This window comes from Hydrogenophaga sp. OTU3427, assembly GCF_038440225.1.
Classification (GTDB): domain Bacteria; phylum Pseudomonadota; class Gammaproteobacteria; order Burkholderiales; family Burkholderiaceae_C; genus Hydrogenophaga.
The window spans coordinates 1-56,338 of the sequence record NZ_JASATI010000022.1; the positions used below are offsets into that span (position 1 = coordinate 1).

At 65.4% G+C, this 56,338-nt stretch carries 55 protein-coding genes (1 of these 55 cut by a window edge); 23 read left to right on the plus strand and 32 right to left on the minus strand.

The window, feature by feature from the left end; translation table 11 throughout:
* Positions 1–77: 77 nt before the first annotated feature.
* The 6 genes from panD to AAHB17_RS13825 all read right to left on the minus strand — a co-directional run bounded on the left by panD (position 78) and on the right by AAHB17_RS13825 (position 6,606).
* Complete coding sequence (gene panD / locus AAHB17_RS13800) at positions 78–461, minus strand: aspartate 1-decarboxylase (RefSeq protein ID WP_342131200.1); 384 nt, start codon at positions 459–461, stop codon at positions 78–80.
* A 547-nt stretch (positions 462–1,008) separates the two neighbouring features.
* On the minus strand, positions 1,009–2,214 hold the full coding sequence (locus AAHB17_RS13805) for a GGDEF domain-containing protein (RefSeq protein ID WP_342131201.1): 1,206 nt from the start codon (positions 2,212–2,214) through the stop codon (positions 1,009–1,011).
* A gap of 107 nt (positions 2,215–2,321) precedes the next feature.
* The gene (locus AAHB17_RS13810) at positions 2,322–3,758 is read right to left on the minus strand and encodes a GGDEF domain-containing protein (protein ID WP_342131202.1); all 1,437 of its coding nucleotides are present in this window, start codon (positions 3,756–3,758) and stop codon (positions 2,322–2,324) included.
* A 186-nt stretch (positions 3,759–3,944) separates the two neighbouring features.
* Complete coding sequence (locus AAHB17_RS13815; protein ID WP_342131203.1) at positions 3,945–4,721, minus strand: alpha/beta fold hydrolase; 777 nt, start codon at positions 4,719–4,721, stop codon at positions 3,945–3,947.
* Positions 4,718–5,704, minus strand: a complete 987-nt coding sequence (locus AAHB17_RS13820) for a Bug family tripartite tricarboxylate transporter substrate binding protein (protein WP_342131204.1) — start codon at positions 5,702–5,704, stop codon at positions 4,718–4,720. Before AAHB17_RS13820 ends, AAHB17_RS13815 begins: the two co-directional genes overlap by 4 nt.
* Positions 5,701–6,606: an MBL fold metallo-hydrolase gene (locus AAHB17_RS13825; protein ID WP_342131205.1), complete on the minus strand. Its 906-nt coding sequence runs from the start codon at positions 6,604–6,606 to the stop codon at positions 5,701–5,703. Before AAHB17_RS13825 ends, AAHB17_RS13820 begins: the two co-directional genes overlap by 4 nt.
* A gap of 86 nt (positions 6,607–6,692) precedes the next feature.
* Here AAHB17_RS13825 and AAHB17_RS13830 point away from each other — a divergent pair, with 86 nt between their 5' ends.
* Positions 6,693–7,493, plus strand: coding sequence for a helix-turn-helix domain-containing protein (locus tag AAHB17_RS13830; RefSeq protein WP_342131206.1), 801 nt, complete (start codon positions 6,693–6,695; stop codon positions 7,491–7,493).
* Positions 7,494–7,696: 203 nt separating this feature from the next.
* Positions 7,697–8,668: a Bug family tripartite tricarboxylate transporter substrate binding protein gene (locus AAHB17_RS13835; RefSeq protein WP_342131207.1), complete on the plus strand. Its 972-nt coding sequence runs from the start codon at positions 7,697–7,699 to the stop codon at positions 8,666–8,668.
* Between the two features lie 80 nt (positions 8,669–8,748).
* On the opposite strand, the gene AAHB17_RS13840 is transcribed toward AAHB17_RS13835, so the two are convergent.
* Positions 8,749–9,489 carry a maleate cis-trans isomerase family protein gene (locus AAHB17_RS13840; RefSeq protein ID WP_342131208.1) on the minus strand — a complete coding sequence of 247 codons (741 nt, stop codon included), beginning with the start codon at positions 9,487–9,489 and terminating at the stop codon, positions 8,749–8,751.
* Between the two features lie 25 nt (positions 9,490–9,514).
* Positions 9,515–10,714 (minus strand): FAD-dependent oxidoreductase, encoded by a 1,200-nt coding sequence (locus AAHB17_RS13845; protein WP_342131209.1) that lies wholly within the window; start codon positions 10,712–10,714, stop codon positions 9,515–9,517.
* A gap of 391 nt (positions 10,715–11,105) precedes the next feature.
* On the opposite strand from AAHB17_RS13845, the gene AAHB17_RS13850 reads away from it, so the two are divergent.
* Both AAHB17_RS13850 and AAHB17_RS13855 read left to right on the plus strand, forming a co-directional pair.
* On the plus strand, positions 11,106–12,740 hold the full coding sequence (locus tag AAHB17_RS13850; RefSeq protein WP_342131210.1) for a response regulator: 1,635 nt from the start codon (positions 11,106–11,108) through the stop codon (positions 12,738–12,740).
* Positions 12,741–12,754: 14 nt separating this feature from the next.
* Positions 12,755–13,357, plus strand: a complete 603-nt coding sequence (locus tag AAHB17_RS13855; RefSeq protein WP_342131211.1) for a sensor histidine kinase — start codon at positions 12,755–12,757, stop codon at positions 13,355–13,357.
* Between the two features lie 27 nt (positions 13,358–13,384).
* On the opposite strand, the gene AAHB17_RS13860 is transcribed toward AAHB17_RS13855, so the two are convergent.
* Positions 13,385–14,350, minus strand: coding sequence for a LysR family transcriptional regulator (locus AAHB17_RS13860; RefSeq protein ID WP_342131212.1), 966 nt, complete (start codon positions 14,348–14,350; stop codon positions 13,385–13,387).
* Between the two features lie 129 nt (positions 14,351–14,479).
* Here AAHB17_RS13860 and AAHB17_RS13865 point away from each other — a divergent pair, with 129 nt between their 5' ends.
* The 10 genes from AAHB17_RS13865 (at position 14,480) to AAHB17_RS13910 (ending at position 24,165) form a co-directional block, all read left to right on the plus strand.
* Complete coding sequence (locus AAHB17_RS13865) at positions 14,480–15,979, plus strand: FAD-dependent monooxygenase (RefSeq protein WP_342131213.1); 1,500 nt, start codon at positions 14,480–14,482, stop codon at positions 15,977–15,979.
* A gap of 4 nt (positions 15,980–15,983) precedes the next feature.
* Positions 15,984–17,321, plus strand: coding sequence for an amidohydrolase family protein (locus tag AAHB17_RS13870; RefSeq protein ID WP_342131214.1), 1,338 nt, complete (start codon positions 15,984–15,986; stop codon positions 17,319–17,321).
* Complete coding sequence (locus AAHB17_RS13875; RefSeq protein WP_342131215.1) at positions 17,318–18,319, plus strand: alpha/beta hydrolase; 1,002 nt, start codon at positions 17,318–17,320, stop codon at positions 18,317–18,319. Before AAHB17_RS13870 ends, AAHB17_RS13875 begins: the two co-directional genes overlap by 4 nt.
* Complete coding sequence (locus AAHB17_RS13880; RefSeq protein WP_342131216.1) at positions 18,316–19,317, plus strand: Bug family tripartite tricarboxylate transporter substrate binding protein; 1,002 nt, start codon at positions 18,316–18,318, stop codon at positions 19,315–19,317. The genes AAHB17_RS13875 and AAHB17_RS13880 overlap by 4 nt, the downstream gene beginning before the upstream one ends.
* 5 nt (positions 19,318–19,322) lie before the next feature.
* Complete coding sequence (locus AAHB17_RS13885) at positions 19,323–20,300, plus strand: VOC family protein (RefSeq protein ID WP_342131217.1); 978 nt, start codon at positions 19,323–19,325, stop codon at positions 20,298–20,300.
* A 22-nt stretch (positions 20,301–20,322) separates the two neighbouring features.
* On the plus strand, positions 20,323–21,177 hold the full coding sequence (locus tag AAHB17_RS13890; RefSeq protein ID WP_342131218.1) for a fumarylacetoacetate hydrolase family protein: 855 nt from the start codon (positions 20,323–20,325) through the stop codon (positions 21,175–21,177).
* 3 nt (positions 21,178–21,180) lie between these two features.
* A complete protein-coding gene (locus tag AAHB17_RS13895) occupies positions 21,181–21,726 on the plus strand; it encodes a carboxymuconolactone decarboxylase family protein (protein WP_342131219.1) in 546 nt (181 codons plus the stop codon).
* A gap of 277 nt (positions 21,727–22,003) precedes the next feature.
* Positions 22,004–22,171, plus strand: coding sequence for a hypothetical protein (locus tag AAHB17_RS13900; RefSeq protein WP_342131220.1), 168 nt, complete (start codon positions 22,004–22,006; stop codon positions 22,169–22,171).
* A 67-nt stretch (positions 22,172–22,238) separates the two neighbouring features.
* Positions 22,239–22,487 carry a hypothetical protein gene (locus tag AAHB17_RS13905; RefSeq protein WP_342131221.1) on the plus strand — a complete coding sequence of 83 codons (249 nt, stop codon included), beginning with the start codon at positions 22,239–22,241 and terminating at the stop codon, positions 22,485–22,487.
* Between the two features lie 61 nt (positions 22,488–22,548).
* The gene (locus tag AAHB17_RS13910; protein ID WP_342131222.1) at positions 22,549–24,165 is read left to right on the plus strand and encodes an EAL domain-containing protein; all 1,617 of its coding nucleotides are present in this window, start codon (positions 22,549–22,551) and stop codon (positions 24,163–24,165) included.
* A 15-nt stretch (positions 24,166–24,180) separates the two neighbouring features.
* Here the strand turns inward: AAHB17_RS13910 and AAHB17_RS13915 are convergent, their stop codons facing one another.
* The 15 genes from AAHB17_RS13915 to AAHB17_RS13985 all read right to left on the minus strand — a co-directional run bounded on the left by AAHB17_RS13915 (position 24,181) and on the right by AAHB17_RS13985 (position 41,321).
* Positions 24,181–24,966: an enoyl-CoA hydratase/isomerase family protein gene (locus tag AAHB17_RS13915; protein ID WP_342131223.1), complete on the minus strand. Its 786-nt coding sequence runs from the start codon at positions 24,964–24,966 to the stop codon at positions 24,181–24,183.
* Positions 24,967–24,968: 2 nt separating this feature from the next.
* On the minus strand, positions 24,969–26,618 hold the full coding sequence (locus AAHB17_RS13920; RefSeq protein ID WP_342131224.1) for an AMP-binding protein: 1,650 nt from the start codon (positions 26,616–26,618) through the stop codon (positions 24,969–24,971).
* A 23-nt stretch (positions 26,619–26,641) separates the two neighbouring features.
* Entirely contained in the window at positions 26,642–28,249 is a 1,608-nt protein-coding gene (locus AAHB17_RS13925) for an acyl-CoA carboxylase subunit beta (protein WP_342131225.1), read from the minus strand.
* Complete coding sequence (locus AAHB17_RS13930; RefSeq protein ID WP_342131226.1) at positions 28,246–28,737, minus strand: acetyl-CoA carboxylase biotin carboxyl carrier protein subunit; 492 nt, start codon at positions 28,735–28,737, stop codon at positions 28,246–28,248. The genes AAHB17_RS13925 and AAHB17_RS13930 overlap by 4 nt, the downstream gene beginning before the upstream one ends.
* A gap of 28 nt (positions 28,738–28,765) precedes the next feature.
* Entirely contained in the window at positions 28,766–30,235 is a 1,470-nt protein-coding gene (locus AAHB17_RS13935; protein ID WP_342131227.1) for an acetyl-CoA carboxylase biotin carboxylase subunit, read from the minus strand.
* Positions 30,232–31,074: a TetR/AcrR family transcriptional regulator gene (locus AAHB17_RS13940; RefSeq protein WP_342131228.1), complete on the minus strand. Its 843-nt coding sequence runs from the start codon at positions 31,072–31,074 to the stop codon at positions 30,232–30,234. The genes AAHB17_RS13935 and AAHB17_RS13940 overlap by 4 nt, the downstream gene beginning before the upstream one ends.
* Positions 31,071–32,888 (minus strand): acyclic terpene utilization AtuA family protein, encoded by a 1,818-nt coding sequence (locus tag AAHB17_RS13945; protein WP_342131229.1) that lies wholly within the window; start codon positions 32,886–32,888, stop codon positions 31,071–31,073. The genes AAHB17_RS13940 and AAHB17_RS13945 overlap by 4 nt, the downstream gene beginning before the upstream one ends.
* 9 nt (positions 32,889–32,897) lie before the next feature.
* Positions 32,898–33,689 carry an enoyl-CoA hydratase-related protein gene (locus AAHB17_RS13950; protein WP_342131230.1) on the minus strand — a complete coding sequence of 264 codons (792 nt, stop codon included), beginning with the start codon at positions 33,687–33,689 and terminating at the stop codon, positions 32,898–32,900.
* Positions 33,686–34,618, minus strand: a complete 933-nt coding sequence (locus tag AAHB17_RS13955; RefSeq protein WP_342131231.1) for an SDR family oxidoreductase — start codon at positions 34,616–34,618, stop codon at positions 33,686–33,688. The genes AAHB17_RS13950 and AAHB17_RS13955 overlap by 4 nt, the downstream gene beginning before the upstream one ends.
* A 20-nt stretch (positions 34,619–34,638) precedes the next feature.
* On the minus strand, positions 34,639–35,841 hold the full coding sequence (locus tag AAHB17_RS13960; protein WP_342131232.1) for an ABC transporter substrate-binding protein: 1,203 nt from the start codon (positions 35,839–35,841) through the stop codon (positions 34,639–34,641).
* A 75-nt stretch (positions 35,842–35,916) separates the two neighbouring features.
* Positions 35,917–36,963, minus strand: a complete 1,047-nt coding sequence (locus AAHB17_RS13965; RefSeq protein WP_342131233.1) for a branched-chain amino acid ABC transporter permease — start codon at positions 36,961–36,963, stop codon at positions 35,917–35,919.
* Positions 36,963–37,835 (minus strand): branched-chain amino acid ABC transporter permease, encoded by an 873-nt coding sequence (locus AAHB17_RS13970; protein WP_342131234.1) that lies wholly within the window; start codon positions 37,833–37,835, stop codon positions 36,963–36,965. Before AAHB17_RS13970 ends, AAHB17_RS13965 begins: the two co-directional genes overlap by 1 nt.
* Positions 37,832–39,730, minus strand: a complete 1,899-nt coding sequence (locus AAHB17_RS13975) for an AMP-dependent synthetase/ligase (RefSeq protein ID WP_342131235.1) — start codon at positions 39,728–39,730, stop codon at positions 37,832–37,834. Before AAHB17_RS13975 ends, AAHB17_RS13970 begins: the two co-directional genes overlap by 4 nt.
* Positions 39,727–40,530: an ABC transporter ATP-binding protein gene (locus AAHB17_RS13980; protein ID WP_342131236.1), complete on the minus strand. Its 804-nt coding sequence runs from the start codon at positions 40,528–40,530 to the stop codon at positions 39,727–39,729. Before AAHB17_RS13980 ends, AAHB17_RS13975 begins: the two co-directional genes overlap by 4 nt.
* Positions 40,527–41,321 (minus strand): ABC transporter ATP-binding protein, encoded by a 795-nt coding sequence (locus AAHB17_RS13985; RefSeq protein WP_342131237.1) that lies wholly within the window; start codon positions 41,319–41,321, stop codon positions 40,527–40,529. Before AAHB17_RS13985 ends, AAHB17_RS13980 begins: the two co-directional genes overlap by 4 nt.
* A gap of 276 nt (positions 41,322–41,597) precedes the next feature.
* Between AAHB17_RS13985 and AAHB17_RS13990 the strand changes: the two genes are divergently transcribed.
* From AAHB17_RS13990 to AAHB17_RS14015, 6 genes are all read left to right on the plus strand, one after another.
* Entirely contained in the window at positions 41,598–42,791 is a 1,194-nt protein-coding gene (locus tag AAHB17_RS13990) for an acyl-CoA dehydrogenase family protein (RefSeq protein WP_342131238.1), read from the plus strand.
* A 17-nt stretch (positions 42,792–42,808) separates the two neighbouring features.
* Complete coding sequence (locus tag AAHB17_RS13995) at positions 42,809–43,525, plus strand: NAD(P)H-dependent oxidoreductase (protein ID WP_342131239.1); 717 nt, start codon at positions 42,809–42,811, stop codon at positions 43,523–43,525.
* Positions 43,526–43,569: 44 nt separating this feature from the next.
* The gene (locus tag AAHB17_RS14000; RefSeq protein ID WP_342131240.1) at positions 43,570–44,352 is read left to right on the plus strand and encodes an enoyl-CoA hydratase/isomerase family protein; all 783 of its coding nucleotides are present in this window, start codon (positions 43,570–43,572) and stop codon (positions 44,350–44,352) included.
* Between the two features lie 62 nt (positions 44,353–44,414).
* Positions 44,415–45,470: a sensor domain-containing diguanylate cyclase gene (locus tag AAHB17_RS14005; protein ID WP_342131241.1), complete on the plus strand. Its 1,056-nt coding sequence runs from the start codon at positions 44,415–44,417 to the stop codon at positions 45,468–45,470.
* Positions 45,471–45,571: 101 nt separating this feature from the next.
* On the plus strand, positions 45,572–45,805 hold the full coding sequence (locus AAHB17_RS14010) for a hypothetical protein (RefSeq protein WP_342131242.1): 234 nt from the start codon (positions 45,572–45,574) through the stop codon (positions 45,803–45,805).
* A gap of 62 nt (positions 45,806–45,867) precedes the next feature.
* The gene (locus AAHB17_RS14015) at positions 45,868–46,545 is read left to right on the plus strand and encodes a nitroreductase (RefSeq protein WP_342131243.1); all 678 of its coding nucleotides are present in this window, start codon (positions 45,868–45,870) and stop codon (positions 46,543–46,545) included.
* Between the two features lie 5 nt (positions 46,546–46,550).
* Here AAHB17_RS14015 and AAHB17_RS14020 read toward each other — a convergent pair whose 3' ends face one another.
* From AAHB17_RS14020 to AAHB17_RS14045, 6 genes are read right to left on the minus strand one after another with little or no spacing between them, the layout of a single operon-like run.
* Complete coding sequence (locus AAHB17_RS14020) at positions 46,551–47,738, minus strand: thiolase family protein (protein WP_342131244.1); 1,188 nt, start codon at positions 47,736–47,738, stop codon at positions 46,551–46,553.
* On the minus strand, positions 47,717–49,150 hold the full coding sequence (locus tag AAHB17_RS14025) for an AMP-binding protein (protein ID WP_342131245.1): 1,434 nt from the start codon (positions 49,148–49,150) through the stop codon (positions 47,717–47,719). The genes AAHB17_RS14020 and AAHB17_RS14025 overlap by 22 nt, the downstream gene beginning before the upstream one ends.
* Complete coding sequence (locus tag AAHB17_RS14030) at positions 49,147–49,719, minus strand: biotin transporter BioY (protein WP_342131246.1); 573 nt, start codon at positions 49,717–49,719, stop codon at positions 49,147–49,149. The genes AAHB17_RS14025 and AAHB17_RS14030 overlap by 4 nt, the downstream gene beginning before the upstream one ends.
* Positions 49,720–49,774: 55 nt before the next feature.
* Positions 49,775–50,368 carry an energy-coupling factor transporter transmembrane protein EcfT gene (locus tag AAHB17_RS14035; protein WP_342131247.1) on the minus strand — a complete coding sequence of 198 codons (594 nt, stop codon included), beginning with the start codon at positions 50,366–50,368 and terminating at the stop codon, positions 49,775–49,777.
* A gap of 6 nt (positions 50,369–50,374) precedes the next feature.
* A complete protein-coding gene (locus AAHB17_RS14040; RefSeq protein WP_342131248.1) occupies positions 50,375–51,112 on the minus strand; it encodes an energy-coupling factor ABC transporter ATP-binding protein in 738 nt (245 codons plus the stop codon).
* Positions 51,113–51,154: 42 nt separating this feature from the next.
* On the minus strand, positions 51,155–51,364 hold the full coding sequence (locus AAHB17_RS14045) for a hypothetical protein (protein WP_342131249.1): 210 nt from the start codon (positions 51,362–51,364) through the stop codon (positions 51,155–51,157).
* A 151-nt stretch (positions 51,365–51,515) separates the two neighbouring features.
* On the opposite strand from AAHB17_RS14045, the gene AAHB17_RS14050 reads away from it, so the two are divergent.
* Positions 51,516–53,255, plus strand: coding sequence for a tannase/feruloyl esterase family alpha/beta hydrolase (locus AAHB17_RS14050; protein ID WP_342131250.1), 1,740 nt, complete (start codon positions 51,516–51,518; stop codon positions 53,253–53,255).
* Between the two features lie 32 nt (positions 53,256–53,287).
* On the opposite strand, the gene ccoG is transcribed toward AAHB17_RS14050, so the two are convergent.
* Together ccoG and AAHB17_RS14060 are read right to left on the minus strand one after the other, a co-directional pair.
* A complete protein-coding gene (ccoG, locus tag AAHB17_RS14055) occupies positions 53,288–54,706 on the minus strand; it encodes a cytochrome c oxidase accessory protein CcoG (protein WP_342131251.1) in 1,419 nt (472 codons plus the stop codon).
* A 17-nt stretch (positions 54,707–54,723) separates the two neighbouring features.
* Positions 54,724–55,371 carry an acyl-CoA dehydrogenase family protein gene (locus tag AAHB17_RS14060; protein ID WP_342131252.1) on the minus strand — a complete coding sequence of 216 codons (648 nt, stop codon included), beginning with the start codon at positions 55,369–55,371 and terminating at the stop codon, positions 54,724–54,726.
* Positions 55,372–55,539: 168 nt separating this feature from the next.
* On the opposite strand from AAHB17_RS14060, the gene AAHB17_RS14065 reads away from it, so the two are divergent.
* Entirely contained in the window at positions 55,540–55,923 is a 384-nt protein-coding gene (locus AAHB17_RS14065; RefSeq protein ID WP_342131253.1) for a CidA/LrgA family protein, read from the plus strand.
* Positions 55,923–56,338 carry the 5' portion of an LrgB family protein gene (locus AAHB17_RS14070; protein WP_342131275.1) on the plus strand. 253 nt of this gene lie beyond the right edge of the window, so 416 of the gene's 669 nt are visible here — the first part of the coding sequence; its start codon is at positions 55,923–55,925; its stop codon lies off the right edge, out of view. The genes AAHB17_RS14065 and AAHB17_RS14070 overlap by 1 nt, the downstream gene beginning before the upstream one ends.

Consider the following 56,338-nt stretch of genomic DNA (forward strand, 5'->3'; position numbering starts at 1 on the left):
GGGGGGGGTTTTGTTTAAAATCCCCCGCACGCTAAAAAGCCCACCACCCCGCCGGGCGTTTTTGCCGCCCGCTGCTGTCATTCGCCGAGCTGAACCGGCACGTGGTGCCGCAGTTCGGTTTGGCGGTTGTTGGCGTCGACAAACACCAGTTGCGGCGAATGGGCGGCCACGTGTTCTTCATGCACCTGCGCAAACGCAGCAATGATGATCAAGTCGCCGGCAGAGGCGCGTCGGGCCGCCGAGCCGTTCACAGAGATCATGCCGGTTCCACGTTCACCGCGAATGGCGTAGGTGATGAAGCGCTCACTGTTGTTGATGTTCCAGATGTGAATCTGTTCGTTTTCGGCGATGTTGGCCGCATCCAGCAAGTCTTCGTCGATCGCGCACGATCCTTCGTAGTGCAACTCGCACTGGGTGACAGCGACGCGGTGAATCTTCGACTTGAGCAGTGTGCGAAACATGAGGAGCTCCAAAAATGGCTGGGGCGATTTTGCCTGACTCTCTCAGGCACTCATCTGACAACCGCTTCGCACCGTCGCCGCCTTCAACAATCTCGGCTGACGTGCCCAACACCCACCGGGAGCCCCCCCGCGCGCACCTCATCGCCGCGCCGTCCCCGGTAAGCTGAGAAACAGCTATCGCACAGGAAGGCCTTGGCGGCTTCCTTACCAGAAAAAACATGGAAATCTAAGACCACACACGTCATCTATGCACACTTTGAGGTGGCCCCACGTCACTCCGCTGTCCAGCCAAGATCGCCACAGAAAAACCTGTCATACACGCGTAAGTCATTGATTTCATTTGAAGCGACTGGGCTGCGGAAAACTTGGGCAGTCTGTTCAAAGCGTTGATTTATGGGCCTTGGCGAAGGGTGCGTGAAACTTACCAACAAAGTTATCCACAGAAGTTTTGGGCAACTTAAAAAAGTGCTGGTGAATCAACGGCTTACCTCGTGTTTCATCGAAGACACATGAATTCCTGTGAGCCATGGTGCACTTCTTGGACACCTCATGTCCCCACGTCCGTCGAAAAACCTGTGGGCCCGGACTCCACAGACAAGGCCGGCACCATCACAACCCGATTCCGTCCTGACGCCTTGGCGCGGTACAGTGCCTGGTCGGCTTCATGCACAAGGCTGTCCGCGTCCAAGTGCTTGAGCGCCTTGAATTGGGCCCCACCGATGCTCACAGAGATGCTTGTGGGCAGCTTGCAGCGCTGAAGGCAGTCGATCTCGTGAACCGCCTGGCGCAGGCGTTCTGCGGTGTGGGCCGCAGCAGCAGCCGTGGAATACGGCAGCAAGATCAAAAACTCCTCACCGCCAAGGCGCCCCGCCAGATCTTGCGCACGCAGCTGGCCCTGAACGGCAGATGCAATCTCGCGCAAAACCCGGTCACCACCCGCATGACCGAATTTGTCGTTGAGACCTTTGAAATGGTCCACATCCAGCATCAGAACGCTCAACGGCGCCTGGTTGCGCCGTGCCACCGCCAACTGCTGATTCAGTGCTTCAAGAATGGCGCGTCGGTTGTGCAGTTGGGTGAGCTCATCGCGCATGGCGAGGCGCACGTTGAGCGAATCCGCACGCTCCTTCGTCATGAACACAAAGCCCACCGTCAAGAAAATAAGCACCACCATGCCCAACACGTGTGTCACTGTCTGGATGGGATTGGAATGGTTCACAGCAACACTTTGGTCCAGTCCGACAAAAACGCCCAGCAGCCGCGAAACGAAAATGGCGATCGCGATGAGCATGCCGACAATCACCAGGTATTTCCCACGCCCGACGGTTTCAGTGAGACGTTGAACGACGATCGTCACCAGCAACGTCGACTGTGAGCCCAACAGGACCGCCATGGTGATCAAACGAACCGTTGGGTTGTCAAAAGCGGTGAGCATGGTGGCTGCCGTGGCCACAGGAAGCCAAAACAAGGGCTGCGGCATCTCCCGTTGCTGAAATACCAACATGGCTTGCGTCACCAATGCCAACGCTGCAGACAAGGCGGTGTTGGCCATCACAATCGACAGGAAGTCGCTCACACTCCCGCGCAAGCCAAACAGCACATAGGTCAACGCGTAGAAGCCGAGTCCCGCCGCCCACAGCAACAAGCCCTCCCGCTTTCTCTCGCTCAACGTCACCAGCGTCGCCACCGACACCGCAAGCGCCACGCTGACGGCGACGACCATGAGGTACATCGTGGGGGTGTGCGCGAACATGGGAGCTTCTACATGGCTGGCTTTGCAGTGCACCTATGGTAGCGCAGCCTCCATCCGCGCGCACAGACATGCGCAATCCCTGGCAAGAACCCGCCCCGCCCACAGTCCTAGGCTGAGGATACGATGCCGAAGACCACGGCGTTGCGGCCGCTGTTCTTGGCCCTGTACAGCGCCGTGTCCGCGGCCTTGATCAGCTGCTCGGCCCCCAATCCCTCACCCGGTTGAAGCACCGCGGCACCGCTGCTGATGCTGACATGACCACCGGTCGACCCCGTCTGATGGGGAATCAACAACCGCGTCACCGCCAAGCGGGCCGCCTCGGCCATGTGCCTTGCACCCACGCCATCGGTGTCCGGCAGGACGATGGCGAACTCCTCGCCACCATAGCGAGCCACCAAATCGGCAGGCCTCTGGCAGCTAGCGGCCAAGGCATCGGCAATACGGCGCAGGCATTCGTCTCCAGCCTGGTGCCCATACCTGTCGTTGTAGTCCTTGAAATGGTCAACATCGATGAACACCAGTGACAGCGGTCGTCTGTGCCGTGTCGCCACCGCCAACTGTTCTTGCAGGTATTGGTCAAAAGCGCGACGATTGGCCAAGTCGGTGAGTCCATCTTGCATGGAAATGGCCCACAAGGTGTCGTTCGCCGCCTTCAGCTCCGCTGAAATGTCGATCAGCCGAGCATAGTGACGTGCGTTTTCGCTGAGCAACACGATCAAGAGAAAACACGCAGCCAGCAAGCCGTAGATCCGCCCCATATACCAACCGAGGTCGTAGCGCCCGGTGTTCAGCACCGCGGCGAGTGCGAGGTCGAACAACCACACGCACATCACCACCTGCAGCCAGACGTCCAGCACGCTGTGCGGTCGCTTGCGCCACAGCATCCACAGTGCCGCCAGGCTCAACAACCAAATGCCGGCCAACAGCAGCTTGCCGGTGCGTGTCGTGCGATGCCCGTCCAGCATCGCTGGCAGGAAATCGTGCCCCACGGTGGCAAATGCAGTCCAACCCACCACGGCCAACAAGACAAGCGTCATGGTGGACAGGATGGCGTAGCGCGAAAGGCCCAGCTTGATGGCTCGGGTCGCAGACACGCCGGGGGGCAGGTCCGTGAGCATGGCGTAGGCCATGACGAGCATCGGAAAACCGGCGTGCCAGAACATGTACATGGCCGACGACGTCTGAGGACCAGAGCCCAGGAGCCCCGCAGGCGCGAAAAGGCCAGGGAAGATCAATGCATAGGCTGACGTGATCGCTGCCGTGAAAAGATAGGCCCCCGCAAGCACCAGAAGCCCGAGGGATCTCAATGCCCGAAACTGCCCAAACAGCAGCACGGCGGTGATCAGATCACAGATCACCAGTGCTGTGACATAGATGGGGATGAAGGCGGAAAACGGTGCAAGCGGCGTCCGAGCGTTGGGCAGGGCAACCAGAAAGAAAACCGCCGACACCAACACGGTGGCGCGGGCAAAGTGAATCTCACGACGCCCCGCTGGCTCATTGGAGAAATCCCCCAGCGACTTGTGCGCTTTGGTCGTCTTCATGGTTCGCCAGCGAGACGCGCCTCCAAGCAATGGCGACCCAGTCTACGCCTAGGCTAGGGGTTTGCCAAAGAGTCATTGGCGCATTGAACAGCGACCCGCGCATCCCTGATATTTCTGAACACAGCACGTTTCACCCGTGCACATTCCGCTTGCACGAATCGCCAGCCGGCGCGGCCACTTCTGATGTCAAGGCAAGTAAGGTGCGACGGCGGTGTTGAATGCTGCACTGCGTTGAACATTGGGAAAATGCCCAACCTGAGCCATGCAAACCAAGGCTGCCTCCGGGCAGTTCCGTGCCAGTTGCTGAAAGTGTTCCGGAATGTCTTCATCCAGCTCACCGGTCAAGAGCAAGGTCCTATGCTGCAACGCCTTCAAATGGGCCGATAAGTCGTAATGTCCCATGGCCTCGGCACAGGCCACATAGGCGGCCGTTGGCGTGTTCAACAACATCTCGTGCACCGATGTTGCAGCGGCACGTTCCACGTCCGACAATCCCGCAGGGAACCAGCGCGCCACCATGGTGCTGGCAACTTGCGCCATGCCATCGCGTCTCACCGAACGCGATCTCTCGAGAATTTCATCGCTGGACTGCGGCGTGCGGACCAGCCTCGCACCACAGAGGACAAGGTGCGTCACGCGGTCCGGCGCCATGGCGGTGGCCTGCAGCGCTGTGACTGCCCCCATCGATGTGCCCACCAGCGCGACGCTCCCAAGCCCCAGACCGTCCAGGGCCCTCCAGACCGCCAGCGCCATGGCCGGGAGTGTCGTGGTTCCCGCTGGCCACATTGGGCTGTGCCCGTGGCCGGGGGCATCGATGCGGATGACACGGTGGCCGACCGAGAAGTGGCTGGCTTGAGCAGCCCACAGGCGGCTGTCGGTTCCCAGAGCATGCAGGAAGACCAGGGACGGTGCACCGCGTGGACCTTCGTCAAAACAGAACAACGGTGGTGGTTCGGCCTTCATTCGACTTGCACACCCATCTTCTTGATGACGGGTCCCCAGTAGGCCGCGTCCTCCTGGATCAGCACCGCCAGATCGCGTGTGCCACCACCCACGGGCAACGAACCCAATTGCCGGAGCTGCTCTTTCACCTTGGGGTCGGCCAAAATGGCCGCGAACGCTTGCCGCAGTCTCTCCACGACCTCCCGTGGTGTTCCCTTCGGTGCGGCGACACCCCACCACGTGCTGGCCTTGATCTGGCCCAACCCCAACTCCCTGAGTGTCGGCACCTGCGGAAATTCGCTCAAACGGTCCGATGACCCCACGGCGATGGCCCGAAGCTTGCCGGCCTTGACGTGCTGCAAACCGACACCCGCGCCAGCGAGAATCAGCTGAATCTCGTTGGCAAGCAAGGCCGCGACGGTCGATGGCGAGCCGCGGTAGGGCACATGCAACAAGCCCCAGCCCGCCGCCTGATTGATCAGCTCGGCCGCCAGGTGGGGCGGGGTGCCGGTTCCCGGAGAACCATAGGCCATCCTGCCACCGCTGGCCTTGGCCGCCGCCGTGAACTCCTCGTAGTTCTTGGCGACCAGCTGGGCGTTGATGAACAACACCGCCGGCACATCCACCAAGGCGATCACGGGCTCGAACGCGAGCAGGGGATCAAACCCGAGATCCTTGTAGAGGAACTGGTTGGCGGCGAAGTTGTTGGCCGCACCCAGCAACAGGGTGTAGCCATCGGGCTTGGCCTGCGTCACCTGGCTGGCGGCAATGTTGCCGCCGGCACCGGATCGGTTCTCGATCACCACCGGCTGGCCCAGGCGAGCACGCAAGCCGTCGCTCATCAGCCGCAGCACGTTGTCGCCCGTGCTGCCCGCGGGGTAGGCCACCACGATCTTGATCGGTTTGTCAGGCCATTGCGCCAGCGCGGCCGCAGGCGCCATACACGCCGACAGAGCCATCAGCAGGGATACGAACCGTTTGTTCAACATGGCGTGTCCTTTCATAGATCGATCCGCATGAGATCGTGCGCCAAGCGCAGCGGCCCCTCATAGTTCTGGCGGATGTCCTTGACCACGCTCTCCATGAAATCCGGTCCCACCAACTCGATCGGCATGTGGTTCTTCAGGTAACCCTTGAGCACGGGGTTGGTGGTGTCGAAATGTCCGAAATGGGTGGCAACAACTTGTTTGGCGCCGCTTTCGGCCGCCAGCCGGCCCAGCTCCAACGGGCTGGTGTGGTCATTGGTGCCGATCTGGGTCTTCGCACGGAAGGCCAGCGCCTCTTCGGGGAAGGTGCATTCGTGTATCAACAGATCGCAGTTCTTGGAAAACCGCCGCATGGTGTCGCACGGCTTGGTGTCGCCCGAGAACGCCAGCGACTTGCCCAGCGCCTCCACGCGAAAACCGAAACAGTGCAGGATGTCTGCTTCAATGTGGTCAACGTAGTCAGCCCACACCTTCACGACGCCATCGTCGAAGATCAGACCGGGGCCAAACTCGATCACCTCGGGGCGGATCATCTCCATGGTCTCAGCACGCTGTTTGTAGCGAGCACGGGCGGCGATGTCGAGCTTGAACGCGCCGTTCTCCAGCAGGTGATCAATGAAATCCTTGGTGCCCGGTGGCCCGTATATCTTGGGTTTGGTGGTGCGATTGGCCATCCACGACGCGATCAAAAAATAGGCCGAATCCTCCATGTGATCGAAGTGCAGGTGGCTGATGAAAACGTGATTGACGGTGGCCGGGTCCACGTTGGCGCGCACCATCTGGCGCGTGGCGCCATGGCCGATGTCCAGCAGGTAATGCTGATCTCTGGCACTGACCAGGATGGAGGAATGCCCTCGGTCGGGATCAGCCAATGCGGCGCCGGTGCCCAACATGGTGACGCGGACTTGATCGATGTTCATAGATGCCTCTCGGGTGGGTGGAAGTGGACGCAACGGTACGGCTCCACCCATCGGTCAGGCAAGCTAAAGTTTCACACAGTGAAACCATGTTTAATACCGTCATGGACGTTGCAAAGGTCAAGTCGATCGAGAGCCTCAAGCGTGGCCTGGACGTTCTGGCGTTGATCAGCCAGGGTGAGGGTCTCCAGCTGGGAGAGCTGCACACACGCAGCGGCATTCCCAAGGCGTCCTTGCTGCGGATCCTGCGCACCCTGCAGGAAAGTGGCAGGATCCAGCGCCGCGTCGGCGACGGCGCTTACCTGCCTGTTGCCACAGAGAGGCGATCGAAGCAGCACAAACCCGCGCGGGTAGCGCTGGCGGACCTCTTGCCCAAGACACTGGACACCCTGGCGCAGGCCATTCCATGGCCGTCGGATGTCGCGGTATGCCAGGGCCTGAAAATGAGGGTGATCGACAGCAACCGCGCAGCCTATGGTCCACATTGGCGGCGCACGGTCATTGGCGCGGAGGTGGAGATGATCGGCTCCGCGATGGGACGCGCCTACCTCGCGTTCAGCCGTGTCGACGTGCGCCAGAACCTGCTGCAACAGTTGCTTGGACGTGACGGAGCCAAGGCGCGCAAGCGCGACGCGATCCTGGCCGAGCTGGAGAGCACCCGCGCCCGAGGCTATGGCAGCCGCGACGGCCTGTATCCCGGCCCGGACGCCGACCACGGCAAGCAGCTGTCGGCGATCGCGGTGCCCATCTTGGTTGACGGTGTTGCAATGGCGTGCATCAGCTGCGTGTGGTCCGTCGAAGCGGCGTCAAAGGCAGACATTCTGCAACGGTGCCTCACACACCTGGTGAGGCATGCCGCTTTGCTGGGCAAGAGCTTGGAGACGGGCTGAACCAACGGGGGACTGGACACCCGATCTGGGTTGTGCGTCTCCTGCACAGCCATTACCTCAAGGTGATGGCATGAGAAATTAATATCATTTTGCCGGTATGGATCGGCGCGACACAATGAACTCATGGCAGGCCGCATGCATGTGCTGCGGCTGACCAAACTTTGTGTTCACGCGCCATCCGTGCGCCCTCTGCTGGAGTGCTTATGCATCGTCGTTCTGTCTTGGCGCTCGCCACCACGCTGGCCGGCATGTCCTTGTCGGTCGGTGCGCTGGCACAGGCCTATCCGTCCAGGCCGCTGCGCATCGTCGTCCCGGCCACCGCAGGCAGCGGCGACGTGTTCGCGCGGGCGATTGCACAACGCTTGCAGGTGGCGTTGGGGCAGCCCGTCATCGTGGAGCAAAAGCCAGGGGCCGGCACCAACATCGGCAACGACCACGTGGCCAAGGCCGCGCCCGATGGTTACACCATGCTCATCAATGGCTTGCCCCTGGTCACGAACAACGCGCTCTACGCCAACCTGCCTTACAACACCGCACGCGACCTGATACCGGTCATCGAAGTGGCCGAGATCGCCAACGTGATCACGGCCCACCCCAGTCTGCCGGCCAATTCGCTCAAGGAACTGGTGGCGATGGCCAAGGCCGAGCCAGGCAAGCTCAACTACGGCACACCTGGCGCCGGCAGCTCGGGCCACCTGTCCGCCGAATTGCTGGCCGTGAAATCAGGGGCCAAGTTCACCCACATTCCCTACCAGGGGAACGCTCAGGCCACCAACGACCACCTCAGTGGCGTGCTGCAGGTGGGCTTCGTCAACCTGCCCGTGGGCCTGCAATTCGTCAAGGCCAATCGACTGAAACCCCTGGCGGTGACCGGTGCCCGGCGCTCGCCCCTGTTGCCCGACGTACCGACGGTGGCCGAGGCCCTGGGCATGCCCGACTACGAACTGTCGGGCTGGTTCGGCATCCTGGTCCCAGCCAAGACACCCCCCGACATCGTGGCGCGACTCAACACCGAGATCGGCAACGTCCTGAAAGACCCGTCCTTTGTCGACGTCGTGAAAGCTGCGGGCGGTGATGTGCTCGGCGGCAGCAGCGCTCAGTTCGATGCCCGCATGAAAAAAGACACAGAGCGGCTGGGCGAGGTGATCCGCGTGTCGGGCGCGAAGGCGCAATAGGGCTCGGGCAACAGCACCACCAACCAGGCCCGCCACCTCGGCGGTGGCGGGCTTTGGCCTGAGTTTCACCCGATCGCAGTTCAGTGGTGACTCAACAGCGTGCCAAACCCCTGCAACTTGTCGGTGATGCCCACGGCGCGCAGGGCGTGCCAGTAGGTCGCCGTGTTGATGGCGATGACCGGCTTGTCCAGAAACAGCTCAGCCGCGGCCGCCATGCGCACCATGGACATGTTCGTGCCCACCTGCACGATGGCATCAACATCATCACCGTCGAGCTGCCGCAGGGCCGCACGTGCCTGGGCGTCGGTGGTGTGCGCGATCTGCACCGGGCTGGGGCGCTGAAGGCACACATCGCGCACGACGGTGAAGCCGCAGTCTTCGTAGAAGCGGCGCACCTGGGCATTGGCCACCGGGAAATAGGGTGACAGGAAGGCAATGCGCTTGACCCGGTATTGGTTGAGCGCGGCCTCGGTGGCGAACGAACCACAGGACACGCCCACACCAGACCGATCCTCCATCATCTTGCGGTAAGCCTCGGCACCCGATCGGCCGTTCCAGAACGTGGTGGCCGACATGCCCATCACCAGGTACTGCACCTCGCAGCTCTTGAGCACATTCGCCGCCGCCAGGGTGTTGTCCTTGATCGCGCCGACCAGGCGCAGAAAGTCGGCGTCGGAATTGACCGCCATGTCGGGGATGACGATGCGGCTGTAATGGTTGGTCACGCCCACGGGGCGCATATCGTCGAAATCGGGTTGCACAACAGTGTTCGTCGACGGGCCGAGCGCCCCGAACTTCATGCGGTAACCAAGGTGGTCCATGGTGGTCAAACTCCTGATTTGGATGTCACTCGATGCTGGCTGCCCGGGCCAGGGCGTCGAACATCGAGGTCTTGTGCAGGTAGGCACGCATGGCCTTGGGATCGGCGGCAATGGCGCGCAACTCGTCGTGGGTCCGACCCCGCACGATCGGATCGCGTTCCTCGATCAGCTTCTTGTTGCGCTGCGTGTCGGCGTTCACGTATTCGATGGCCACCGTGCGGCGCTGGCGTTCGTAACGGTCCAGCAGAGCATCGTTGGCGCCGAGTTGAATCACCTGGATCAGCTTTTCGCAGAGATTGAAAGCGTCTTGTACGCCGCCGTTCATGCCCATGCCGCCCAATGGGTTGTTGATGTGCGCGGCGTCGCCCGCCAGCAGCACCCGCCCGTGGCGAAAGCGCTGCGCGATGCGTTGGTGTACTTTGTAGAGCGTGCGGTGCACCACCTTGTAGGGCTGATGCCGAGGTTGCAGCTGCTGCAAGCGCTGTTCGATCGAAGTATCGGTCATCACCGACTCATCGGTCTCCTCGGGACGGGTCGGAAACAGCACGCGCCACAGCGTGGGCACCCGCAGCAGCACACACCACTCGTCGGGGTCCGACACGTAGTTCACATACGACAGGCGGGGCAAGTGGTCGGCAAACTCGAAATCGGTCGAAACGACCAGGAAACGCTCGGGGTAGGTGAAGCCATCGAAGGCGATGCCGCTGTGCTGGCGCACCGCGCTCCAGGCACCGTCGGCACCCACCAAGTAGTCGCCACGCAGCGTCTTGACCTCGCCCTGCGCCTGCACGCGCACGCTCACCGCGTCGGCCGTCTGGGTCACCTGGTCCACGGTGCTGCCGAACAACACCTCGGCATGGGGCAGCGCCAGCAGCCTTTCGAGGAGCAGGCGCGACAGTTTCCACTGTTCGCACTGGAGGCGATAGGGGTGGCGGGTGTCGTTGCGCAGGACATCCATGTCGAACTCGGCCACCAGCCCCGTCTGGCGGTCGCGCTGCTGGGTGTGGCGCGCCACGAGGCCTTGCGCGATCAACTGCTGCGTCAGGCCCTCGAACTGCTCCAGCATGTCCAGCGTGGGCGGATGGAAGGTGGATGCGCGCAGGTCTTCGGCAAGGCCCGCGTTGCGTTCAAGCACGGTGACCGCGATACCGGCGCGCGCCAGGGCCAAGGCGCTGACCAGGCCAACCGGGCCGGCGCCCGCAATGAGTACGTGGGGTGTTGTCATGGGTGGTGAAAGCGTACGGAGTCTGGGAAAGACCCCATGATGTCCCAGCGGACCGCTGGCTTCAAGCACGGCCCGGAGCCGGTATATGCCAAACGGTATGGCACCATGCGACCATCTGAAATCCACAGAGAACTTGTCCGTCAACCAGGCCCCTCGGAACCGGTCAACCGGGAACGTTGGGGCACCCGACCCACCCAGGCGCGAAAAAACACGGTTCATTGGCGAATGACCATGCCAAAACAATGCAAAGATTGAGGCTGGGTTCACGATCGGCCTTCGCCAGCCAGGAGGCCGTCCAGACGCCGGCCTTCCGCAGCCATCCCCAGACGGCTTGCGCACAAGCGTTGGCGTTGAGACGGCCATTCCCGGATAGCCCCACCTGTTTTGCAGCATGACCATCACCAGAGACACCTATTCCCGGCTGACGGCGCTCCTCGTGGACGACCACGCCATCCAGCGGCAGCAGCTGCGGTGGCATCTCGCCCAATTGGGCATCGACCGGATCGATCAGGCCGGGACCGCACAGGAGGCCTTGAACCAGATCACGCGCCGCAGCTACGACCTGGTGCTGTGCGACTACAACCTGGACACCAATGCGCGGGGCATCGTGAGCAATGGACAGCAGTTGCTGGAACACATCCGCACCCTGGGCGTGATGGGACCCAACACCATCTTTGTCATGGTGTCGGGCAACAACAACTACAAGGACATCGCCGCGACCGTCGAGCAGAAGCCCGATGCCTACCTGGTCAAGCCCATCACAACCAAGGCGCTGGAGGAACGGCTGCAACGGCTCATTGAGCGCCAGATGGCCCTGTCGGCCATCACGTCCCGGCAGCGCGCTGGCGATCACAACGGTGCCGTCGCGGCGGCAGGCCAGGTGATGGCGGCACACCCCGAATACACGCTGCCCGCCATGCAGATGAAAGGCGGCAGCCAACTGGAGCTGGCGGCATTTGACGACGCATTGGTGACCTTCGAACAAGCCATTGCCATCAGCGCCAAGTTGGACTGGGCGCAATACGGCAAGGCCCGCGCACTCAAGGGGCTCAGGCGCACGGACGACGCCCGCCTCGTGCTCAAGGAGCTGGTGGCGCGCAACAGCCTCTACACCTCGGCGTATGAAATGCTGGCAGCGATGGCGGAAGAAGAGGGCAACGATGCGGAAGCGATGGCGGTCCTGCAGCGATCCATCGACGAGTTGCCCAGCCCACGCCGTTCGCGCGCGCTGGCCGACGCGGCCTACCGCGCCGGGGACGTGACCACCGCCCGCCGCCACTACGAGACCGTGATGAAGGCCACCAAGGGCACCTTTGTCGCCCGCGGGTCCGACGTCTTGATGCTCGCCCAATCGGCCGTCGACCTGGGCGACCACAAGGAAGCCTTGAAGCTGGTTCAGGACAACATGAAGATGCTGGGCCAGGACGCCGCGATGGAAGGTGTGGCCTTCTCGCTGCAAGCCCAGGCCTACAGCGCCACCGGCGACATGGCATCGGCCAAACAGGCGGCAGCAAGCGCCAAGACACGGGCCTTCAGCCCGACCACCAGCCTCAATACCATGCTGATGGCCAAGGGCCTGCTGGCGGTGGGGGACAGCAGCGGCCTCGACGTGCTGAAAGAGGTGGTCAAGGGCGACCACGAAAACGCCAAGATGCTGAACTTCGCCCGCAAGGTGCTCAAGGACACAGGAAATGAAGCCCAGACCGACGCCATCGTGGACGCGGTGGCCAGCACCGTGCGCACGACCATCGAAGAATCACAAAAGCTGCGTCGCTCGGGTGACTTCATGCAGGCCAAGCACATGGTCGACCGGGCCTTGACCGAAATGCCGCACAACACCGGCGTCCTGATCGAGGCCGCGCAGGTCTATCTGCTCGCGCTCGCGCGCCAGGAACGCAAGGACAGCCAGATGGTGGGTGCGGTGAGCGGATTCCTGGACAAGCTTGAAGAGCTCCTGCCAGGAAGCGACCGCGTGACGGCGCAACGTGCCTATTTCCGCCGGGTCCTGAGCTCGGCCAAGCCATAAGGGAGACCGCGAGCGTGCGCCAAGATCTGTTTGCTGCGGTCGCCCACGATCTCAAGAACGAGCTCGGCTGGCTGGAGAGTGCGCTGGAGCGCTCCTTGACCGAGCCGCCGTCAGCCCATGTCGAGCTCCAGCAGATGCACCAGCAATGTGTCAGGCTGCGCCGCCGCCTGGTGGAATTCCTGACCCTCTACGGACACGAAAAGGGCAGCGTCCAGGCCCTGGCCGAGGCCTGCGCGTTGAAGGGCTTCCTGCAGGAGGTCGCGGCCGAGTCAGGACATGGAAAAACCACTGTGGCGCTGGCGGCCGCACCCGCTTTCTGGGTGCTGGATGAGCGGCTGGTGAGTCTGGCCCTCGGCGCGGCGCTGGACAACGCCAGCAAATTCGCCCGCGACGAGGTGCGCCTGGGCGCGCAGCTGCGTGACGGTCACCTGGTGCTGTTTGTCGAAGACGATGGACCGGGCCTGGGTTCGGGCGAAACACCCGAGGGCACCGGCCTGGGCACGGAAGTGGCGCGCATGGTGGCGGCGGCACACGCCGGCCCTGGCCAGCAGGGTGACGTGCGTCTGTTCAACCGCCTCGAAGGGGGTTGCCGCTTCGAGCTGGTGTTGCCGCCCTGACCGCATCGGGGGGCGACCGTTTGCCGGTCAACGCCGCGAGGGCTTCTTCCTCGTCGTCCGCGAGGCCGGCTTGTTGGGCTCGGTCGACGCAAAACCGCCCGCGACCTCCAACAGCAAGGAGCGGATCCAGAGAATTGCCGGGTCGCGGTCCTGGTACTTGTGCCACTGCAGCCGCTCCACGAACCTTGGGATGGCCACGGGACAAGCCACGACACACAAGGCGTGGCGCTGCGCCATCTGCCGCGCCAGACGGGTGGGCAGGGTGGCCACCCGCTGGGTCCCCGACAGCAGTTCCGGCACCAGGGTGAAGTTGGGCGCGATGACTTCCTGCCGGCGCTCGCGCCGGGAAATCGACAGCAACCGGGCGTCGTAGGTCAGCCGGCGGCCACCGCCCCACTCCACGCCCACGTGGGCTGCAGCGAAATACTGGTCCACCGACATCACCCCATCCGCCAGCGGATGATCCCGGGACAACACGCACGAGAAACCGTCCTCGAACAAGGGCTCGAACGGGTGGCCGGGCACGGTCGCGAACTCGGGGGCGATGAGCAGCTCCACCTCGCCGCTGTCGAGGTGTTCGGGCGTCTGGGGGCTGATGGCGCGAAGGTCGAACTGCATCAGTGGCGCCAGCGTTTCAGCCCGGCGCACCACCTCGGACAACAGCACGCTGATGACGTAGTCCGACGACTCGATCGTCACCCGTCGCGACGACGATGCCGGGTCAAAACTGGGCTGGATGCGGGTGATGGTCTGGATCTGCAACAACACATCGCGCACCGGCTTGACCAGTTCCTGCGCCAGCGGGGTCGGCACATAGGTCTTGCCCACCTGCACCAGCAGCTCGTCCGCGAAATAGTCGCGCAGCCGCCCCAGCGCCAGGCTGGTGGCCGGTTGGCTCAGGAACAGCTTCTCGGCACTGCGACTCACGCTGCGCGTGGACAGCAACGCATCGAGAGCGACCAACAGGTTGAGATCCAGTTTGTTGAAGCGCATGGCTCTTTGGTATTTACCGTGCAAATGTACCGAATTTAAACAATGAATTTGCCATATGTCACGCGGGATTCGATCATTCGCCTCAAGCAAAGCCCGCCAGCCGGCGCAGGCACAGATCGGAGACAAGACATGGAATGGGACGTTGTTGTTGTGGGCGCGGGCCCTTCGGGCCTGGTGATGGCTGCGGAGCTGGCCGCCGCCGGGGTTCGAACCCTGATCATTGAACGCCGGACCGCGGGCGTGCAGTCGCGGGCCGGCACGCTGCTGCCCAGGGTGCTCGAACTCTTCGACGCCCGTGGCATCGCCGACCGCTTCATCCGCAAGACGCGGGAGATCGTGGACTACCCGTTTCGCGCCTCCCACATCTGGGCGGGCTTTCATCCTATCGAATGGCGGCACCTGGAAACACGCTTCGGCTTCACACTCGGCCTGCCGCAGAACATGACCGAAGAGCTCCTGCGTGACTGGGCGCTGGAATGTGGTGCCCAGATCCGCTGGGGCTGGGAGCTGCAGACCCTCAGCCAGGACGCGCAAGGTGTCGCCCTGGAAGTGATCGACGCGTCCGGCCAGCGTGTGACGCTGAAGTCCCGCTACCTGGTGGGCGCGGACGGCGGGCGCAGCGTCGTGCGCACCCAGCTCAACATGCCGTTCGAAGGCCGTCCAGGCAGCTTCAGGGGCATCGTGATCGACGCCGAGCTCCAGGCGCCGTGGCCGGGCGGGCGCATCAACGTCGACAACGAGATGGGCTGGGTCCGAGGCTATGCCTTTGGCAAAGGGGTGACCCGCTTCAACATCGTGCACCGGGATCGCAGGCATGCGCCGAAAGAAGAACCGGTGACCCTGGAGGAAGCGCTGCAATGCATCCGCGACGTGCACGGCACCGACTACGGCATCCAAGGCTTCCGCTGGGCCTCCCGCTTCGACGATCAGATGCGCGCTGTGCCCAAGTTGCGCGAGCGGCGGGTGTTCCTGGTCGGGGAGTCGGCGCGCATCCACTACCCGGCCAGCGGCGTGGGCATGAATTTCTGCCTGCAGGATGCCTTCAACCTGGGTTGGAAGCTGGCCAACGTGGTGAACGGCCTGGCCACCGATGCCAGCCTGGACACCTACGAGGCGGAGCGCCTGCCGGTGATGCGCGAGCTGCTGGACAGCGTCCTGGCGCAATGCACGATCCAGTTCAACTTCGACTCGGCCGGTGTCGCGCTCAAACGGCGGATGGCGTCGGATCTCATCCCGCTGCCGGATGTGCAGCGCAAGCTGGTGCTGGAACTGTGCGGCCTGAGCACCCCCTACCCGAAAGCGGCTGGCGACCACGCGCTGGTGGGGCTGCGTGTGCCGGACTTTGACATGCTGACGCTGGACGGCCAATCGGTGCGTGTGTTTGAGTTGCTGCGTCAGCGGCGCTTCGTGCTGCTCGACCTCGACGGCGGTGGAACGTCCTTCAACCAACTCGATGGGCTGGAGCTGCCCATCACCACCCTGCGTGTCGCGGTCGCCCGACGGCCCCAGGCGCTCCTGGGCGTGAAGGGCTTGCTGGTGCGCCCCGATGGCTACGTCGCATGGGCCAGCGACCAGGCCGACGCCGCGCACGAGGCCGTGGCACGGCTGCAGCCGTGGTTCACACGGTGACGCCATGAGCGAACAGATGCAACTCCTCAAGGGCGGCTGGGTCCTGAGCATGGACCCGGCCATCGGCGATCTGCGCCAAGGCGACGTGTTGATCGCTGGCGAACGCATCCTGGCCGTGGACGCGCACATCGACGCCCCGGATGCCCACACCATGGACGCACGCGACCTGATCGTGCTGCCGGGTTTTGTCGACACCCACCGCCACACCTGGCAGACCTGTGTGCGGCACCGCTACGCGGACATCGACCCCCAGATCTATTTCGCCGAGATGTTGGGGCGCAAGGGTGCCGCCTACCGGCCCCATGATGTGTACGTCGGCACCCTCCTGGGTGCGGTCTCCGCCCTGGACAGCGGCATCACGACGATGCTCGATTGGTCGCATGTGCAAAACAGCCCGGAACACGCCGACGCCGCCATCCTTGGGCTGCGGGATGCAGGCATCCGGGGCGTGTTCGCCCATGGCTGGCCGCTGCGGGACGCCGCGGCCTGGATGTTCGACAGCCAGTTGGAACACCCTCAAGACATCCGACGGCTGCGCACGCAGTATTTTTCTTCTGACGATCAACTGCTGACCTTGGCCATGGCCGCGCGTGGCCCCGAAATGGCCACGCGAGACGTCTGGATGGCGGATCTGCGGCTGGCGCGTGAACTGGGCTTGCGCTCGTCCATTCACATGGGCGCCTATGCCCGCAACGGCTCGGTGCGCGCCATCGCCCAGATGCAGGAAGCCGGCGTGTTGGGTGAAGACCTGACCTTTGTCCACTGCTGCCACTGCGGCACCGACGAAATCGCCATGATGGCCGACGCCGGTGTCAGCGCCTCGCTGGGCGTGCACTGCGAACTGAACGCGCAGGGCATCGGCGACATCCCGTTTGACCGCCTGCTCGCGGCGGGCATCCGGCCCAGCCTCAGCGGCGACACCGAGACGAAATGCGCCGGAGACATGTTCACCCAGATGCGCCACGCGTTTGCCTATTACCGGTCCTGGATGGGGGGCGGCCATTCCCACGTCAAGAATGCACCGGCCACCCTGTCCATGCGCGACGTGTTGGAATTCGCTACGCTGGCCGGTGCCCGCGCCACGGGTCTGGCGCACAAGGTGGGCTCGCTGACACCGGGCAAACAGGCGGACATCGTGATGCTGCGCACCCAGGACCTGAACCTCACGCCCGTGTCGGACGCCGTTGGCGCGGTGGTGCTGGCGGCCCATCCGGGCAATGTGGACACCGTCTTCGTGGCAGGGAAGGCCGTCAAGCGCGGAGGGGCGATGGTGAACCTCGATATCGATCGTCTCCGGAGCCAGGCCATGGCATCGCAGGCCTACGTGTTGGAGTTGCCATGAGCGGCGCGCCGATGAACTGTCCACTGGACCCGCAGCTCGCCGCCGTGGTGGCCGCCATGCGCGCGAACCACGCGCCGCCCCCCTTCTCGGGCACGGCGACCGAGGCGCGGGCCCGCATGGCACGCGCGGTCGGCCACGCGCGGGAGCGGTTTCCATTGATTGCCGTGGCCTCGGTGGAAGACGCCATCGCCGAACACGGGGGCCAACGCGTGCCTGTGCGGATCTACCGTCCCCACCACACTCAGGGCACCCTGCCCACTGTGTTGTTTTTCCATGGCGGTGGCTTCGTGCTGGGCAGTGTGGAGCTGATGGACGACATCGCACGCAAGCTGTGCCGCGATCTCGCGGCGGTGCTGGTCTCGGTCGACTACCGGCTGGCACCGGAACACCCCTTCCCCGCGGCCCACGACGATGCCCTGGTCGCCACCCATTGGGCCATCCGCAACGTCGCCGCGCTGGGCGGCGATGCGCATCGCATCGCCATCGCCGGCGAAAGCGCGGGCGGCAACCTGGCGGCATGCACCGTGCTGGCCTTGCACGAGCAGGGCATGCACCTGGCCGCCCAGCTGCTGGTCGTGCCGGGGGTGGACATGGCCCGCGACACGGCGCGCATCGAAGCGAACGGCCGCGACTACCCCATGCTCACGCCCGCCGACCTGCGCGACATCGCACGGCTCTACATGGGCGACGCCACCGAGGCCGCGGCGGCGTGCCCACCATCGCCCCTGCATGCGCCTCGGCTGCGGGGCCTGCCCCCCACGGTCATCGCGCTGGCGGGCCACGACCCGCTGCATCAGGAGGGCCTGGCCTATGCACGAAGACTGGAAGCGGCGGACGTACCCGTGACGCTGCTGCGCTTCGACGACATGTTCCACCCCTTCTTTGGCTTCTTCGAGCTGTCCCGTGCGGCCGGCTTGGCCAACGATGCGATTTGCCAGACGTTCTCGACCTTGATTCACACCCCCCGCTGTTCGGACAAATCCAGGAGACACACATGAACACACCCCGCTTCCACATCAGCCGCAGGCGAACCCTCGGCGCACTCGCCGCCAGCTTGGCGTGCACGGCCCTACCAGCCCTCGCCCAGTCGGACTTCCCATCCAAGCCCATCCGTTTTGTCGTGCCCTTTGCCGCCGGCGGCGCGCTGGACTACGTCGCGCGCACCCTGGGTTCGGAGATCACCCGCCAGACCAAGGCCCAGGTGATCGTGGACAACAAGCCAGGCGCATCGGGCATCATTGCGGCGGAAAACGTGAAGACGGCGCCCGCGGACGGGTACACCGTGCTCATCACCAACATGGACTCCCACGTCAACAACGTCGGCCTGTTCAAAACCCTGCCGTACGACCCCATCCGCGACTTCCAGCCACTGGGCATGCTGGCCGCGGCGGCCGCCATCCTGGTGAGCCCGGGCAACGTGCCGGCCAACACGCTTGGTGAGTTCATCGCCTACGCTCGGGCGGAAAAGAACGGCGTCAGCTTCGGCACCTGGGGCCACGGCACCTATTCGCACCTGGCCAGCGCCAGCCTTGGGCGGAGCGCGAAGATTCAGGTCAATGCCATCCCGTACAAGGGCGAGACGCCCGTGCTGCAGGATCTGCTGGGGAACAACCTCAACTCGGCCATGGCCAGTGTGCTGGTGGCCAAGGCGCAGACGGAAAAGGGCAGCCTGAAGGCCTACGCCGTCAATGGCGAGAAGCGCCTGGCCTTGATGCCCAACGTGCCCACCTTCAAGGAGCTGGGCTACAACGATCCGGTGCTCAACCTGCGGCCCTGGTTTGCCGCTTACGCACCGGCCGGCACGCCCAAGCCCGTGGCCGAACGCCTCAATACCCTGTTGCGCAATGCCCTGAACGAGCCCGGTGTCTTCAAGGCCCTGAGCGAAAAAGGTTTCGAGCCCATCGGCAGCGGCACCGCCGAACACCAGAAGGAACTCGCCGTGCAGATCCAGGCCTTCACCCAAGTGATGCGCGACGTCGGCATCAAGCCGGAATGACCCCCATGGAACGGACCGACATGCCAGAGATGGCCCACGCGGCGGCGCCCTGCCGAAGGCACGGCGCCATCGGGGTGCATTCCATCGATCGTTTTGTGTTCTCGGTGCCGGACATCGACCGCGCCGAACACTTCTACCGCGCGTTTGGCCTGGACGTGAAGCGTGTCGGCCAGCGGCTGGAACTGTTCACCTTCGGGCACCCGCACTGCTGGGGTCACGTCCACCAGGACGGCGAACACAAGCGGCTGCAGTACCTGCGCATGGGAGTCTACGCCGAGGACTGGGCCACATTGCTCGCGCGCGTCGACAGCGTTGGCGCTGGCGCGCCCGCCCATCCCAGGGGCGATGGCGACGGACTGTGGGCACGTTGCCCGGACGGGTTGCTGGTTCAGTTGGTGGTCGCGCCCAAGGTCTCGCCCAGCGTGAAGTCGCCGAAGCGGCCCGAGTTGCCCTTACCGCCGGGCGTGGGCGCCGCACCGGCGCGCAGCCAGGTGTCCCCAGTGCGGCCTCGGCACCTGTCGCATGTGCTGCTGTTCACGCCGGACGTTCCGGCGCAGATCGCTTTCATGACCTCGGTGCTGGGCCTGCGCCTGTCGGACCGCTCTGGCGACCTCATCGCCTTCCTGCACGGTGCCCACGGCAGCGACCACCACCTCGTCGCACTGGCCCGGTCGGGTGCGCCCGGCCTGCACCACACCAGCTGGGACGTGGCCAGCGTGGACGAGGTCGGTGGCGGCGGGGAACAGATGCGCGCCGCGGGTTATGCCGATGGCTGGGGCGTGGGACGGCATGTGCTGGGGTCCAACTATTTCCAGTACGTGCGCGACCCCTGGGGCAGCTACGCCGAGTATTCCTTCGACATCGACTTTGTCCCCCACGACGTCGACTGGCAGGCCGGAGACCATGCGCCGGAAGACGCGTTGTATGTCTGGGGCCCAGCCGTTCCCGCCGATTTCACGACCAACTTCGAGCATTCCGCTTGACAAGCACTTTGGAGATTTTCCGATGAGATTCCTTGCATTCCTCGACAAGAACGGCCAACCCGCCCTGGGCGTCCGATTGGGAGACGAGGTGGTGGACGTCACCGCCCTGGGCCAGCCCGCCACACTGGACGAACTGCTGGCCCGGGGCCCACAGGCGCTGCGGTCGGCACATGCTGTGGCCGAGGGTGCCACGGCACGCCTGCCGCTGGCCTCGCTGCGCCTGCTGCCCCCGGTCCGCAACCCGTCCAAGGCATTCGCCATCGGCCTGAACTACGTTGATCACGCAGCGGAAAGCCAGTTCGACCTGCCCAAGCACCCCGTCATCTTCCAACGGTTTCCTTCGTCCTGGGTGGCCCATGGCGAAGCCTTGATCCGCCCCCGCGTGTCCGAGCGCTTCGACTACGAAGCCGAACTGGTGGCGGTCATCGGCAAGGCCGGGAAATACATCCCCAAGGAGCGCGCGCTGGAACACGTGGCCGGCTATTCCGTCTTCAACGACGGCTCCCTGCGTGACTACCAGACACGTTCCGGCCAGTGGCTGTGGGGCAAGAACTTCGACCGCAGCGGCGGCTTTGGTCCCGAGTTCGTGAGCGCGGACGAGTTGCCGCCCGGCGCGGTCGGACTCAACATCCAGTGCCGACTCAACGGTCAGGTGATGCAGAACGCGAACACACGGGACATGATCTTTGACGTCGCCACCCTGGTCAGCGCCTGTTCGGAAGGCATGGAGCTGCAGCCCGGCGACATCATCATCACCGGCACCCCGTCGGGAGTGGGCCTGGCGCGCAACCCCCAGGTCTGGATGAAGCCGGGCGATACCTGCGACATCGAGGTGGAACGGGTCGGCGTGTTGTCCAATCACATTGAGGCGGAGTAGGCCATGGACCGCTTGCCCCCATTGCCAGAGGCGTGCTGGAACGAGGCGCAACGCGGCTATGCGCGGGAAATCATTGACGGCCCACGCGGCGCCCTTCTATCGCCCTTCGTGCCCTTGATGCGCAGTCCGGAGCTGATGGCGCATGCGAGCCGGATGGGGGAGTACCTGCGCTACCGCAGCGCGCTGCCACCGCGCCTGTCCGAACTCGCCATCCTCGTCACCGCACACCAGTGGGGACAGGCGGTCGAGTGGGCCATCCACGCGCCGATCGCCGCCCGCGCCGGCGTGGCGGACAGCACCATCCAGGCGATCGCCGCGGGCATCTCCCCCGAAGGCTTGCCGGCGGACGAGGCCAGTGTCTACGCCTTGTCCATGGAGCTGCACCAACAACACGGGGTCAGCGATCCGACCTGGCAAGCCGCCATCGGCTTGTTGGGCGAGCGGGGGGTGGTCGACCTCATCGGCATCAACGGCTACTACACGTTTCTCTCGATGGTGATGAACGCGGCACGGACACCGGTTCCTGGTATGAAGGCCACCGAGTCTTAGCAATCATGGACGGTGACGACGCCTCTGAAAAATAGGCCCTCCGACCATCGATCCGCCGGCGGTGACGAATGTCGACCTTCAGTGGCGCGGGCCGCGGCATGCGCTCATGCTGATGCGGATGTGTTCCATGCTGCTTGTTCGTTCCAGGGGTGCAGGCGCTGAAGCAGGTCCTCCCCCAAGCCGTCCGCCGACGGGAACAGGCGGTGGGCGCGCTCTTGTTCAAAAAGGCCGGCCGGGGTGTGAACTCGGCACAGGCTCCATCACGATCTGTGCCTTCTTGCCCCAGGTCTGCCTTCTGCTGCTGGCGCAGGCGCCCCAGGCCCAGGCCCATGTGATCATCGAAGTGGGTGTCGGTGTCGACCTGGTCGATCAGCTGCGCGAGCGGCATCTTGACCTCGTCCTGGGCCTGCCGCCGGACTGCGCGAGGCGAGCCCCGCCGCCTTGACCTCGCGCCGGGAGCCGGGCGGACCTCCCGAGGCGGGGGCTACCTGTCCCCAGTGGCCCGCCGGCTGATGGCCATCCTGCGGCAGCAGGTGCCGGCCCTGCTCGCCGGCGGGCTCGACTGTCGGCGCAAGGCTCGGGACGGACAGGTCGGCCGCCCGCCTGACACCTCGTCGACCCGGTCCATCGTCTCTTTCATGGGCGAAACCTTGATTCGATGGGTGTTTACGAGGATTGGCGAAGCCACGGCTGTTCGACTATCGTCGCCCCTGTTTGGGACGTCATGGCGCCTCGCCGCCGCCCAGCACAACAAGCTTTGAGCCTTTGTCCATACAGACGGTGCACAACCACCTGGCAAACACTTCAACTGCGAGACATCGGGTGCGCTTACTTTTCCAACGCCTTGTATCCGCCCCACAAGCCAAGCACACCCGCAACCCCGCCAAGCGTGTCATCCCCATCGCCGTCCTGCCCTTGTTGCTGGCCGCGGTGTTGCCCATCCTCGCGGCCCTCTACCTGGCGGACAGGCAGACCCGCCAGGACGAAATCGCCTACCTTGAAACACTCGCCGACGAAACGCTGCGCCGCGGCATCAACTCGCGCATGCAGCTGGTGCAGGCCCTCGAGGCGATGAAACGGGAGCCGAGCACCCCCTGCTCCCCGGCCAACCTCGAACGCATGCGCCAGATCAGCGCGGTGTCGCTGCACCTGCGGGGCATGGGGGTCATCCAGGATGGCCAGCTGCGCTGCTCCACGTTGTCGGCGTCCCCCCGACCCGAGGCCATCGACGGCAAACGCTTCGTGACGGCAACGGGCATCGAGGCCTGGACCGACGCGCGCCTGCCCTTCGCGCCCGAACAGCCCTTCAACATCTACGCGCGCCATGGGTACGCCACCATCATCCACCCGGAAGTCATCCTCGACATCCCGAGGAAAAGCCCCGACATTGTGATCGGCCTGGTGATCAGCAACCCCAAGACAGTCACCCGGGAACGGGGCAAGGTGCTGCCGGCATGGCTGGAGCGGTACACGCCCCACCAATCCGCCGTCATCGACGATGGCACGCACCTGGTCGTCTTCAAGGCGTCCAAGGAGCACAACATCGCGGGGGTGGCCGCCAGCCTGAAATCCGGCATCCACCGCAGCGTCTGGCGAACGGCGTTGTTCCTGGTACCCATCGGCCTCTTCGGCAGTGCCCTGTTTGGCTACGCCGTGGTCGTGCTGACCCGATGGGGGCTCTCCGTGCCCGCGCAGTTGCGCGAGGCCTTGAAGCGCCACGACATGTACGTCCGTTACCAACCCATTGTCGACATGCGGACCGGCCGCTGGATCGGCGCCGAGGCCTTGCTGCGCTGGCAGAAGCCGGACGGCACCCACGTTCCGCCCGACGAATTCATCGCCAGCGCCGAGAAGGTCGGCCTCATCCAGGACGTGACGCGCTACGTCACCGACATCGTGCTGCGCGACCTGCCCACGCTGCTCAAGATCCAGCCCGGCTTTCACGTCAGCATCAATTTCTCGGCACTTGACATGCAAGAGGGCGGCCCCATCGACTACCTGAGGGAACGGCTCCATCGGCTGCAGATACCGCCTGAAACCCTGATCGTGGAACTGACCGAACGCGGCCTGTTCGACATGGCACAGACGCAGCCCCTGCTCGAGGCGGTCCAGGCCATGGGCGTGCGGGTCGCCATCGACGACTTTGGCACCGGCTATTCCAGCCTGTCCGTGCTGGAGTCGTGCAAGCTGGACATCATCAAGATCGACAAACTGTTCGTGGCCGCCATCGGCACGCAGGCCGCCAACAGCCCGGTCACCACCCACATCATTTCCATGGCGCAGAAACTGGGCATCGAACTGGTGGCCGAAGGCGTGGAAACCCAGGCCCAGGCGGACTTCCTGCGCGACAGCGGCGTGCAGTACGCCCAAGGCTGGCTGTACGCCAGGCCCATGGCCATCGAGGAACTGCGCTTCAAGCTCAGGCCCATGCCCATCTGAGAGCGCAGGCGGCGCTCATCGGCCCACGAAAGTGGGCTGGCGCTTCTCCAGGAAAGCCGAACAGCCCTCGTGTGCGTCCTCGGTCTCCAGCACCAGGCTGATGGTGGCCATCTCATGAGCCAGCGCGGCGCTCAGGGGCATGTCGGCGCCGTGCAGCATGCTGCTCTTGAGCAGGCGCAGCGCCCAGGGGGACTTGTCGGCGATACGTTGCGCCAACGCCATCGCATCGCCCATGAGTTGAGCGCGAGGCACTGCGCGGTTGACCAGACCGAGTTGCACAGCCTCGGCGGCCGACACGAAGTCGCCTGTGAACATCAGCATCTTCGCCTGGCACAGCGGAATCTGGCGCATCAGGCGTTGCGAGCCACCGCCGCCCGGGAACAGGCCGATCTTGATCTCCGGCAAGACCAGTTGGGCGTCATCGGCCATGAGGCGGATGTCGGTGGTCAGCAGGAACTCGGCGCCGCCCCCGAGTGCCCAGCCGTTGACGGCGGCGATGGTGGGTTTGGGGCATTCCTCGAAACGCCGGAACACCCGGTGCAGCACCACCGCAAAATCCTTGTAATGCGCCAGCGCACGGCGGGCATTGAGATCGGCGATGTTGCCGCCCGCGACAAAGGTGCGATCGTCGCAACCACTGATGACCAGCACACGCACGGCGTCATCGGCCTCCAGCGCACCCAGGGCATCCTCCATGGCCAACACCATGGGCACATCCAGCGTGTTCATGGTGTCCGGCCGGTTGAAGGTCATCACCCCGACCGCGCCTTCGCGGTGGGTCAGCACATGGGGTCGGTTCATGTTCACCTCTTGAGGGGGTCGCGCTTCTTCAAATGCCGGAGATCGACCATGCCAGGCGCTGCGCGCGGGTCGGTGCCGGCCGCGAAGAGCTGGTGCTTCTGCACCTTCTGCGTGCCAGTGGTGGGGATGTCGTCGGCAAAGCACAGCCAGCCCGGGGTCTTGAAGTAGGACAGCAGGGTGTTGCAGTGCTCGAAAAGCGCACGCACCAGCGGGTCGTCGGCCAGGGCCTGGGCGGTGAACCCGGACTTGAGCACCACGCAGGCCAGCACCTCTTCCTCGCGCACCTCGTCCTTGACCGCCATCACGGCCGCCTGGGCCACCGCCGGGTGGGTCTGCAACGCGGCTTCCACCTCGGCGGCGGCGATGTTTTCGCCCGAACGGCGAATGATGTTCTTGCGTCGGTCCAGAAAGTGCAACAGCCCATCCGGATCGCGCACCACGATGTCGCCGGTGTGGAACCACCCGCCCCGCCAGGCATGTTCGGTCGCGGCTTCGTCGTGCAGGTAGCCGCTGAAGGCGTCCTGGCGCGGCGTGGCCGCCGAATGGCGCACCAGCATTTCGCCGGCCACGCCGTCGGGAACCTTGGCACCGGCATCGTCAACGACCCGCAGCTCCAGGCCGGGTTGCACCCGACCGATGGCGCGGGTGCCTACCTGCCGCGGCGTGTCGGCGTCGAAGATGGCCCGCACCATTTCCGTCATGCCCCAGATTTCGATCAGCGGGTAGCCAAAGCGCTGTTCGAATTCGGCGTGGCGCTGCGGATCGACCCCGGCGCCGATGGCGAACCGCACCCGGTGCTCGCGCTCCAACGGATGGGACGGCTGGTTCAGCAACATCGGCACGACCACGCCCAGGTAGTGCAGCACCGTCGCCCGCGAGGCATGGACCTCGGTGAACCAGCGTGAGACCTGGAAACGGTCGGTCTGCACCTGGCAGTTGCCCAGCAGCATGGCGCAGTAGAAGGAAAACACCGACGCATTGACGTGGAACACCGGCAGCGGGTTGTAGATGCGTTCGCAGGCCTCGCCAAAGGCGATCAGGCCCCCGCGCTGCGCGTACCACTGACCGGCGGCGAGCTCGTAGCGGTGCGACAGCAGGCAGCCCTTGGGCCGCCCGGTGGTGCCCGAGGTGTAGAGCACGCTGGCGATGGACGTGGCCTCGGCCCGGGTCGAGGTGGCGGCGCGCGCCGGTGCGGGCAGCCGCCCGGTGCTGTCTTGCAGGCCTGCGATGGCGGGGCGGTGCACGCCATGCGCCAGCGCCAGCTCCAGCAGGGGCGCCATGTGGTCCAACACGACCACGAGGTCGAGCTGCGCGTGGTCGATGACGTAGGCCATCTCCAGTGGCCGGTGGTCGGGGTTGAGTGGCACGCAGCACACGCCCAGCGCGTTCATGGCGAGTTTGTGCACGAAGTGCTCGGGCCGGTTCTCCAGCAGCAGCCCCACGCGGTGCCCCTGGCCGTAGCCGGCCGCTGCGTATCGCTCGCTGAGGGCCTGCACCGCCTCGCCCACGTCGGCGTAGGTCCATTCCAGGCCCTCGGCGGCGTAGGCCCGCGCCGGGTTGGCCGGCACGGCGATGAAGGGGTGTTCGCCGTAGCGGCGCACGGCCTGCTGGAAGACCTCGCCCACGGTCGAGGTGTGGCTGATGGGGATCATGGTGTCTCGCTGCGCCGAGGCGGTCAGAGCCGCAGCACGCCGTAGCCTTCCTGGCCGAAGGGGGCGTTCAGCGAGGCGATGATGGCCAACCCCAAGGCGTTGCGTGTGTCCACCGGATCGAGGATGCCGTCGTCCCACATCTCTGAGGTCGAGTAATAAGCGTCGCTTTCAGCCTGAAAGCTCTCCAGCACCGGTTGGCGGATCTCGGCGATCTGTTCTTCGCTCAGGTGTTCGCCATGGCGCTGCAGCTGGCGGATCTTGACGTCGGCCAGGGTGTTCGCGGCCTGCTCGGCACCCATCACCGCGATCTGCGACTGTGGCCACATCCACAGGAAGCGGCCGTCGAAAGCGCGCCCGCACATGCCGTAGTTGCCGGCACCGAAGGAGCCACCGACGATGACGGTGAACTTGGGCACCGAGCAGCCGACCTGGGTCATGATCATCTTGGCGCCGTCCTTGGTGATGCCGCGCTCTTCGTACTCGCGGCCCACCATGTAGCCGGTGATGTTTTGCAGAAAGACCAGCGGCGTGCGGTCGCGGTCGCACAGGCGCATGAAGTGGGCCGCCTTGAGCGAGCTGTCGTTGAACAGCACGCCGTTGTTGGCCAGGATGCCGACCTTGCAGCCCCAGATGCGCGCGAAGCCGCACACCAGGGTGGTACCGTAGCCCGGCTGGTACTCATGGAAGTGGCTGCCATCGACAATGCGGGCAATCACCTCGCGCATGTCGAAGCCGGTCTTCCAGTCGGTGGGGATGATGCCGTAGAGCTCTTTCGGATCGTAGTGCGGCGGCTCGGGATCGATGCGGTCGATGCGCTGCTTTTGCACCGGCGTCGTCTGGGCAAAGATGTCGCGGGCGATGGCAAAGGCATGGGGCTCGTCGTCGGCCGCGTAGTCACAGGTGCCCGAAACGGTGGTGTGCATGTCGGCACCGCCCAGGGCTTCGGCGCTCACGATTTCGCCGGTGGCCGCCTTCACCAGCGGCGGGCCACCCAGAAACACGCCACCGTTGCCTCGCACGATGACGCTGTAGTCGCACAGCGCCGGGATGTAGGCGCCGCCGGCCGTGCAGTGGCCCAACACCACCGCGATCTGCGGCACGCCCATCTTGGACAGGGTGCACTGGTTGCGGAAGATGCGTCCGGCCGTGTAGCGGTCGGGAAACAGATCGGCCTGCAGCGGCAGGAAGCCGCCCGCGCTGTCGCACAGGTGGATCACGGGCAGGCGGTTCTCGATGGCGACGTCCAGCGTGCGCACGATCTTCTTGACCGACAGGGGGTACCAGGCGCCGCCCTTGATGCTGGGATCGTCGGCATGGATGACGACCTCGCGACCATGCACGATGCCAATGCCGGAAACCTGACCGGCGCCGTGCACGTCGCCGCCGTAGGCCTTGTTGGCGGCCAGGGCGCCAATTTCCAGAAAGGGTGTGCCAGGATCCAGCAGCAGATCCAGGCGCTCGCGCACGGTGAGCTTTTTGTGTTTGTGCAGGCGATCGATGTCGCGCTGCGGGCGTTCGTGGCGGGCGGCGTTGAGGCGTTCGTGCAACTGCGCCACGCGCTGGGTCATCGCCGCGAAGTTCTGGCGGTAGCTGTCCGAGCCTGTGTCCAGGCGGCTGTGAATACGGCTCATGCCGGGGTCTCCTCGGGTCGCACGCGGGCCAGCACGGCACCACGCTGAAAGGTCTGGCCGGGCTGGAAGGGCAGATCCTCCAGCGTGCCGCTTTGCGGCGCTTCAATGGTCATCTGCAACTTCATGCTCTCGATCACCAGCAGCGCTTCACCGGCCGCGACCTGGACGCCGGGCGCGGCGATCCAGCTCACCACCACGCCGGGCATGGGGGCGCTGGCGCTGCCCTGACCGGCAGCACCAGCGCTGGCGCCGCTGTGTGTGGGGTCCACCCGCTCGACCACGCAACTGCGGCCGTGGAGCTGCAGATACAGGGTGTCGCCATGGGTGGCCACGTGCACGTGCGCGGGACGGGCGCCCACCGGTGCGAGGTAGTGGCCGGCGTCCAGGGCGCGCACGGACAGCGGGCTGCCGTCCACATGCACGGTGTCGCCGCGCTTGAGCACCTGGTGGCGCTGGCCGGCATCGGATCGGAAGACGTAGGTCGTCATGGGGCCTCTTGGATGGTGTTCGGTGGTATCAGTTGCGCCAAGCGCCCATGGCGGCGAAGACCTCTGGCAGAGCGCTCGAATGGCTGTCGCGGCTGACGGCGCCCGCAACGGCCAGCAGGGCGCGGCGTTCGTCCTCGTTCCAGTCGCGTGGGCGCAGTTCGGCCTTGTGGCGTTCCAGGAAGCCGGTGTCGGTGGCGCCAGCCTGGAAAGCCGGATGGGCCAGCACGCGGCCGAGAAAATCGGTGTTCACGGTCACGCCCAGCATCAGCGTGTCCTGCAGGGCCTGGCGCAGGCGGGCGATGGCCAGATCGCGGGTCGCGCCATGGGCGATCAGTTTGGCCAGCATGGAGTCGAAATCAGCGCTCACGCGGGCGCCCTGGGTCACGCCGTTGTCAAAACGTATGCCCGGGCCCTGGGGCTCGCCGAGCAGCAACACCTGGCCGGTATCGGGCACGAAGCCGGCGTCGGCGTCCTCGGCCAGCACCCGGCACTCGATGGCGCTGCCGTGCCAGCGCACCTGGGCCTGCGCCAGAGGCAGGTGTTCGCCCTGGGCCACGCGCAGCTGCCACTCCACCAGGTCCAGGCCGGTCACCATCTCGGTGACCGGGTGTTCCACCTGCAGCCGCGTGTTCATCTCCAGGAAGTAGAACTCGCCCGTGGGCGCGACGATGCATTCCACGGTACCGGCGTTGACGTAGCCGGCCGCACTGGCCAGGCGCACGGCAGCGCCACAGATGCGTTCGCGCAACTCGGGCGACAGGGTGGGGGCCGGGCTTTCCTCGATCAGCTTCTGGAAGCGCCGCTGGATGGAGCACTCGCGTTCACCCAGGTGAATCAGCTGACCGTGGCTGTCGCCAAACACCTGCACCTCGATGTGACGCGGCTGTTCGACAAACCGTTCGGCCAGCAGGCGGCCGTCGCCAAAGTAGCGCAGGCTTTCGGCCCGCGCGGTGGCGATGGCCTGGGGCAGGGCAGCGGCCTCGCGCACGATCTGCATGCCCTTGCCACCGCCGCCGGCCGCGCCCTTGATGAGCAGCGGAAATCCGATGGCCGCCGCACGTTCGGCGAAGTGCTGCGGATCTTCCGCCTCGTCGGCCGAAGGCGTGACCGGCACCTGGTGGCGTTGGGCAAACTGGCGCGCGGTGATCTTGTCACCCATGAGTTCGATGACTTCGGCCGGAGGGCCAACGAAGGTGAGCCCCGCTTCGGCCACCGCGCGGGCAAAGCCTGCGTTCTCGGACAGGAAGCCGTAGCCCGGGTGGATGGCATCGCAGCCGCTGGCGATGGCGGTCTGTATCAACGCGGCGCCATCCAACCAGGCCGAGACGGGGGGCTCGCCGTGCAGTTCGACCGTCTCATCGGCCACTTTCAGCGCCGGGCCATGGCGGTCCTTGGCATGCCAGGGCACGACGGTGGCGATACCCATTCTCTGGGCGGTGCGTGTGACGCGCAGCGCGATCTCGGCGCGGTTGGCAATGAACAGCTTGCGGATGGTCATGGTGGTGATTTCCTGCGGGGTCCGGCCGGCGGCTTGCCGGTCTTCAAGGGCGAGGGTGGGGTGTCGGGCGAGGCCATCACCGCGTCTTCGATCTGGTCCAGGCGCATGCGCACCTCGTCGAGCACCTGGCCAATGTGGCTGCGCGCACTGGACGCCACCACCGGCGAATGGGCTCGACCGTCGGGCAGCAGCGGCCCGAGCACCATGGCGGTGTAGCGGTCGGCCATGGTTTCGACGTCCACCGTGCCGCGCCCGAACAGCGTGCCCCACATACGGTGCTCGATGCCCCCGTAGACCATGGAACGCAACAGCTCGACGTCCGTGTCGGCACTCAGTTCACCGTCCGCGATGGCGTCTTCCACGGTGCGCAGCAAAAACGCGGTGTAACGCACATGCAAATCGTGCAGAACCGACTGGAAATACTCGGGACCGGTCCGCACCTCGTGCAGCACCAGGCGCGAGAGGTTGGGCTCTTCCACATAGACACGCAGGTGGCGCCAGATCAGGAAGCGCATGCGACTGCGCACGCCGTGCAGGCGCGAGAACTTGTCCTCCAGGTCGGCGATCAGGGGCTCGTACATGCCGCGCAGCACCGCGTTGAGCAGCTCGCGCTTGGAGGGGTAATAGGTGTAGACCAGGCCCTCGACCACGCCCACCTTGGACGCAATCTCGCTCACGGAAGAACGGTCGAAGCCCTTTTCGAGAAACACGTCGCGCGCCGCTGCCAGGATTTCGGCGGCGCGGCGCATGCGCCGTGGTGTCTGCGCACCCACCGGCTGGGCAAAGTCGGCCGGTGCCTCGCTGGCTTCGACGGAAGTGGCACGGATTTTGGAAGTCATGGCAATGTATCCAGTACAGAAGTGGGGACCTCGACCTCCAGGTCGAGCAACATCTGTGCAAACGCCTTGCCCTGGGGGTCGTAGCGCAACGATGCCACACCGCCGCCACCGAGTGCCCGCTCCAGCACGAAATTCAGTGCCAGGAAGCCCGGCAGTTCGTAGCGCGAAACGGGGCCTTGCGCGACGTGGGCAAAGTAGTTCTTCACCACCTCCGCGCTGAGCACACGCAACAGCTCGGCGTAAGCCGCCGGCGACCGGGCGATGACGCCCACATTGGCGCTGTCGCCTTTGTCACCACTGCGTCCGTGGGCCAGACGCAGCAAGGGCACCCGCGCCGTGGGGCCGTCCGATGCCGCGGTGGTGGCCGGAACAACCGCTGGCGCCGATGTCGGTGCTGCGTCCGGCGTGGCCGTCAACTCGGGCGTGAACCCCAAGGCCTGGCCGTCCAGCGACACCCGTGGCGTCACACGCGACTGCGCAATCAGAAAGGAAAACAGCCTGACCACCGGCGAAGGGCTGGGCCGCCCGGCCGCGAAGCCGGTGATGCCCTGGGCCATGGCCGTGGCCGACGGTGCGATCTCCCGCGCCAGCAACTCCAGCGCCTCGCGTTGTGGGTGTTTCGCCGCCAACTTGAGGATCACCTCGCGGCTGTGCGTGGTGCGCGCGTGTGGGCCGTAAGTGGACTCGGCGCCCAGCACCTCCAGGCTGGTCTCGGTGAAACCTGGCAGGCCGCGCTCGGCCAGCAGGCGGGTGCAGCGCAGCAGGATGGACTCGCCCACCCGCTGGGCCTTGGCCGCTGCCATGTGGCCGCCGATCATCAGCGTACCCAACAGGCGCCAGCCGTCGCTCCAGGTGGCACTGACCTTGTAGCTGTCTGGCGCGGGGGTGCCGCGCGCGCCGCTGACCCGCACACGTTCAGCACCCTCCTGTGTCAATCTCACATCGCTGAAATCGCACACCACGTCAGGCAGCAGGTAGCGTTTGGGATCGGCGATCTCGTAGACGATCTGCTCGGCCACGGTGGCAGGTGTCACCAAGCCGCCGGTGCCCGGCGGTTTGGTGATGACCACGCTGCGGCCGTCGGGCGCACATTCGGCGATGGGAAAACCCATGTTCTCCCAGCCGGGCACGCTTTGCCAGTCGGTGAACAGGCCACCGGTGCACTGCGCGCCACATTCGATGATGTGTCCGGCCAGGCTGCCGGTGGCCAGCTTGTCCCAGTCGTTCCAGGCCCAGCCAAATTCGTGCACCAGCGGTCCCAGCGTGACGGCGCTGTCCACCACGCGGCCGGTGATGACGATCTGCGCGCCAGCGGCCAGCGCGGCGGCAATGGGTTGCGCTCCCAGGTAGGCGTTGACACTGAGCAGCCTGGCCGGCATGGGCTCGCCGCTGAACATCTCGCGGGTGTCTGCGGCCCGCAGCACATCGACCTGGTCGGAGAGGTCGTCGCCCTCCACCACCGCGATGGGCAGGGCGATGCCTTGGGCCTGCAGTGCGGCCGCCAGCGCGATGGCGCAGGCCTGCGGGTTGACGCCCCCGGCGTTGGCCACGACCCGGATGCCTTGCGCCTGTATCTGGGGTGCCAGCTGGGCAATGACCTTGACGAAATCGGGCGCGTAGCCGGCGTCGGGCGATTTGGCGCGGGCGCGCGCCAACAGCGACATGGTGATTTCCGCCAGGTAGTCGAACACCAGGTAGTCGATCTGCCCATGCTGCACCAGCTGGGCGGCCCCGGCTTCGGAGTCGCCCCAGAAGCCGCTGGCACAGCCTATGCGAACTGGGCGATCGCGGTGGGGGCTGGGTGGGATGGTCATGTCGGCGGCTCAGCGGTTGGTCCAGACGGGGGTGCGTTTTTCGGCAAAGGCCCGCATGCCTTCGCGGCTGTCTTCGCTTTGCGACATCACCGGCAGCACCATTTGTGCGAGGTTGAGCGCATCGTTGAGCGCCAGGCCGTCCATGGCCGCGAACGCGCGCCGACCCATGCGCAAGGCCACGGGCGAGTTGGCGGCCAGCTTGGCCACCAGCCCGTCAACCGCCATGTCGAGTTCGGTCGCGGGCACGACCTGGCCCAGGATGTCGAGTTCGAGTGCCTTGTCGGCGGGAAAACGCTCGGCCAGGAAACACATCTCCTGCAGGCGCCTGCGCGGGATCACGCGCATCAGCAGCGGCAGGATCATCATGGGGAACACGCCCACGCGGGCTTCGGTGGTGCCAAAACGCGCGCTGTCCACGCCGATGGCGAAGTCGCAGGCGCAGATCAGCCCCACGCCGCCACCAAAGGCACTGCCGTTGACCCGCGCGATGATGGGCAGGTGGCAACGGTCCATGGCGCGGAACAACTCGGCGATCGGGTTGTCGAAACGGCCCGGGTCCAGCGCAAAGGGCGAGCCGTCCGCGCCCGGCTTGAGCTTGCCGCCGGCGCAAAAGGTCTGTTCGCCCGCGCCGGTCAAGACGATCGCGCGCACACCGTCCATGGCTTCGGCGGCCAGCAGCGCCTGACGCAGTGCGTCCATGACGGCATCGGTCATGGTGTTGTGTTCGGCGGCGCGGTTGATGGTGACGTGGCAGGCCAGGCCACGGCGTTCCACCAGCACCTGAGGGACTGCAGCATTCAAGGGGCTTCTCCTTCGGAGGTCTGTGAAAAGGCCTGCGGCGGCTGGTAAAGCGGGAAGCCGTTGTAGGTGAAGTCCTGCCGCGCGGGCTCCAGCTTCCACGTGTGGCGGGCGGTGGGCACGCCACCATCGACGCGGATGACGGCACCACTGATGAAGCCGGCCGCAGGGGACAGCAGGTAGGTCACGGCAGAAGCCAGTTCGGCCTCGGTGCCGAAGCGCTGCAGTGGCACCTTGGTGCGCAGGCCGCGCAGCAACTCCTGGTAGTTGTCGTCGTAGGTGTCGATGCCGGCCGAAGCGATCCAGCCCGGTGCCACGGCATTGACGCGCACGCCGGCGCAGCCCCACTCGCAGGCCGCCGTTTCGGTGAAGGTCAGCACGCCACCACGTGCGGCGCCCGAGTGGCCCATGCCGGGCAGGCCACCCCAGATGTCGGCCAGCATGTTGACGATGCTGCCGCCGTGCTGCTCCATCCACTGCACGTAGCATTCGCGCGAAAAAAGGAAGGTGCCGTGCAGGTTGTTGCGCACCACCACGTCCCAGCCCTTGAGGCTGATGTCGCGCAGGGCGGCCGGGTACTGGCCACCCGCGCAATTGAACAGGCCGTGGATGGCGCCGTGGGCCGTCAGGATGTCGGCGACTGTCTTCTGCACCGACGTTTCCTCGCGGATGTCGCAGCTGTGCAGCGAAATGCGCGCGCTGGCCTCCGGGTAGGCCGCAGCGAGTTCGCCCGCCACCACCTCCAGTTTCTCGCGCTTGCGCCCGACCAGCGCCAGGCCCGCGCCCAGACTGGCGAGTTCGTGTGCGGCGCAACGGCCCAGGCCGCTGCCACCGCCGGTGACAACGATGGTCTGGCCCTCGAACAGGCCGGGCCGGAACACCGAGCGGTAGCGCTCGGCGTGGGCCGATGGTGGTGGGATGACGGACGGCATGGTCTGGGCAGTGGACGAGCTCAGTAGGCGATGAAGTCGGTGACGGACTTCACGGTGGCGTTTTTCGGATCGGTCTGGAACAGCTTGATCGGCAGCACCGCCTGCGCCTTGGGGTTGTCGAAGGACAACGGGCCGGTCAGGCCGCCGGTGTCGAAGTTCTTGAGCTTGTTGAGCTGATCGACCACACAGCCGCGGGTGACGGTGGCGCCGCAGCGGCGGATGCCTTCGGCGAGGACCTGGGTGCCCACGTAGCCGCTGACGGTGTAGCGGTTGAAGTTGGCGTGGTCGTCGGCGCTCAGGTACTGCTTGGCGGTTTCCATCAGCTTCATGCCGGCGGGGTCGTAGTTGGAGGCGTAGTAGTCGGGTATGAGGTACTCAAAGCCCGAGGGTGCGGCCAATTTGACGGCGGGGGGCAGTTGGCCGGCCCACAGAGTGCCGATCAGCGGCGTCATCCCCAGGCGCCGGAACTCGCTCATGACGGCGGCCGACTCGGTGGTGAGCGTGCCCAGATACACGGCGGTGACGCCTTTCTCCTTCAGGTTGAGGACCTCGGCCGAGAAGTCCTTGGCCCCGCGCTTGAACGGGATTTCGGCCACGCTGGCCACCCCATGTTGCTTGACCGCCTTCTGGTAGCCCGCCAGCAGCGCCTTGCCGAAGTCGTCATCCTGGTAGAGGATGCCGAACTTGCCGCCTTTCTGCCCCATCTTCTCGATCATGTGGTGGATGGGAACGAAGCCCGCCCAGTCGTAGTCCGGGCCGATCATGAAGACCGTGGGGCGGCGCGGGTTGACCACTGCCGGGTTGGGCGCCATGTGCACGATGGTGGGGATCTTGGCTTCCTCGATGGTGGGCAGCATGGCCACCATGTGCGAGCTGCCGGTGGTGCCGGTCAGCGCGAACACCTTGTCCGAATCGATCAGCTTCTTGACCGCCGACACCGAGCGCGCTGGCACGTAGCCGTCGTCCTCATAAATGGCGCGCAGCTTGCGGCCGTTGATGCCACCCTTGGCATTGATCTCGGCGATGGCCAGCTTGGAGCCGGCCGCGCCCGCCTTGCCGATCAACGAGGCGGGACCGGACATGGGCTGCACCTCGCCGAGCAGGATCTCGGTGGCGGTCACGCCCACCTCCTGTGCGCCGGCCAGTCCCGCGCCCATGGCCAGCATCAGCATCGAACCCCGGCCCAGGCGCCGCGTCCAACTCAGAATCGAATCACCTTGCATCACTGTCTCCTCTTGTGAATGGGCCGGGCCGGGGAATTCCGGCGTCGTGCCTTGCTGCCTATGTCCCTGTCACCGTCATTGCGACAGGGGCCAATGCACCCAAAACCGTTTGACCTTGCGCCAGATGCCCGCCAGGCCCTCGGGCTCCAGCCGCAGGAAGAGCAGGATCACCACGCCATACATCAGGCCCTTGATTTCATAGATGCGGTCGGACATCAAGGTGGTGAAACGATCGCCCGCGAGCGAGAAAACGAAGTTCAGGAGTTCCGGCAGCAGCAGGATGAGCGCCGTGCCCAGGAGTGCGCCGTGTACCCGACCCATGCCGCCGACGATGACCATGGCGAGCGCCTCGATGCTGATCAGGATGCTGAAGGTGTCCACGTTGATGTAGCGTGTCTGCAGCGCCACCAGCGCGCCGGCCACGCCGGTGTAGAAGGCGCTGACCATGAAGGCGAGCAGCTTGTAGTGCATCAGGCTGATGCCCATGGCGCGCGCGGCGATGTCGTGGTCGCGCACCGCCAACCAGGCCCGGCCGATGCGCGAACGCATGAGGTTCAGGGTGAGGAGCACGAACAACACCAGCATGGCCAAGGCCACATAGAAAAAGGGGCGATCGCTTTTGACCGCGTAGCCCGCCAGCACCAGCGGCTCCACCGCCATGCCTTCCGAGCCCCGCGTGATGTTTTCGGCAAACAGCACCAGATGGCGCACGATGAAGGTGAAGGCCAGGGTGGTGATGGCCAGGTACAAGCCCTTGAGCCGCAGCGAGGGCACGCCCACCACCAGGCTGGCGATGGCCGCCACCGCGCCGGAGGCGAAGATGGCCAGCCAGGCTGGCAGGTGGTAGTCGGTGGTCAGGACAGCCTGCGCGTAGGCACCGATCAGCAGAAAGCCCGCGTGACCGAGCGAGATCTGCCCGGTCACGCCGGTCAGCAGGTTCAGCCCGAGGATACCGATGGCCATGACGAAGATGGCCGAGAGAATGCCCAGACCGTGCGAGCCCAGCGCCAGCGGTGCACAGGCCAGCAGCACCAGGCCGGCACCGGCCCAGGCCCAGGTGCTGCGGTGGGGCGTCAGTGCGACGAGGTCGGCGTAGGCGGTTTTGTAGGTTCGGGTACGCATCAGACTCTTTCGATTTCACGTTGACCGAACAGGCCATAGGGCTTGATCATCAGCACCACGATGATCAGCACGAAGCCGGCGATCTCCTTGAGGCCACGCCCCAGGTAGCCGCCGGCCAGGTTCTCCACCACACCGATCACCAGGCCGCCAAAGGCACCACCCACCACCGAGTCGAGGCCGCCGAGAATGGTGGCCGGGAAGCCGCGCAATCCCATCTGCGAAATCTCGGGCTCCAGGGCGAACATCAGGCAGAAGGACAGGCCGGCCACCGCCGCGAACAGCGAGGACAGCGCCCAGGCGATGCCGCTGATGCGCTTGACGTTGATGCCCATGAGCAGGGCCGTTGTCTCGTTGTTGGAGGTTGCACGCATGGCGATACCCACCCGCGAGTGGCGGAAGAAGGCCCACATCAACAGACACAGCAGAGCCAGCGCCACCAGCGAGAAGATTTGCCCGGGATACAGCGCCAACTCGCCCAGCCGGATGACTTCGTCGCCCAGCGGGCGCGGAAAGGGCTTGGGTTCCACACCCCAGATCAGAATCACCACCGAGCGGATGACCACCGCCAGACCGATGGTGACCATCACGCGCGAGAACATAGGCTCACCCAGCATGGGGCGGATGAACACACGTTCGACCAGCAGACCCAGCAGCATGGCAGTGGGCAGGGTGGTGGCCAACAGACCGAAGAAGCCCATTCCCGGCATCTGAGCCAGGTTGAAGCTGATGTAGGCCGTCATCATCATCACCTCGCCCACCGCGAAGTTCACCATGCCGGTGGCGCGGTAGACGATGGCAAAGCCCATGGCGATCAGCCCGTAGAGCGAACCGATGACCAGGCCCGACATCAGGAGGTTGAGAAAGTAGTTCATTGGCCAGCCTCCTTGCCGTATATCTGCGCGATCTCGATGGCGTATTTTTTCTCGATCACGTTGCGGCGCACCTTCATGGTGGCTGTCAACTCGCCATCGTCATGATCGAGCTGCTTGCGCAAGATGACGAACTTGCGGATGTTTTCGACCCGGGAGAACCGGTCGTTGACGCGCTTCACGTCGGCATCGATCAGTTCGCGCACAGACTCCAGCGCGGCCAGCGATTCGTAAGTGGTGTAGGCCATGCCGCGCTCCTGCGCCCACTTGCCCACCGTGTCCAGGTCGATCTGGATCAGCGCGGCCAGGAAATGCCGGCCATCGCCCAGCAGCATGGCTTCGCTGATGTAGACGCTCTCCTTGAGTGCGTTCTCGATCAGCGAGGGTGTGATGTTCTTGCCGCCACTGGTGATCAGGATCGCCTTCTTGCGGTCCAAGATCTGCACCTCGCCGCGTTCGGGGTCGATCTCGACGATGTCGCCGGTGTGCAGCCAGCCGCCTTCGAGTGCCTTGGCGCTCGCCACTTCGTCGTAGAGGTAGCCATTGAAGACCACCGGGCCTCGCACCAGCAATTCGCCGTCCTCGCCCAGGCGCTGCTCCACCACCCGAGGCAGCGGTGGGCCACACCAGCCCAGGCGGGCGTGGCCGCTGCATTGCACGTGGGTGGCGCCACTGCTTTCGGTCATGCCGTAGATCTGATAGATGGGCACACCCATGGCGCGGAAGAACAGGATCACCGTCGGCGAGATGGCGGCCCCCCCGGTCATGGCCATCCAGGTGCGGTCCAGACCGACCGAAGCCAGCAGATTGCTGAACACCAGCCAGCGCAGCAGGCGGGCGGTGACGGCGTCACGCCAGTTGACGGGGCGGTCGCCGTTGGCGATGGTGCGCTCGGCGATGGGCTGCGCCACGGCCATGGCACGCTCGAACACGTGGCGCACCCAGGGCCTGGCCTCGCGCGAGGCAATCACGATCTGCTGCTGCAGCTTTTCCCAGATGCGTGGCACGCCGAAGAAAAATCCGGGACCGATCTCTCGCAGGTTCTGCGTCACGGCATCGATGGATTCGGCGAAATACACCACCGACCCGTACACCAGTTGTGCCACCGGCGACATCAGGCGCTCGGCCACGTGGCACAGCGGCAGGTAGCACACCACCTCCAAAGGTCGGCCCGCATAGCCCTGCACCTGGCCCACCAGAGCGGCGTTGTGGATGATGCCCCGGTGCGCGATGCGCGCGCCCTTGGGCATGCCGGTGGTGCCCGAGGTGTAGACGATGAGTGCGTCCTGCTCAGGCGAGACGGCGTTGATCTGGTGCTCGAAGGCGTCGCGCTGCGCCGCGTCGCGGGCCAAGGCGCGGCCTTCGGCCAGGGCGGCGTCAAAGGTTTTGAGGCAGGCATCGTGGTAGTGGCGCATGCCCTTGGTGTCCACGGTCAGCACCTGTTTGAGGTCGGGCAGGCCATCGCCGTTGTGCATGGCGTCCAGCACCTTGTCGGTTTGCTCCTGGTCGCCACAGACAGCGAACGTGGCACGGCAATGCCGCACGATGTATTGCAGCTCCGGCCATGGGTTGGTGGGGTAGATGCCCACGGTCACGCCACCGAGCGACTGCGCCGCCTGATCGGCGTAGAACCACTCGGGTGTGCCATCGGAGGCGATCACCAGTTTGTCGCCCACACCAAAACCCTGGGCGCGCAGGTAGAGCGCGAAGGCCTGCACCCGTTCGAAGTAGTCGGCCCAGGTCACGCCGTGCCAGATGCCGCGCACCTTCTCACGCAAGGCGATGCGCTCCGGGGTCTGGCGGGCACGGTGGCGCAGAAGACCGGGCAGGGTGGCCTGGCCGGCCGCCACGCCGGGCGGCAGTTCACGGTCGGCGAGGGCCGAATCCAGCCGGCTCATGCCTGTGCTCCTGCGGCGGAACTGTCCGACAGGCCCAGGTAGGCGGACACGACGGCCGGGTTGACCGACACCTCGGCCGGCGTGCCCTCGGCGATTTTTCGACCGAAGTTGAGCACCGTCACGTGGTCGGAAATATCCATGACGATGCCCATGTCGTGTTCGATCATCATCACGGTGATGCCACGTTCCTCGCGAATGTCGAGGATGAAGCGCGCGATGTCTTCGGTTTCTTCCTGGTTCATGCCCGAGACCATTTCGTCCAGCAGCAGCAGGCGCGGTCGCATGGCCAGGGCCCGACCCAGTTCCACCCGCTTTTGCAGGCCATAGGACAGGGTGCCCACGGGCACGTCGCGGATGGTCTCGATTTCGAGGAACTCGACGATTTCCTCGGCCGCTTCGCGGGCGGCGATTTCCGCCCGACGCGCCGCCCCCCAGAACAGAGCGGCCCCGAAAATGCCGGTTCGCAGCTGCGCATGCATGCCGGTCAGGATGTTGTTGATCACGGACTCGTGCTTGAACACCGCCAGGTTCTGGAAAGTCCGTGCCATGCCACGCGCGGACAGCGCGTGGGCCGGCAGACCGGTGATGTCCTCACCCTGAAACTGGATGCGCCCGGCGCTGGGGTGCAACAGGCAGGAAGCCATGTTGAACAAGGTGGTTTTGCCAGCGCCATTGGGGCCGATGACGCTGTAGATCTGACGGGGCAAGACCTTCAGATCGATGCCGGAGAGGGCATCGAGACCACCAAAACGCTTGGAAACGCCCGTCATCTCCAACATGGCTGGACCCGTGCCGCTCATGACAACCACCTTTTGCGACGTTTGTAGTGTTTGACGTCCCTCATGCTGCGCCGCGTGTCGCTGCCGGCGCCCATGCCCAGGTAGAACTCCTTGACGTCATCGTTGTTCAGCAGCTTGGCCGGCTCACCGTCCAGCACCACACGGCCGCGTTCCATGATGTAGCCGTAGTTCGCAATGGACAGCGCGAGCTGGGCGTTTTGCTCGACCAGCAAAACCGTCACGCCCTGCTCGTCGCGCAATCGACGCACGGCCTCGAAGATCTCAGCAATGATTTGTGGCGCCAGTCCGAGCGATGGCTCGTCCAGCAGCAGCAGGCGAGGGCGCGACATCAGTGCCCGCCCGATGGCCACCATCTGCTGCTGCCCGCCCGACAGGTAGCCGGAAATGCGGCTGCGGTGCTGCTTGACCGCCGGGAACAGCTCGAACACCTGGTCCAGCCCCGCGCTCACCTCGCCAGCAGGACGTGAGTAGCCGCCCATCAGAAGGTTCTCTTCCACGGTGAGCTTGTCAAACAGCCGGCGCCCCTCGGGCACCTGCACGATGCCACGGCGCACGATCTCGTGAGGCGCAAAACCGGTGAGCGACATTCCATCGTGGGTGATGGTCCCGCCCAGGATTTCGCCGTCCTCGGGATAGAGCACGCCGCAGATGGACTTGAGCACGGTGGATTTGCCGGCGCCGTTGCTGCCCAGCAGCGCCACGACTTGGCCGGGCCGCACCTCCAGCGAGGCATCGCGCAAGGCCTCGACGGCACGGTCGTAAAAGACCTGTAGGTTGGTGATGGTCAGCATGAGTGCGTTTCAGTGAGTGGGCGGATTCTGTGTGTCCGAAAACACAAAGTCAACACAAAATGAGTGTCACTCAACTTCATGACTATGAGATCCTCGCCAAACAACTGCCAACCAATCATCTCAAGTCATTGAAAACAAATGACTATATCCATAATCTAGGGATTTTCCCTGATGGGGTTTTGATTAAGAGATGCGACATTTGAAGTCATACTCAAATTTTGAGTCATCTTCAACTTCCATCTCAGCACGTCCGTCAAACGACCCTCAGGAGCCCCCGTGAACGCCACCACATCCGTTGACCAAATTTTTTCAGGCCTGTCGGAAGACGAGCAGGCCATCCTCGACCAGGCCGACCGTTTCGCGCGCGAGCAGCTGTATCCCCTGTCCGAGCGCATGGACCGCGATGAGTGGTGGCCCACCGAGGCCTTTGGCCGCATCGGCGAGACGGGCTACTTCGGCATCCCGGTGCCCGACACCTATGGCGGCGCAGGCATGGACCTGTTCACCAGCGGCCTGGTGCTGCAGGCCTTCTCGCGCTGGAACCACGCGCTGGCCCTGAGCTGGGTCGCACACGAGAACCTGTGCCTCTACAACATCTACCGCAACGCCAACGACGACCAACGCCAGCGCTACCTGCCCGGTCTGTGCAGCGGCAAACTGACCGGAGCCCTGGGTCTGACCGAGCCGGGGGCCGGTTCGGATGCCCTGGGCTCCATGGCCACCACCGCCACCCGCGATGGCGACGATTACCTACTCAATGGCCGCAAGATCTACATCACCAACGGCCCGGTGGCCGACGTGCTGCTGGTCTATGCCAAGACCGACAAGGCGCGCGGCGCCAAGGGCATCTCGGCCTTCATCGTCGAGAAAGACATGCCGGGCTTCAGCGTGGCGCAGAAGTTGGTCAAGATGGGTTTTCGTGGCAGCCAGACCGGCGAGTTGCTGTTTGACAACTGCCGTGTGCCGGCGCGCAACCTGGTGGGTGGGCTCGATGAGGGCGTGAAGGTGGTCATGAGTGGCCTGGACCTGGAGCGCTCCATGATCTCGCCGATCTGCCTGGGCATCGCCGAGCGGGCGCTGGAGCTCTCGCTGGACTACGCCCGCACGCGGGTGCAGTTCGGCAAGCCCATCGGCGACTTCCAGATGGTCCGCGCCAAGCTGGCCGACATGTACGTGTGGGTCGAGTCCATGCGCCTGTTCACCTACCAGGCGCTGCGCGCGGCCAACCAGCTGGAGGTCGGTGGCGGCGGCCGCGGCAGCATCCACAAGATCACCGCCGCCTCTGTCATGTACACGGCCGAGACCATGAACAAGGTGCTCAACGAGGCGGTGCAGATCCACGGCGGCACAGGCTACATCTGGGAGTCCGAGGTGAACCGTCTCTACCGGGCGATCAAGCTGCTGGAGATCGGCGCGGGCACCACCGAGGTCCGCAAGATCATCATCAGCGAGGAAATGCTGCGCGGTTGACATTGGCGGCGAGCACGATGAACACCTTGATCGTCTACGCCCACCCCGAGCCGCGGTCCTTCAACGCCGCGCTCAGGGAGGTGGCCGTGGACACGTTGCATGGTATGGGCCACGCCGTGGTGGTGTCCGATCTCTACGCCATGGGCTTCGCGCCGGTGGTGGGGCGGGCCGACTTTCTCACCCAGCACAACCCCGAGCGCTTCAACGTCTCACTGGAACAACGCCATGCTGTCGCCCACGGCGGACTGGCTCCCGACATCGCACGCGAACTGGCCCGTCTGCAAGCGGCCGATCTGGTGATCCTCCAATTCCCGCTGTGGTGGTTCGGTTTGCCGGCCATCCTCAAGGGCTGGATCGACCGGGTGTTTGTCTCGGGCGTGAGCTACGGCCGCAGCACGGTCTTTGAAAACGGCAAGTTCCGGGGCAAGCGCGCCATGGTGTGTGTCACCACCGGCGGGCCGGCGCAAAGCTTCGGTCCCGATGCACTCAACGGCGACATCCTTGACTTGCTGATGCCCTTGCACCGGGGCGTGCTGGGTTTCACGGGCATGACCGTGTTGCCACCATTCACCTGTTTCCACGTGCCCTACGAGGGCGATGCCGCGCGGCGGCAGATGCTGCAGGCCTACCGCAGCCGCCTGGGCGAGCTGGACCGGTTGACCCCCTTGCCCATGCCCAGGACGGACCAGTATCCCGGCCTCCTCGTGCACGGGCAGCGCCCCTGCGCACAATGACAGTGGCGTCAAATGCACCCTTTCCCACCCCGGAACCCCTCACCATGAACGACCCGATCCGCCTCGAATGGCCCAGCGAGGCCCATGCCCGCCTGGTGCTGGCCCGGCCCGAACGCAGGAATGCGCTCGGGCACGATGAACTCAAGGGCCTGGACCGGGCCACGGAGGTTTTGGCACGCCGCGAACCACGTGTGGTGTCCATCGTCGCCGAGGGCAGCACCTTTGGCGTGGGTGGCGACATCAAGGCCTTTGCCGACGCACTGGACAGGAACGACATGGAACGGTGGCTGCGTGACGCGGGCAGCCACCTCAAGCCCGCCATGGCCCGGCTGCGGGCGCTGGATGCCGCCGTGGTGGTGGGCGTGCAGGGGGCGGCGGCCGGTGGCACGCTGGGCCTGGTGTGGGCGGCCGACCACGTGATCGCCGCGGACGACCTGCGGATCAACCTGGCCTACGCGCGGCTGGGTGGCAGCCCGGACGCGGGCACCTCCTGGTTCCTGCCGCGCCTGGTCAATCCGCTGCGGGCTTTCGAGCTGTTTGCGCTGACACCCACGCTCGATGCCCAGCAGGCGCTGCACCATGGGCTGGTGAACCGGGTGGTGCCCGTGGTCGATCTGCGCTCGTCCGTGGACGCCGTGGTGCAGCAGTTGCTGAACGTGCCCCCACGCTCCCTTGCCAACATCAAGCGCCTGCTGCGCGAGAGCCAGCGCAACGATCTGGAAAGGCAACTGTTCCTGGAGTTCGAAGCCTTTGTCGATGCGGTGGACGCGCCCGAATTCCGCGATCGGGTGAGGGCGTTCTCCTCCACCGGCAGCACGTCCCGGTAGCGGCCACCACCGCCTGAAGGCGGGCGCCAACCCCAATCGCCGGCCCAAACGATAATCAGCCCATGGATCCACTGCTTGAGCGTTTGTCCACCTCCGTCACGTCAGCCAAGACGGTGGAGGACTTGACACGGCCACTCCTGGAAATGCTCGAGTCGGTGACCGGGCTGGAGTCGACCTACCTGACCGTCATCGACCTGGACCAGGGGGTGCAACGGATCCTCTACGCCCGAAATACCCACCAGCTCCAGATCCCGGAAGGGCTGTCCGTGCCCTGGGCCGACACCCTCTGCAAGCGCGCCCTGGACGCCAACCAGCCCTTCACCGACGACGTGGGCAGCTGCTGGGGCGATTCGGAAGCGGCGCGGGCCTTGGGCATCCAGACCTACCTGAGCACCCCGGTGCGCATGGAGGATGGCGAGCTGTATGGCACCTTGTGTGCCGCGAGCGCCGAGCGCCATTCGCTGGACCCCCAGGCCCAGCGGGTATTGGCCTTGTTCGCGACCTTGATCGGGCAACACGTCGAGCGTGAGCTGCTCCTCCAGAAGCTGGTCCAGGCCAACGAGCGTCTCGCCACCTATGCGACCACGGATCCTCTGACCGAATTGCCCAACCGCCGCGCCTTGCACCAGGCGCTGACCCGTTTGCTGGCCCAGGGCGCACGGCGTGGCACCTCGGTGCTGATCGCGTTCATCGACCTGGATGGCTTCAAAGCCATCAATGACACCCACGGCCATGACATTGGCGACGCCTTTTTGACCGAATTCGCCGAACGCCTGCGCTCGGCCCTTCGGACCGAAGACCTGGCCGCCCGGCTGGGGGGTGACGAATTCGTGGTGATCGGTCCAGGCCCTGACAACGCGGCGCTGTTGCCGGCGGCGAAGCTCACGCTCCAGACCCGGCTGTTTCAGGCGACAGTGGGTTCATACCAGTTGGAGGGCATCAAACTGGCGTATCCGGGTGCAAGCATTGGCGTCATCTCAGGGGAATCCAACATGCTGGACGCCACTCAAGCGCTCAAGCTGGCAGATGCGGCCATGTACGAGGTCAAACGGGCTCGCAAAGCCGTCTCCAGCACGCACGCGGCAGCGGACGGATTCGCGGTGGTCAAGGGCATCTAAAATAGGCCCGATGGCCGACCAAGCGCCGGGTCGATTTCCAGCGAGAGGCGTGTCCGCCCGAGGCGTCCAAGCGTTGCTTGCCTTACCCGCCCCAAAGCACCATGAGATATACCCCCCCACGCGCCACTTCCAAAGCGCCCCAGACGCCGTTCCGTAAGGATCCGCTGGATGACCAGCGCTACAAAGACCTCATCAGCCGGGCAAGCGCCTTTTTCGCGAACGCCGAACGCGATGTCGAAGCCGAGAAGTTGGCGGCCATCGCGGAAATCAAGGAACGCATGGCGCTGTACGGCTTGACCGTTGAAGACATCCTGCGGGGCGAAAAACTCGCCTGAACTTCCATCACAAGCCTGCCGCTGGCGATGCCCCTGCGACACGGCATCCCCCCTTTACCGCCTTGACCGCCACCGATCCACACGCCCTGCTGGCGGCCGAGCGCCGTTCGACCCGGGCCTTTCTTCCGACCCCGGTCCCTGACGAACTGCTGCGGCATCTGGTCGCCACCGCCCGCCTGGCCCCCAGTGGCGCCAACCTTCAGCCCGGCAGCTTCATCGCCGTGCAGGGGGGCGTGCGCCAGCGCCTGTGCGACGAACTGGTGCAGACCTGGCGCGAGGGTGGACACGAAGGGGAGGACTACGACTACTTTCCCCAACCCATGCCCATGACGCTCAGGCGCCGCCAGATCGCCTCGGCGCAGGCGCTTTACGCCTCGCTGGGCATCGCCCGCGACGACCGCGCCGGGCGTGACGGACAGTTCGAATGCAACTTCCGCTTCTTCGACGCGCCCGTGGCCCTGATCGTCACCATCGACCGCGACTTTGGCAGCGGTGGCTACATGGACCTGGGCATGTCCATCTATGGGCTCATGCTGGCCGCACAGTCGTGTGGCCTGTCCAGTTGCGCCATCGGCGCGATGGCCTCCTTCCCCAAGCTCATCCGCCGGCACCTGGCCCTGGACGAGCGCGTCAACATCGTCTGCGGCATGGCCATCGGCCATGCCGATCCCGACGCCCCCGTGAACCAGACCCGCACCACCCGCTGCAAGCTGGACGAGTACTTCCACACCGTGGGGTGACAGCCTCAGAGCCGCTGGACGATGGCGGCGGCACCGATGCCACCGGCACCCGCCACCGCCGTCATGCCCAGATCGCCCGCCACGCCGTCCAGCACCAGGTCGGCCAGCAGACGCACCAGCGCCACCGCGGCCGAAGCACCGATGGGGTGGCCACGTGCCAGTCCTCCCCCGCGCCGGTTGACACGTTGGGGATCGAGCGACAAGGCGTGGAGAAAGCTCAGCCCCTGAACGGCAAAGGCATCGTGCAACTCGACCGCGGCGAAGGTCCCGGCATCGCCCAGGCCTGACCGGGCCATGGCCGCGCGGGCCGCGACCTCGGCCGCCAGCAGCGGTGTTTCGGGCGCGGTCCCCACCGATGCGCTGGTCAACCACCGAGCTTGGGGTTTCAGGCCCAGGCGGTCACAGGCGTCGGCGCTCGCCAGCAGCACCCAAGCGGCGCCGTCGGCCTTGCCGGAAATGCCCAGTGGGCCCACGCTGCGGTCCGGATGGCGGGCCTGCATCGCCGCCCACTCGCCACCCAGGTCCCGGGCCTTGACGGCGGCGGGCATGCGCGCCACGCGGGCCAGGTCCAAGGAACGCGGGCCGAGGTCATGTGTCACCCCGACGACCGGCACGATTTCACTTGCCGCGTTGGCCATATGGGCGCGAGCGAGCGCGTGGCTTTGCACGGTGTAGCGGTCTTGCTGGTCGCGTGTCCACGCGGCCTGCAGGGCATACCGGGCCGCGGACACCAGCATGTCGGGGTCGCGCTTGGGGTCGGGGGCGAAGGCCGGTCGTTCGTAAGCGATCGCCGCCTCGCCCGGATGGCGCGGCCGGTGCTGGCGGATGGGCGCGCGGCTCCAGGCCTCGACCCCGCCGGCCACCACCACCGACGCCTGACCCGAGGCCAGCAGTCCGACCGCCAGGGTCACCGCGTCCAGGCCGGCACAACACTGGGTGTCCACCGAGTAGGTGGCGCATGCCTCGGGCAGCCCAGCGGCCAGGGCCAGCATGCGGGCGGGGTTGCCGCCGGCACCGAGCGCGTTGCCGACCACCAAGGCATCCACCGCCGCAGCTGGTAGACCCGCTCGCTCAAGCAAGCCCTGCAACACCGGCGCGCCGATCTCATGCGCGGCCAGCTGGCCAAAAGCCCCGGCGTGCGGGACCACGGCGCTGCGCGCCCAGCCGGCAATCAGTGCAGAGGGCGCAGACATTGCGTTGCTTCGCCAGAGAGAAGGTCGGTCATTTGGAGGAGTTGCTGTCCCAGGGCGTGGTGGTCCGTCTTGCCGCTGGCGGTCCAAGGCCAGTCGTCACAAACCACAAAACGCCGCGGTACCTTGTACGCTTCCAGCCGTTCGCGACACCAGGCGGTCAGTACCGAGGCCGCCACCTGGGCCATGCCAGGGCGCGGCTGGACCACCGCCACGACCTGTTGACCACGCACCGGATGCGGCAGCCCATGGACCGAGGCGACAGCGATCCACGGCGACGCGGCGAGCACGGTCTCCAGCTCTTCGGGAAACAGGTTCTTGCCCTGCGTGACGATCATGCGGTTCTGCCGGCCCATGAGCAGCAGGCGACCCTGGTCGTCGAGCCGGCCGACATCGCGCACCGACAGCCAATCGCCATCGCGCAGGGCGGCGGTGGCGTCGCCCCCGCCGCCAGCGTAGTCCATGAACACCATGGGGCTGCGCACATAGATCAGCCCGGTGCCGTCGCCCGGGCTGGGGTCGCGGATGTCGAGCTCCACGTTGGCGAATGGCTCACCCACCACCTGCGGCGGCACGGTCGCGTCGGCGTGCATCCAGGTGATGAAGCTGGTCTCGGACGCGCCGTAGAACTCGATGATCTGCGCACAGGGAAACAGCGCCTGCAGCGTGGGCGTCTGCTCTCGCATCCATCGGGCACCGCTGATCATGATCAGCTTCACCCCCACCATCGGTGCCAGCTGGCGGCGCTCGGCCAGTTCCAGCAGCACCAGCAGTTGGCTGGGCACCGCCACCAGGCAAGGCGTGTCGCCCCGCGCCAGCGTCTCGATCATGCCCGGCGCAGAAAAGCGCTCTTGCACCACCACGCCCGCGCCGCTCCACAAGCCCAGCATGACGCCGAAGAGAAACAGCGAATGGGAAAACCGCCCCGGCACCAGCATGCGAGCGCAGGTGTCGGGCCCGAAGGTGTCGGCACAGACACGAAAGCTCTCCGTCCAGGAGCGGTGGTGTCGGCGAAAACCCTTGGGCAGGCCCGTGCTGCCGGAGGTGAAACCAATGTAGAAGGGCGTCGTGGGCCCAGGTGGCACGGGCGAGGCGGGGCTGGTGTCGAGCGAGGCCAGCACGGCCTGGCGTGTGGCGTCGGTCCAGTCCGGATCGCTGACCGCCGCGCAACGCCCACTGGCGATGGCCCCCAGGAAATCGATCACCCGGCGCTGGATCGGCAGCCTGTCGTCGACCAGCACGGTGGCGGGCGCCCGCGAGCGTTGCAGGGTCTCGGCCACTTGCTGCACCGCCGCGTGCAAGTCGGCGAAACTCAGTCGGGTCTGCCCGTCGTCGACGGCGATGGTGTCCGCACGTTCGATGGCCCAGCGCGCCAGGTGCGAGTGAACCAGCTCGGGCAAGACCTCAGGGTTCATTGCGCGGCGCGGCCGCCGAATTGCCAATCGGGCAGTCCACGGGCGACCGTGTGCACGACCATCGCCGCGACCACACACTTGATCAGGTCACCCGGCACGAACACCAGCGTGCCCGCGATGGCCTGCGACCAGCTCAGGTGAGCGATGTTGACCAGTCCGATGACGCCACACATGTGCACCACCAACAGCCCACCCACGGCCGACGCGACGAAGGCGCTGACGGCCGCGCGACGCGGTGTGGCGGTCGGCAGCGAGGCCATGATCAGGCCCGTCACCACCGCACCCAGCGGCCAGCCCAGCAGGTAGCCGCTGGACGGCGCGAAGAAAACGCCCATGCCACCCCGGCCACCCGAGAGCAGGGGCAGGCCCAGAGCCACGGCCGCGAGGAACAGCAGCATGGCCTGCAGCCCACGCTTGGGGCCCAGCATGCAGCCGGCCAGCATCACGCCCAGGGTCTGCAAGGTGATGGGCACACCCAGGGGCAAATCGATCTTGGGAATCAGGCCGAACACGGCCAGCAGCGCGGCAAACAGCGGCACCAGGGCCAGGGAGCGGGAGGAAGTGTTCATGAAATGATGAAACGGAAAAATGTGCGGAATGTTGCGCGAAATGCAACGCATCGGCTCATTTTTCGAGCCTCACGTGGAGTGTATCGGCGACACGGCGTGCCACGACCAACATCTGGATGGTCAGTGGGGCCAGCAAGCGCAAGCCCCCGGCTCGGCCCGTGCGAACCCGGTGCGCATCGTCCAGGCGTTTCCATTGCAGGAAAAAGTGCTCCGTGAAGCGCATCATGAGCGCCAGTTGCAGGCTGAGCCGGTCCACGCGCACGCCCACGCGGGCCAGCGGCGACAGCAGCCATTCGAACACTTCCAGCAGTTCGGTGTGGCGGGTGCTCAGCGTGAGCGACACGCCCAGCCAGGCCATGGCCAGCAGCCGCGCCGCACTGGTCAGCCCCAGCATGGCCTGGCCCATGACGGCGTGAAAACCCGCCACCAGCGAGGCCGCAAACAGCACCGACACCACCAGGCGCCGCACGCCGGGCGTCGGACGGCCGAGGGAGAGAAACACCCCCAGGCCGACCGCTGCGGCGAACAGCAGCACCATGGGCCGCTCTGTCAGGAACAGGCCCGTGCCGCCGGCGGCCAGCACCAGCAGCTTGAGTCCGGCAGGCCACGTGTGCAGCCAGGTGCGCCGCTCCAGATAAAGGCTTTGCATGCTTGCTCAGGCCACGTTGGCCTCGGCATCGATGCGCAAGGCGTGCGCCGCGACACGTTGGACGATGTCGGCTTCGTAGGCCGCGCAGATCTCGGCACCGGGGCCATCGGCACGGACAGCGCCCTCGGCCAGCCAGATCACTCGCTCGAAGCCGCGCACATGGTTCAGGAGATGGGTGGAGACGATGATCTGCTGGCTGGCCTGGCGGATCTCGTGGTCCAGCAAGGCCTGCCCGGGTAGGTCCAGGCTGGCGAAGGGTTCGTCCAGCAGCAACAGCCGGGGCGCGGCGATGGTCAGTGCCAGCCAGCACACGTGTTGGCGCTGGCCCTGGCTGAGGCTGGTGATGGCGCGCTCGGCCCAGTGGCCCAGGCCACGCGCCTGTAACCACGCGCGCGCCTGTTCGCGCGCTTGGCGCCGCTGCAAGCCACCCACCTCCAGCCCCAGCGCGAGCTCTTCTTCCACCGTGGGGAAAATGATCTGCTCGTCCGGGTTCTGGAACATCATGCCGACCGAACGCGCCCGGTGATCGGCGCCACCCACATCGGCACCGTTGATCCACACCCGACCGGACCGGGGCGCATCCAACCCACACAAGAGGCGAAAGAGGCTGCTCTTGCCGGCGCCGTTGTCGCCGATGAGGCCGATGCGGGCTTCGTTCAATTCAAGATCGAGCCCGCGAAAAACCGTGGTGCGTCCACGAACGAGCGTGACGTCCTCCAAGCGAACAGCGCGGTCACCAGGCATGTGCGGTCATTGTCGAAAAGGTGACGCTCGTCCAGGAGCGATTCAGGTGGAGATGGGCAATCGCGAAGTGTAGCCCGCCGCCTGCGCGCCTTCTGCGTCGGCATGGCGCGGCCCGCTGCTCGCCTTCGCGATCCATCCCAACAGGGCGGCCGCCAATGCGCCATCGCCGATCAGACAACGAGCCAGGATGCAGCTTAGACCACAAAACCCAGCACAAGAAAGGGTAAATACCGCTGCTTGCCAGACATGCATGCACTATTCTGCATGCCTGCACCACCCATCAGAGCGCAAGGAAAGCCACATGAATCAAGTCTTTCGTTCAAGCAGGGTTCACGTCATCGCCGTCGCCGGAATGGCCACGCTGGCGGCCTGCACCAGCCCGTCCAAGGCGCCGGTCTCACCCATGTTTCAGACGTGCGACATGAAAGGCATCGGCCAGCTCTACGTTGACAGCCAGACCAAGGTCATTGCTGTTCAAAGCTTCAAGGCGGGCGAGGTGGTGCGCCTGGCCCAGTCGCCCGCGCCCGACGTGAAGACCGCGGTGGATGTGTGCATGGTGAAACTGGTGGTCGGCCCTGGCCATGCCGGCCCTGCCACCGCCCCATCCACTTCGCCGGGCATCGGTATCGAGGTGTGGCTGCCGGCGCGAGAGCAATGGAACCAGACGATTCGCGCTTTTGGCAGCGGCGGCTGGGCGGGGGGCTACTACGCCGATCCGACACGCCTGGGTCAAAGCGGTGGTGGCAACGCCATGTTTTTGGGTGCGGTGCAAAAAGGCTACGCCGTCAGCGGAACCGACCACGGACACGGTGGCACGGTCTCGGGTCGCAATGCGTCGTTTGCCATGAACCCGGATGGTTCTGTGAACACCGTGCTCTGGCGTGATTTCGCCGAGCGAAGCCTGCTGGAGCAGGCCTTGAAAACCAAGGCGGTGGTCCAGGCCTACTACGGCAAAGCGCACACCCGGGCCTACTTTGACGGCTACTCCACCGGCGGGCGCCAGGGCTACAAGCTGGCGCAGAAATACCCCGAGCAATACGACGGCATCCTGGCGGGGGCGCCCGCGTTCAACTGGTCGCGCTTCATCACCGCCGAGCTGTACCCGCAGGTCGCCATGCAGCAGGACCTGGGGCGCACCATCCCCAATGCCAAGCTGCACGCGGTCAGCGCACTGGCCCTGCGCGCCTGTGGCGGGGCACAGGCGGGCTGGGGCTTCCTGCTCGACCCCCTGGCGTGTGCCTACAACCCCGCGCGTGATGCCCAGGCGCTGTGCGCCGGCGAGGTGGGAGACGATGGCGTGCGGGGCAGCGGCTCACCGTCGACCTGCCTCAGTGCGAAAGAGGCGCAGGTCGTGAAGAAGATCTGGTACGGCATGACACGGGACGGCAGCGCACCCGATCCCGGGCAGGACAACGGACGCACCGGTAGCCTGGCCACGAAGGGTGGGCAACTCTGGTGGGGGCCAACGCGCAACACCGACCTGACCGCGCTCGCTGGCGAACAGGCGCCGTTTCCCATCGCCTCACAGCTGACGGCCCTGATCCTGCAAAACCCACGCATCGCCCAGAAGGGCATGTTCAGCAACGCCACCGGCAACGCCGAAGACGGCTGGAAGGCATTGAAATACGCAGACTTGGTGGGCGCCTACGACCGCGGTCTGGCGATGCAGGGCCAGTTCTCGGACATCAACACCGACGCGACCGATCTCGGCCCGGTGCGTGACCGGGGCGTCAAGGTCCTGTCGTACCACGGCCTGTCGGACCAACTCATCATGCCGCAGGGCTCGCTCCACTATTTTGAGCGCCTGGCCCAACACATGGGCGGCGTGGACAAGGTTCAGGCTTTCAATCGCCTGTTCCTGATACCTGGCCTGGGTCACACGGGACTGTTCAACAACACCGCCTCGATAGGTTTGAACGGGGCCGTGACACCCGCCAACGCCGTACCGCTCCCCGAGCCGGCCACCGGCCGTGACGAGATGTTCAACGCGCTGCGCAGTTGGGTGGAAAAAGGTGTCGCACCCGAACGCATAGAGCTCACCGCCGCCACGGGACAGCTGAGCCTGCCCATCTGCTCGCATCCCAAAAAAGCGGTGTTGACCGGCACCCAACCCGGTGTGGCCACCAGCTACACCTGCCGTTGATCACGCGCCCGCCCGCATGCCGGGTCCGGGCATCAACGCGGCACCAGCAAGGTGGAGTGGGTGTCGGCGTGTTCCGATCCGATGCCACGCGTGTCGGTCACGCTGAAGCGTATGGGCAACGTCTGCCCCGCAAGCGCCTGGGCTTGTTCGGGAGCCAGCCGCACCGTGACGGTGTGCAGGTGGGCAGCGCCGGGTGCCAGTTGCAGCACGGCCGGTGAATCGAGGCGCAAACCGTCCAGGCCATGAACGGCAATGCGGAGTTCGCGCGTGTCTTCCCGCGCGTTCATCACCTGCAGGCGGTACACGTTTTCCACGGCGCCGTGGTCCACCTGCCGGGCCATCACGGCGCGGTCTCGCATCGCATTGATGCGCAGCGTGGGGCGCTGCACGAAGCTCAGAACAAGCATCCCGGCGACAAGCAGCAGCAGGCCACCGTAGACCTGAACCCGTCGGCGCGCCAGGTGTGTTCGCCACATTGAACTGCGGTCGGTTTGTCCTCGAAGTTCGCGCTCCGACGCCATCCGAATGAGGCCACGCGGTGAGCGCAGTTTGTCCATCACCTGGTTGCAGGCGTCGATGCACAGCCCGCAGCTGATGCAGGCCGCTTGCAGGCCCTGACGGATGTCGATGCCAACAGGGCACACCTGCACACACAAGGTGCAGTCCACGCACGCACCGCTGCCACGCGTCACCGGATCGACCCCACGCGGTCGTGCCGAGCGGGGTTCGCCCCGGGCGGCGTCGTAGGCCACGTACAGGGTGTTGGTGTCCATCAGCGAGCCCTGGAAACGCCCGTACGGGCACATGTGCTGGCACACGCTTTCGCGCAGAAAGCCGGCGTTGCCGTAGGTGGCAGCACCGTAAAACGCGATCCAGAAGGCTTCCCACGGACCCAACCGATCGGGCATGGCCAGGGCCAGCTCACGGATGGGAGTGAAATAACCCACCAGTGTGAAGCCGGTCCACAGCGCGAGCAGGGCCCAGGCCAAGTGCTTGCTGCCCCGGCGCAACAGCTTCTGGCCGTTCCACGGGCTTTGATCAAGCCGCAGGCGCGCCTGCCGGTCGCCCTCGGTGTGGTGCTCGATCCACTGGAACAACTCGGTGTAGACGGTTTGTGGACAGGCGAAACCACACCAGACACGCCCGGCCAGCGTGGTCGCAAAAAACAGCAACAAGGCACAGAGCACCAGCAACCCGGCCAGGTAAATCAGGTCTTGCGGATAGAGAACGGCACCCAACAGGTAGAAGCGGCTGCCCTGCAGGTCGAACAGCACCGCCTGGCGCCCGTGCATCTGCAGCCAGGGCAGGCCGTAGTAAAGCGCCTGTGTGAGCCAGACCATGGCCCAGCGCCAGCGGGTGAACACGCCCGAGATCGAGCGCATCTGGATCTTGTTGTCCGAAGGCCCGCAGGTGGCGGACACGATGGGAATGAAGCGGGAAGAAGCAGCCATGGCGGTGTTGGAACAGTTCAGTTGGATGTGTGGGAGGTACCGACCGACAAGGCCGCGGCCACCGGCGCCAGATGGCCGCCCAGCTCGGGACCACCCAGCCACTCGTCCACCCGAAAAAACACCTTGTCGATGTGGACCGTGGACAGACCTCCAAAGGAGCCCTGGTCCCCAGACGTCTGGACGGACAGCCCGTCTTCCTCGCTGCGCAGCAGCACCCAGACCGGTGGGTCGTCGCCCAGTCGGACTGGCGCGACCAGGGAAAAGCCTTCCCAGGGCAGGTTGGCCAGGCCGGCCAGCTGGCCGGTCAACAACCAACTCCGGCGTGCCCCCTCATTGCCCCACAGCGGCGCGTGCCCCAGGGCCACCGTGCCCGCGCGCTGCCCGTTCAGCAGATCCGGTAGCCAGAGTTCGCGCAAGGCCACGTTGCGCGCATGCACCAGCGCCTCAATGGCCAGGCGCTGTGCCCCCACCATGCGGGCCGCTTGGGGATCGTCGTCGCGCAAACGCCGCACTCGGTCGGCCAGATCGAGCAAGGACCCCCCATCACCGCCGAGGGCGATGGGAACAGCGCAGCGCAACAAGCCGGTGTCCACCGCCCGCTGCAAAGCGCTGCGTGGCGCGGCTGACCCACCGACCATGTGGCTGGGTACGGTGAGGGCGTTCAAGGCTTCAGTAGGCATGCCATGTATGGTGTCCGGAAGCCATCTGATCGCCAATGCTCAGTTTTATTGAAATATGACCAGATCAGATGGAGCGTCCTCCGGCATCTGACGCGGGCAAAATCGTCCGCTTCTGATCCGCTGTGCGACGCAGGGACGCGGGATACTCTTCCCATGTTCAAACTGTTTTCTGATCCGCCGCGCCTGGCCCGTGCCGTGGTGGCGACCGCGGGGCTGATGGGCCTGCAGTGGCTGGGCGATGGGCTGGTGGCCTGGCTCGGCTGGCCTGTTCCGGGTTCCCTGGTGGGGCTCCTGGCGCTGCTCGCGGGCTTGCTGTTGGCTGATCGCGTGCCGAAGGCCTTGGACGATGTGAGTGCGCCACTGCTGCGTCACCTGATGTTGCTGCTCATTCCGTCGGTGGCGGCCGTGGGCGTGTATGTGGGCCTGCTGATGGAACACGCGCTGGTGTTTGTGTTGGTGGCGGTGCCGGTCACCGCATTGACGCTGGCCGCCACCGCCTGGACCTTGCAGCACCTGATCCAACGGGTGTCACGGTGATGGTCTGGTCGGGTGCCACGCTGGTGGCCTATCTGGTCGCGCTGTGGCTGTACCGCCGCAGCGGTCATCACCTGTTGTGTCTGCCGGTGCTCACCGGCACGGCCGTGGTGCTGGTCATGCTTGCCCTAACGGGTACCGATTACCCCGTGTATGCCGAAGCGACCCGCGCCTTGCGGTGGCTGACGGGGCCGGCCATCATCGCCCTGGCCGTGCCCCTGTACCGGCAGGCCGCATTGCTGCGACGACTGGTCCTGCCGCTGCTGCTCGCGCTCGCGGTCGGGTGCCTGGTGTCCGTGCTGGGCACCTTGATGTTGTGTTGGATGATGGGCACGCCAGTGGCTTTCGCCGTGTCCCTGGCGCCCAAGGCCGCCACCATGCCCATGGCCATGCTGGCGGCCGAACGTGCCGGCGGGCT

Bases quoted from the DNA above. Each gene is read 5' to 3' on its own strand.
- AAHB17_RS13920 (WP_342131224.1), bottom strand. From the start codon at position 26,618: ATGATCCCCATCAGCCACACCTCGACCGTGGGCGAGGTCTTCCAGCAG.
- AAHB17_RS14000 (WP_342131240.1), top strand. From the start codon at position 43,570: ATGAACGACCCGATCCGCCTCGAATGGCCCAGCGAGGCCCATGCCCGC.
- AAHB17_RS13965 (WP_342131233.1), bottom strand. From the start codon at position 36,963: ATGCGTACCCGAACCTACAAAACCGCCTACGCCGACCTCGTCGCACTG.
- AAHB17_RS13830 (WP_342131206.1), top strand. From the start codon at position 6,693: ATGTTTAATACCGTCATGGACGTTGCAAAGGTCAAGTCGATCGAGAGC.
- AAHB17_RS14025 (WP_342131245.1), bottom strand. From the start codon at position 49,150: ATGAACCCTGAGGTCTTGCCCGAGCTGGTTCACTCGCACCTGGCGCGC.
- panD (WP_342131200.1), bottom strand. From the start codon at position 461: ATGTTTCGCACACTGCTCAAGTCGAAGATTCACCGCGTCGCTGTCACC.
- AAHB17_RS13975 (WP_342131235.1), bottom strand. From the start codon at position 39,730: ATGAGCCGGCTGGATTCGGCCCTCGCCGACCGTGAACTGCCGCCCGGC.
- AAHB17_RS13880 (WP_342131216.1), top strand. From the start codon at position 18,316: ATGAACACACCCCGCTTCCACATCAGCCGCAGGCGAACCCTCGGCGCA.
- AAHB17_RS13945 (WP_342131229.1), bottom strand. From the start codon at position 32,888: ATGACCATCCCACCCAGCCCCCACCGCGATCGCCCAGTTCGCATAGGC.
- AAHB17_RS13850 (WP_342131210.1), top strand. From the start codon at position 11,106: ATGACCATCACCAGAGACACCTATTCCCGGCTGACGGCGCTCCTCGTG.
- AAHB17_RS13810 (WP_342131202.1), bottom strand. From the start codon at position 3,758: ATGAAGACGACCAAAGCGCACAAGTCGCTGGGGGATTTCTCCAATGAG.
- AAHB17_RS14005 (WP_342131241.1), top strand. From the start codon at position 44,415: ATGGATCCACTGCTTGAGCGTTTGTCCACCTCCGTCACGTCAGCCAAG.
- AAHB17_RS14065 (WP_342131253.1), top strand. From the start codon at position 55,540: ATGTTCAAACTGTTTTCTGATCCGCCGCGCCTGGCCCGTGCCGTGGTG.
- AAHB17_RS13985 (WP_342131237.1), bottom strand. From the start codon at position 41,321: ATGCTGACCATCACCAACCTACAGGTCTTTTACGACCGTGCCGTCGAG.
- AAHB17_RS13905 (WP_342131221.1), top strand. From the start codon at position 22,239: ATGGCCATCCTGCGGCAGCAGGTGCCGGCCCTGCTCGCCGGCGGGCTC.
- AAHB17_RS13980 (WP_342131236.1), bottom strand. From the start codon at position 40,530: ATGAGCGGCACGGGTCCAGCCATGTTGGAGATGACGGGCGTTTCCAAG.
- AAHB17_RS13895 (WP_342131219.1), top strand. From the start codon at position 21,181: ATGGACCGCTTGCCCCCATTGCCAGAGGCGTGCTGGAACGAGGCGCAA.
- AAHB17_RS13960 (WP_342131232.1), bottom strand. From the start codon at position 35,841: ATGCAAGGTGATTCGATTCTGAGTTGGACGCGGCGCCTGGGCCGGGGT.
- AAHB17_RS13875 (WP_342131215.1), top strand. From the start codon at position 17,318: ATGAGCGGCGCGCCGATGAACTGTCCACTGGACCCGCAGCTCGCCGCC.
- AAHB17_RS13825 (WP_342131205.1), bottom strand. From the start codon at position 6,606: ATGAACATCGATCAAGTCCGCGTCACCATGTTGGGCACCGGCGCCGCA.
- AAHB17_RS13890 (WP_342131218.1), top strand. From the start codon at position 20,323: ATGAGATTCCTTGCATTCCTCGACAAGAACGGCCAACCCGCCCTGGGC.
- AAHB17_RS13805 (WP_342131201.1), bottom strand. From the start codon at position 2,214: ATGTTCGCGCACACCCCCACGATGTACCTCATGGTCGTCGCCGTCAGC.
- AAHB17_RS14030 (WP_342131246.1), bottom strand. From the start codon at position 49,719: ATGAACACTTCCTCCCGCTCCCTGGCCCTGGTGCCGCTGTTTGCCGCG.
- AAHB17_RS14045 (WP_342131249.1), bottom strand. From the start codon at position 51,364: ATGCATGTCTGGCAAGCAGCGGTATTTACCCTTTCTTGTGCTGGGTTT.
- AAHB17_RS14040 (WP_342131248.1), bottom strand. From the start codon at position 51,112: ATGCCTGGTGACCGCGCTGTTCGCTTGGAGGACGTCACGCTCGTTCGT.
- AAHB17_RS13940 (WP_342131228.1), bottom strand. From the start codon at position 31,074: ATGACTTCCAAAATCCGTGCCACTTCCGTCGAAGCCAGCGAGGCACCG.
- AAHB17_RS13815 (WP_342131203.1), bottom strand. From the start codon at position 4,721: ATGAAGGCCGAACCACCACCGTTGTTCTGTTTTGACGAAGGTCCACGC.
- AAHB17_RS14010 (WP_342131242.1), top strand. From the start codon at position 45,572: ATGAGATATACCCCCCCACGCGCCACTTCCAAAGCGCCCCAGACGCCG.
- AAHB17_RS13935 (WP_342131227.1), bottom strand. From the start codon at position 30,235: ATGACCATCCGCAAGCTGTTCATTGCCAACCGCGCCGAGATCGCGCTG.
- AAHB17_RS13885 (WP_342131217.1), top strand. From the start codon at position 19,323: ATGGAACGGACCGACATGCCAGAGATGGCCCACGCGGCGGCGCCCTGC.
- AAHB17_RS13820 (WP_342131204.1), bottom strand. From the start codon at position 5,704: ATGAAAGGACACGCCATGTTGAACAAACGGTTCGTATCCCTGCTGATG.
- AAHB17_RS13870 (WP_342131214.1), top strand. From the start codon at position 15,984: ATGAGCGAACAGATGCAACTCCTCAAGGGCGGCTGGGTCCTGAGCATG.
- AAHB17_RS14020 (WP_342131244.1), bottom strand. From the start codon at position 47,738: ATGTCTGCGCCCTCTGCACTGATTGCCGGCTGGGCGCGCAGCGCCGTG.
- ccoG (WP_342131251.1), bottom strand. From the start codon at position 54,706: ATGGCTGCTTCTTCCCGCTTCATTCCCATCGTGTCCGCCACCTGCGGG.
- AAHB17_RS13840 (WP_342131208.1), bottom strand. From the start codon at position 9,489: ATGGACCACCTTGGTTACCGCATGAAGTTCGGGGCGCTCGGCCCGTCG.
- AAHB17_RS13865 (WP_342131213.1), top strand. From the start codon at position 14,480: ATGGAATGGGACGTTGTTGTTGTGGGCGCGGGCCCTTCGGGCCTGGTG.
- AAHB17_RS14050 (WP_342131250.1), top strand. From the start codon at position 51,516: ATGTTTCAGACGTGCGACATGAAAGGCATCGGCCAGCTCTACGTTGAC.
- AAHB17_RS13925 (WP_342131225.1), bottom strand. From the start codon at position 28,249: ATGAGCCGTATTCACAGCCGCCTGGACACAGGCTCGGACAGCTACCGC.
- AAHB17_RS13970 (WP_342131234.1), bottom strand. From the start codon at position 37,835: ATGAACTACTTTCTCAACCTCCTGATGTCGGGCCTGGTCATCGGTTCG.
- AAHB17_RS13930 (WP_342131226.1), bottom strand. From the start codon at position 28,737: ATGACGACCTACGTCTTCCGATCCGATGCCGGCCAGCGCCACCAGGTG.
- AAHB17_RS14035 (WP_342131247.1), bottom strand. From the start codon at position 50,368: ATGCAAAGCCTTTATCTGGAGCGGCGCACCTGGCTGCACACGTGGCCT.
- AAHB17_RS13845 (WP_342131209.1), bottom strand. From the start codon at position 10,714: ATGACAACACCCCACGTACTCATTGCGGGCGCCGGCCCGGTTGGCCTG.
- AAHB17_RS13835 (WP_342131207.1), top strand. From the start codon at position 7,697: ATGCATCGTCGTTCTGTCTTGGCGCTCGCCACCACGCTGGCCGGCATG.
- AAHB17_RS13915 (WP_342131223.1), bottom strand. From the start codon at position 24,966: ATGAACCGACCCCATGTGCTGACCCACCGCGAAGGCGCGGTCGGGGTG.
- AAHB17_RS13955 (WP_342131231.1), bottom strand. From the start codon at position 34,618: ATGCCGTCCGTCATCCCACCACCATCGGCCCACGCCGAGCGCTACCGC.
- AAHB17_RS13995 (WP_342131239.1), top strand. From the start codon at position 42,809: ATGAACACCTTGATCGTCTACGCCCACCCCGAGCCGCGGTCCTTCAAC.
- AAHB17_RS13860 (WP_342131212.1), bottom strand. From the start codon at position 14,350: ATGCGCTTCAACAAACTGGATCTCAACCTGTTGGTCGCTCTCGATGCG.